Here is a 43031-nt window from a genome sequence, read left to right on the forward strand (position 1 = left end):
GACACCACACCACGACCGCCGACCTCGACGGACAACCCTCTGGACCAATCGGTACTCTGCACCTACGAAGTGCCTTCCGCGCGCGGAACTCTGAACGACTCGACACCGGTCAGTTTTCCTTACGCGGCAGGCACTTCGCCGTCTCCGCAGACCCTTCCCAACCCCCAAGATCACGGCAGCCGTGAAAGACCGAGGTTAGAACCCGTCGAGATCCTCAAGCGGGATCAGCGACGTGCCAGGCACGCCAGGCGTTGGTGAAGGCGCGGAGATGCCCGAGGGTCGACTATCAGTAACGAACGTTGGCAAGCTGACGATTGTGTCTATACAGGTCAGCGATGGTTTCTGGCGATCAATGACAAGTCAGGGAGCTTGACGTTCGGTAGGCGTAGGTCGACGGTTCGATTCCGTCAGGCGGCTCGGTGACGAAGCCCAGGTCAGATGGCCTGGGCTTCGTCGTTTCCGGTATCTGTCGCGCCGCGCCGCCGCCCGGGCCGGGCCCTGCCGCGTGCGGCCGCCGCGCCGCAAGCTCTCCCGCCCGGCGTGACACGGGTTCGCCTCCACCGGTCGACGCCACCCGTCCCGCTCCCTTTGCTCTGCACCCAGATACGCAACGGCTTACCCAACGTGATCGGCCGTCGCCCGCCGGCCCTGCGCCGACGTGGCGGAGATGCAGGTCGGCGCTGGTGCTGCGGATATGGGTGCAGAGCAAAGGGAGCGCGAGGTGTGGGCGGGGGCGGGCGCGGGGTCACCGTGGGTGGCGGCTGCCCCGCGCCCCGCGCCCCGCGCACCGGCTGGTCCGGGGGTGGGCGGGCTGTGGGAGCCTGTCGTGATGTCCCGTAGCCGTGTGGCGATGTCCGTCGGGGTTCTCCTGCTCCTCGCCTCCTGCCTGCTGCCGTGCCTGCCCCTGCTGCAGGTGGCCGGGACCTCACTGCCCTATCAGGACCCGACGCCCGAGATGCTGCAACAGCACGCCGCGAACGTCGCGGCGGCCGAACGCCGGCTCGCCGTGTGTGCGGTCGTCGCCGCGGCTCTGGCTCTCCTGGGTCTGGCCGCCCTCGTCCTCGCCTATGTCTGGAGGCGGCGACGCCCGCCGGCGATGTCGGTCTAGTGGCGTTATCCGGCCCGCCGGCCCGGGTGTTCGGGCAGGTCAGGGCTTGGATAGCACTATCCGAAGCTAGGACGTTTGCCCTGGTGAAAGCGTGATTATCTAGTTACCCTTGGGTCAACTGCCCGCCGTTGTGCACCACTTGGTCGGGCTTGTGCCTAACGGAGGGTATGCGTACTCGGTAGTCATCTGGCCCGGCTCCCAACTACCCGAAGGGAGCGCCCATGACCCGGGCCCCGGCGAACCTGATGGCCGTCCGAAGCCTGCTCCTGACCCACCTGGACGTCGACCCGAAGACCTCACGCCCGCAGGACCTGGAACCAGCGGAGGTCGGCATCGTGGGCGACGCCTCCCACCGGGGCGGCTACCACTGTGGCTCCGACCGCGTCGTGCCCGGTGACTACTCCGTGGTGGAGTCCACCCGGGACAGTTCGGGGCTGACCCTCGACGCATCAGCCCTGGACGTCGGCGGCTTCAGCGTGAAGTCCGGCGGCCGCACCCACGACCTGCGTTCGTTCTCGGTCTGGTGTGTGCAGCAGTGCACCGCCGGCACGGCCGACACGCGGGACATCAGGGAGATCATCTATTCCCCCGACGGCAAGACGGTCAAGCGGTGGGACCGGCTCGGCAAGCGCAGCACCGGCGACAGCTCCCACCTCTGGCACACCCACTTCAGCTTCTTCCGCGACTCGACCAAGGCGGGCCGGGACCAGACCCCGCTGTTCCGCCGCTACCTGACCGAAATCGGGCTGATCAGCCCCCCGACACCGGAGGACGACATGAGCGAGAAGGCCGAGAACGAGATCCACCAGGTCTACCTAGGCACGTTTTACGGCGGGAGCAGCATGGGCCGGGCCGTCGACCCGGACGGCGCCGGTCCGGCGGCGGCCAGCAACAGTCTCGTCGCCAAGCTCGACTACCTGATGGCCCGCCTGGACGGCGTCGTCGCCGGGGTCACCACCCTGCAGGGCAAGGACTGGACGGACGAGCCCGCCGTCATCGCCGGGGTGCTTGCCGGCCTGTCCCCGCAGCGGCTCGCCGAGGCGCTGGCGGCCGCCGGGCTCACCCCGGCGGCCATCGCGGCGGCGGTGCCGCAGGACATGGCCCGCAAGGTCGTCGACGAGTTGACCGCCCGGCTGTCGAGCTGACGTCGTGTGGACCTGGCGACTCTCGTCCCGCCCGGTGGCCTCGGCGCGGTCGGAGCCGGCGGGTTGCTTGTCATGGTCGTCCTGTACCTCCTCAACGCGAACCGGGCCGACCGCAAGGAGTACCAGGAGGCCATCGACCGGGCCGAGCGGCGCGCCGACGAGGCGGAGGTGCGCCGCTCGGCCGCCGAGGCCCGGCTCGACACCCTCCAGCAGGCCGTGGACGAGGCGCGATCCGCCCGGCGGGCGGCCGAGGACCACGCCGACGCCCTGCTGCGGGAACTGACGAGACTGCGTCCGCACGAGCCAGGCGGTGATGCGTGACCGACGAGACCCTTCAGCTACGGCTACGGATGAACCGACTGGGCCGCCGCCGCGCGGTGATCGCCGTCGCGGCCACCGCCCTCATCGCCGCCACGATCGGCTGGTGGGCGGCGTCGATGGGGCGGCAGACCGTCCAGCAACAGCAGCGGGCGGCCACCGCCGTGTCCGGCGCCGAGCAACTGTGCCAGCAGGTCCGGCAGCTCGGCGGCACGTGTGTCGTCGACCCGGAGGACCTGAAGGGCGTACCCGGGGATCCCGGACCGGCCGGTCCGCCAGGGCCACCGGGGGTGCCCGGCCTCGACGGTGCCGCCGGTCCCACCGGCCCGCCGGGACCGCGCGGTGAGCAGGGCCCGCAGGGGCCGTCCGGACCCGCCGGATCCGCCGGCCCGGTCGGTCCGGCTGGCCCGGTCGGTCCGGCTGGCCCGGTCGGTCCGGCTGGTCCGGGGGGTCCCGTGGGCCCGCCGGGGCCGTCCGGGCCGGAGGGGCCCAGGGGCGAGATGGGGCCGCATGGCGAGGCCGGCCCGGTCGGCCCGGTCGGTCCGAGCGGCCCGAGCGGCCCGCCGGGGCCCTGGTGCCCTGACGGTACGACCGCACAGGTCGTCACCGTCGTCACCGCCGACGGCCCGCAGCGCATCGTCGCCTGCGTGACCGAATGAACGACCGATGTCCGCGACCGAGCCCTTAGGAGGCCCGTCATGCCCGAGTCCGTTCCCGTTCCCCTTCCCGCGCACGCGGCGGCGGCCTCCGAGCCGCTGCTGACCGTCGGCGGGGTCACCGCCGCCGGTGCCGCCGTGCTCAGCCTGCTGGTCGCCTTCGGGCTGCCGGTGTCGGCCGACCAGCAGACCGCGCTGCTCGGCCTGGTCGCGGTGCTCGCCCCGCTGGTCGTGGCGGTGCTCGCCCGTGGCCGGGTGTACTCCCCGGCCACCGTGGCCGGCCTGCTGGCCCGCCACCGGTAGCCGCCCCGCCCGCCCGGGGAGGATGTCGGTGCCGCCCGCTAGCCTGCGGTTCATGAGCGTGTCGGTGGATGGCGTCGCGAAGCTGCCCGGTGTCGAGGACGAGGCCCGGTTCTGGGCCATGGTGGAAGCCGCGTGGGAGCGGCTGGGCCCCGAGCCGGCGGCGCTGCGCCGGGCCCTGCGGGAGCGGGACCCGGCGGCCGGCGACGTCGACCCGGACGCCCTCGACGAGTGGTTGGACCCGTTCGTCGACCAGTTGCGCGCCCTCGCCGCCGACCTGTCGAGCGAGGAGTTGACCGCCCTGGACCGGGTGGTCGAGCGGAAGCTCTACGACCTCGACCGCGCCGACATCCACGCCGTCACCGACGGCTCCGACGACGGCTTCCTCTACGCCCGGGGCCACATCGTCGCCCTCGGCCGCGAGTTCTACGAGGCGGTGCGGGCCAACCCCGCCCTGGCGGTCACCGACGCCGAGTGCGAGAGCATCTGCTACCTGTTCGCGCACCTGCACGACAAGCTGTTCGGCGACTGGCCGCACACCGGGTCGGGCATCTCCCGGGAGTCGTTCGGCAACGCCGACGGCTGGCGGGAGTAGTCAGAACGCGCAGTACATGACGTGCAGGCCGACCCGGCCCAGGGTCGGGTGCGCGAACGCGCCGGGCACGGTGCCGACCACCTCGAACCCGAGTCGGCGGTAGATTGCGACCGCCGCGTGGTTGGACCCGGCCACCGCGTTGAACTGCATCCCGGCATAGCCGCGCCCGCGCGCCCAGTCCAGCGCGTGCCGGCACAGGGCCGTGCCGACCCCGTGCCCGCGGGCGGCGGCGGCCACCATGAAACTCGCGGTGGCCACGTGCGATCCCGGCCCCGGCCGGTTGGTGCCCATCTTGGCCGTGCCCAGCACCCGGTCACCGTCGACCGCCACGACGGTCCGCCCGGGCGGGCGCTCCACCCAGATGTCGTACGCCTGCTCGGCGGTCGTCGCCGGGTCGTACGTGAAGGTGTCCCCGGCCCGGACGACCTCGGCGACGATCTCCCACACCCGGGGCCAGTCGGTGTCGGTGAACTCCCGGATCAGCACGCCCGCGACGCTACCGCAGCGCGGCGCGGGTAGTGCTGGCACCACCGTGGACGGTGGTGTGCCCTGGACGACGGTCGGGCAGTGGGCCGCCCAGCGGGGCGGCAACCCCGTGCTGGAGGACGTCGCCCGCCGGATGATGGCGGTCGGCCCGCCCGGGTACGCGGCCCGGGTCGGCGCCGGCCCCCGGGTGACCCGTACGGCCGCCGGGCTCGCGGACATCTCCACCGGGCGACGCATGGCCGCCCGCGACCAGTTCGAGGCGGGCAGCAACACGAAGACGTTCACGGCGGTGCTCGCCCTGCAGCTGGTGGACCGTGGGCAGCTCAGGCTGGACGCGCCGGTCTCCCGGTATCTGCCGCAGGTCGTGCCGAACGGCCGGAACATCACCGTCCGGATGCTGCTCAACCACACCAGCGGCCTGTTCAGCTACACCGGCGACGAGGCGTTCATGGCCGGCCTGGCGAGCGACCCGCAGCGGGTGTGGACCGAGGCGGAGCTGCTCGCCGTGGCGTTCGCGCACGAGCCGAACTTCGCGCCGGGCACGGGCTGGTCCTACTCGAACACCAACTACACGCTGCTCGGAATGATCATCGAGAAGCTGACCGGCAAGGGCCTGCCGGAGCTGGTGCGGCAGCGCATCGCCGCGCCGCTGGGCCTGCGGCACACCTACTTCGCCGACCCGCGCGCGGTCCACACCGGGCCCGGCTACGCCCACGGCTACGGGCCAGGCTCGCCGGCCCGCAGCCCGGCTACGTCGACACGGCCACCTGGCCGATCGGCGGCTGGGGCGGCGCCGCCGGGGCCGTCATCTCCACCACCGACGACCTCGCCCGGTTCTTCTCCGCCGTGCTGCGGGGCGAGCTGTTCTCGGCCGAGCAGCTCAGGCAGATGACGACCACGGTCGAGCTGCCGGCCGACTTCCCCATGAAGGGCGGCTACGGCCTCGGGCTGATCAGGCTCGACTCGGCGTGCGGCACGGTGTGGGGCCACGGCGGCGACACCCTCGGCCACCACAGCATCGCCCTGGCGACCGCCGACGGCCGGCGCACCGTGGTCAGCGTCGCCAACGCGGAGCCGTTCGACGCCGAGCCCAACGCCGGCTGGGACCGCTACTACCGGGTGGCCATGGCCGCCACCGATGCGTCCGTCTGCGCGATGCTCAGCAGGCCGGTGCCGGCCTCCGTGCTGGAGGACCTGCACAGCGTGGGTGGCTGACGAGATCGTGTCGGGGAGGTGGCGGTATCCGGAGCCGGGGATACCGCCACCTCCCCGACTTGCGCGTCAGCCGTAGATCTTGCGCTCGTACGCCGGGCCGTAGTAGACCTCCAGGTCCGCCAGGCTCTCCGTCGGGACCTCGAGCTCCTTGGCCAGCCGGGCCCGGGACGGCAGCGCGTCGGGCTGCCAGGTCTCCGGCCGCCACAGCTCCGAGCGGAGGAACGCCTTCCCGCAGTGGAAGAAGATCTGCTCGATCTCCACGACGATCGCCAGGACGGGCCGGTGGCCCCGGACCACCATGTCGGCGAAGAACGGGGCGTCGCGCACCAGGCGGGCCTGGCCGTTGATCCGCAGCGTGTCCGTCCGGCCGGGGATCAGGAAGATCAACCCGACGTGCGGGTTGTCCACGATGTTGTGGTAGCCGTCCGCCCGCCGGTTGCCCGGGCGCTCCGGGATCGCGATCGTCGTGTCGTCCAGGACCAGGGCGAAGCCGGGCGGGTCGCCCTTCGGCGAGACGTCGCAGGCCCCGTCCGCACCGGCCGTGGCGACCAGGCAGAACGGCGAGGCCGCCAGCCACTGCCGGTCCCGCTCGTGCAGGGCCCGCCGCTCCTTGGTCACCGCCCGGGGCATCGGCGCCCCCAGCAGCTCGCGCAGTTCCTCGTGCGAGGTGATCTCCACCGTCACGTCAGCCTCCCCGTAACCGTTGATTCCGGTGGCGGCCCGCGGCGGCGCTGCCCGGCCCGTCCGGTCGAGCCTAGGCGAAGCGCCGCGAGCGCGAGGTTTGTCACCCGGCGTCCCGGGTACGGCCCCACGCAGCCGCCGAGCCCCACCAGCAGCCCAGCCGGAACAGCAGCCCAGCCCGCAACCGTGCACGGACCGACCAACGGAGGCCGCGATGGAGAGCCGACTCAAGGTGCTCGGGCACCCCGTGCACCCGATGCTGATCACGTTCCCGGTCGGCCTGCTGGTCACCGCTGTGATCTTCGACGTCGTCGACACCGTCGGCGGCCCGGCCTTCCTCGGCGAGGTGGCGTACTGGAACATCACCGTCGGCCTGATCGGCGGCCTGCTGGCCGCGGCGGCCGGCGCGTTCGACCTGCTGGCCATCCCCACCGGCACCCGCGCCAAGCGGGTGGGCCTCACCCACGCCGCCGCGAACCTCGCCGTGATCCTCCTCTTCGCCGCCGTCTGGGTGGTCCGGCTCAACGCCGAGTCGCGGGCCGCCGGCGGCGCGCTGATCGCCATCGAGGTCGTCGCGCTGGCCATCCTCGGCGCGAGCGCCTGGCTCGGCGGCGAACTGGTCGACCGGCTCGGCGTCGGCGTCGACACCGACGCCGACCTCGACGCGCCCAGCTCGCTGCGGCCCCGGGCGGCCGGCCAGCGGATCGGAGACGTGCGATGAGCCAGCAGCCCGACGGCCGTGGCTGGCGCGGCCGGCAGCAGAGCTGGGACCCGATGGGGGAGCTCCAGTCGCTGCGCGCCGAGCTGAGCCGCCTCGTCGGCGGCGGCCGGTCCGGCCCGCCCGAGGTGGAGCTGGGCGAGACCGCCGACGGCTGGGAGGTCGTCGTCCGGCTGCCCGGCGTCGCCCCCGAGGAGGTGGCCGTCGAGCTGGACGACCAGGAGCTGTGCGTCCGGGCCCGCTCGGAGGCCGAGGTCAACGCCGACCAGGGCATCCCCGGCGGCTTCGAGACCCGGGGCTTCGAGTACCGCGTCGGCCTGCCCGCCCGGGTGGACCCCGACCGCATCGACGCCGTGATGGACCACGGCCTGCTCCGGGTCCGGCTGCCCCGGGCGGCCCGGCCCACCCCGCGCACCATCACCGTCGGCCGCACCGGCTACCGGGGAGCCGACGGGGGCCCGGCCCACCGGGGAGCCGGCACCGGCCCGGTCCACCGGACGAGCACCGGCTCGACGGGCGCGCCCGCCCCCGTCGATCCCGCCGCCGACCGGGAGCTGCACCACCCGGACACGGCCGTCGACGAGATCGACCGGCCGTAGCGGGTCGGGCAGAGATGGTCACCCCGTCGACGTCCGGCCCGCAGGGCGGTGCCGCCGCACCGGCCGCGCTGGGCGAGCGCGTCCCCGACGTCGCGCGGATCGCCGTGCTGCGCGCCAACGCGCTCGGCGACTTCATCTTCATCCTGCCCGCCCTGGAGGCGCTGCGCGCCGCGTACCCGCAGGCGGAGATCGTGCTGCTCGGCGCGCCGTGGCACGCGCAGCTCTGGCGCGACCGGCCCGGCCCGGTGGACCGGGTGCTGGTGGTCCCGCCCGCGCCCGGCATCCGCGAGCCCGGCGCGGGCGAGCCGGAGTCGTCGATGGGCGACTTCCTCGCCGCCGCCCGCGCCGAACGCTTCGACCTGGCCCTGCAGCTGCACGGCGGTGGGGGCAACTCCAACCCGATCGTCGGCGGCCTCGGCGCGCGGGTCACCGCCGGGCTGCGCGCCGAGGACGCCCCGCCGCTGGACCGGTGGATCCGCTACGTCTACTACCAGCACGAGGTGCTGCGCTACCTGGAGGTGGTCGGCCTGGTCGGCGCGCCGCCCGCCGGGATCGTCCCCGTGCTGGCGGTCACCGACGCCGACCGGGCCGAGGCCGACGCGGTGCTCGGCCCGCCGGGGCGGCCCCGGGTGGCCCTGCACCCCGGGGCCACCGACACGCGGCGGCGCTGGCCGGCCGAGCGGTTCGCCGAGGTGGCCCGCGCCCTGGCCGGCGACGGCTACGAGGTGCTGGTCACCGGCACGCCCGCCGAACGGGACGTGGTGGACCGGGTGGTCGCGGCGGCCGGCGTGCCGGTGCGCCCGCTCGTCGGCGCGCTCGGCCTCGGCGGGCTCGCCGCCTGCTACGCCGGCTGCGCGCTGGTGGTCTCCAACGACACCGGCCCGCTGCACCTGGCCGCCGCCGTCGGCACCCCCACGGTGGGCGTCTACTGGATCGGCAACCTGATCAACGGGGGGCATCTGCTGCGCGGCCGGCACCGCCCGATCGCCTCCTGGACGGTGCGCTGCCCGGTCTGCGGCGTCGACTGCACCCCCGGGATCTACCCGCACCGCCCCGGCGACGGCGAGTGCCCGCACCGGGACTCGTTCGTCGCCGACGTGCCGTCGATCGAGGTGCTGGAGGCGGCCCACGACCTGCTTGCCGGGTAAGGAAGGGCCCCCTGTTAACGCATACGGTCGAGAAGGGTCCCCTTCTCACACCCGCTCGGGGGAGTCGGCGAGCACGACCTCCCACGCCTCGACGTCCCGCTCGGTGACCGTGGTCGGCGACTCCAGGTGATAGGCGCCGCTGGGCAGGACGCCCGCGCCGCCGTGGCGCTCCAGCACGGCGAGCTGGGCGGCCACGTCCTCGCCCTGGTGGTTGGGCTGCACCCGCCGCCAGAAGTCGAAGCCGCCCGAGCCGACCAGCGCCGCCCGGTCGTACAGCACGCACCCGCCGACCCAGGAGACCTTGTACGCCCGCCACGCCCCCGCCGGCAGGCGCAGCCCCTCGGTGACGTGCAGCAGGTTCGCCGCCGAGTGGATCGACGCGCGCTCCCACTGCGGCGTGCCGGGGCGGACCCGCTCCGGCACCGGCCGGCCCGACCACTCCTCGTAGTGCCGGTGGGTCTGCGGCCGGACGTCGTCGACGTACGACAGCCCGTGCACCGCGTTGCCGACGAAGCCGCAGCCCAGCTCGCCGATCGCGGTGACCAGCCGGCGCAGGGTGCCCGGCTCCAGCCAGACGTCGTCGTCGAGGCAGAGCACGTAGCGGGCGACCGAGGCGTCCAGCAGGTACGCCCGGTGCTCGGCCAGCCCGCGCCGGGGCAGCCGGCGGGTCAGCAGCACCGGGTGGCCCCGGTGGCGCAGCGCCCGCACCATCGTCGCGGCGGCCGGGTGGGCGTACGCGGGGTCCCCGTCGGACTGGTCGCTGACCACCACGCCGAACCCGGCGACGCCCTCCTGGGCGGCCAGCCCGGCGAGGGTGACCGCCAGCTCGGTGGGCCGGTTGCGCGTCGGGATCAGCACGTCGAGCTGCCGCTGGCGGCGGAACCCGTCGGCCGTGCCGGGGTCGAGCGGTCGGCCGACGCCATCCGAGGCGGGGGCACGCGGTCGGTCGACGCCACCAGCGCCGGGGTCGGCCGGTCGGTTCACGCCGGCCGGCCCGGCGTCGACGCCGTGGAACCGTGGGCGTCCACCTGCTCCGGCTCGCCCGGGACAGCCGATCGGCCGTGGGCGTCCACCCGCTCCGGCCCGCCCGGCACGGTCCCGTGGCCGTGCGCCCGGATGCGGTCGATGATCGCGGAGGTGGATCGGTCGGGCACGTACCCGAGGGTGCGGACCTGCCCGCCGAGCCGGCGCACCAGCGGGGCCTCCGGCACCATCTCCGGCGGGTAGTCGCCGCCCTTGACGTACACGTCGGGGCGGACGACCTCGATCAGGCCCGCCGGGGAGTCCTCCTCGAAGATCACCACGTGGTCCACGCAGGCCAGCGCGGCGAGCAGCGCGACCCGGTCCTCCACCGGGTTGACCGGCCGGTCCGGGCCCTTCAGCCGACGTACGCTGCCGTCGGAGTTGACCGCCACCACCAGCAGGTCCCCGAGGGCCCGCGCCTGCTCCAGGTAGCGCACGTGCCCCGGGTGCAGCACGTCGAAGCAGCCGTTGGTGAAGACCACCGACCGGCCCGCGCCGCGCCGGGTCTCCACGATGGCCGCCAGCTCGTCCGGGGCCACCAGCACGGGGTGCCCGGCGTCGTCGCCGCGCGCGCCGAGCGCGTGCAGCAGGTCCTCCCGCCGGCACACGCAGGTGCCGGTGTCGGACACGGTGATGGTGGCGGCGAGCTGGGCGAGCTGCGCGGCGGTCGGCAGGGGCGCGGCGGCGGCCAGCGCCAGCGTCATCGCGGCCAGGTAGGCGTCCCCCGCGCCGACGGCGTGGCTCGCCGGGACCGGGGTGCTGTGGCTGCGCCGGGAGGCGCCGTCCGCGCCGCCGACCACCGCGCCCTCGGTGTCCAGGGTCACCGCGACCACGTCCGCGCCGGTGTGCGCGCGCAGCTCGGCCAGGCGGGCCTCGGCCAGCACGGCCCGGTCCACCCCGGTGCCAGCCAGGGCGCTCACCGTCACGCCGGTCCCGGTGACGCTGAGCCCGTCGCCGGTCATCGCCACCCGGTCCTCGCCGGGCGTCGGCTCGCCGGTCCCGCCTGTGGGCCGGCCGAGCGGCACCCCGGCCGGCGGCGGCGTGGCCCCCGGCGCTCCGGCTCCCGGCACTCCGGCCGGTGCGGCGGCCGCCGGGGATCCCGCCGCGCCCGGCGCGGTGCCCACGCTCAGCTCCGAGGGGCCGTCCGCCGGGTCGGCCGCCGGGTGGTCCAGGTGCAGGTGCGAGTCGGTACGCGAGGCGGCGCGGGCGAGCAGTCGGGTCGCCTCCGCGAAGCTGGGGGTGACCACGGTCGGCGCGAGCCCCCGCCAGTCGGCCAGGTCGTGCGCGTCGAGGGCGATCGTGGCGTACCGGTCGCGGGCGGCGACCAGCCAGGCGCGGACGGGCGCGGGCAGCGCGCCCAGCCCGTAGTCGCAGACCACCAGGGTCGGCGCCTCGCCCCCGGCGGCGGCCCGCAGCTCCTCGGTGGCGCACTCCAGGGCGGTGAGCAGCCGCTGCACCCCGTCGCCGTCGAGCGCGTCGTCGGGGTCGCCGGAGTCCTCGCGCAGCAGGATCTGGTTGCCGGCGAGCATCCGCCGCTTCACGGGGGTGTGCCGGCCGGGCTGGGCGACGGTGCGGTCCCAGACCCCGGCCCGGTCGAGGCAGTCGTGCAGCTCGTCCCCGGCGACGTCCGCGCCGACCGGGGCGACCAGCACCGCCCGCCCGCCGAGGGCGGCCACGTTGACGGCGGTGTTCGCCGCCCCGCCGGCCGCCGAGATGCGTCGGCGCAGGGTGAGGACGGGGGCCGGGGCCTCCCGGCAGAGCCGGTCGGACTCGGCGAACCGCCACTCGTCGAGCATGGCGTCACCGATCACCAGCACGGGGCGGCCCAGCCAGCTCTCCACGACGGTGGCGAGCCGGCGCTCTTCCGCTGCTGCTCCTGCCATGCCACCCCGGGTCCCCCGGCCCTGCGGGATCAAACCTGGGCCGGTTTCGGGCGGCGGGCCCCGGGAACCGTCCAGGGGTACCCCGGAGAGGAGAGACACGACATGGCAGGCACGACACTGCAGGGCAAGCGGATCGCCTTCCTGGCCACCGACGGCGTGGAGGAGGTCGAGTACACCCGGCCGCGCGAGGCGGTCGAGAACGCCGGGGCGACGGCGGAGCTGGTCTCGCTCAAGCCGGGCAAGATCCAGGCATTCGACCATCTGGACCACGGTGGGACGTACGACGTCGAGGTGACCGTCGCCGACGCGGACGCCGGCCGGTACGACGGCCTGGTGCTGCCCGGCGGGGTGGCGAACCCGGACTTCCTGCGCACCGACCCGGACGCGGTCCGGTTCGTGAAGGCGTTCTTCGACGCCGGCAAGCCGGTCGGGGTGATCTGCCACGGCCCGTGGACCCTGGTCGAGGCGGACGTGGTGCGGGGCCGCCGGATCACCTCGTGGCCGAGCCTGCGCACCGACCTGACGAACGCGGGCGCGACCTGGGTCGACGAGCCGGTCGTCACGGACGACGGGCTGGTCAGCAGCCGCAAGCCGGATGACCTGCCCGCCTTCTGCGCCAAGATCGTCGAGGAGTTCGCCGAGGGCCGCCACTGAACGGGGAACGCTTCTTCCCGCCCGGCCCGCATGATCCGCGCCGGGCGGGAAAGAAGGCGGGATGACCACGCAAGAAAGCCCGGTGTTGCACCCCCGGCAGCTACGCCTGCTCATGTTCGGCCTGATGACGGGCATGCTGCTCGCCGCGCTGGACCAGACCATCGTCGGCACGGCGCTGCCCACCATCGTCGGCGAGCTGGGCGGGATCGACCACTACTCGTGGGTGGTCACCGCCTACCTGCTCGCCTCCACCGCCTCCACCCCGCTGTACGGCAAGATGGCCGACCTGTACGGCCGCCGCCCGGTGTTCCTCTTCTCGATCGGGACGTTCCTGCTCGGCTCGCTGCTGGCCGGGCTGTCGCAGGACATGACCCAGTTGATCGTGACCCGGGGCGTGCAGGGCCTCGGCGCGGGTGGCCTGATGACGCTCGCGTTCACGATCATCTCGGACGTGGTGTCGCCCCGGGAACGCGGTCGCTACCAGGGCCTGTTCGGGGCGGTGTTCGGCATCGCCTCGGTGGCCGGGCCGCTGGTCGGCGGCTACTTCGCCGAGGCCAACTGGCGGTGGATCTTCTACCTGAACGTGCCGCTGGCGATCCTGGCCATCGTGGTCTGCTACCACGTCATGCGGCTCATCCCGTTCCAGCGGCGGGAACACGCGATCGACTGGCTCGGGGCGGCGCTGCTGGTCGCCGGGGTGAGCTGCCTGCTGCTCGCGCTGAGCTGGGGCGGCAACTCGTACGCCTGGGGCTCCGCCGTGATCATCGGGCTGTTCGTGGCCGGGGCGGTGCTGGGCGGGCTCTTCCTGCTCCAGGAGGCGCGGGTCGCCGAGCCGATCCTGCCGCTGCGGCTGTTCCGCAGCCGGACGTTCGCGCTGGCCAACGGGGCCGGCTTCGTCCTGGGCCTGGTGATGTTCGGGTCGATCATCTTCATCCCGCTGTATCTCCAGATCGTCAAGGGCGCCTCGCCGACCCGCAGCGGCCTGCTGATGCTGCCGATGATGGCCGGCATCATCGTCACCTCGGTCCTCACCGGCCGGGCGATGACCCGGATCGGCCGGTACAAGTGGTTCCCGGTCGCCGGGTCGGCGGTGCTGCTCGCCGGCATGCTGCTGTTCACCCGCCTGGCCGTCGACACGTCGCTGTGGGTGGCGTTCGGCTATCTGACGGTCATCGGCGTCGGGCTGGGGCTGTCCATGCAGTCGCTGATCCTCGCCGTGCAGAACTCGGTGGGCCCCCGGGACCTCGGCGCGGGCACCTCCTCGGCGACGTTCTTCCGGTCGCTGGGCGGCTCGTTCGGGGTGGCGATCCTCGGGGCGGTGCTGTCGTCCCGGCTCGCCGACCAGCTCGCCGCCCGGATGCCGGCCGCGCTCGCGCAGCTCCCGCCGCAGCAGCGGGCGGCGGTGCTGGCCGGCGGCGGCAACAACGTGTCGATCAACGACCCGGCGACGATCCTGGCCCTGCCCGGCCCGGTCCGCGCCGCCATCCAGGCCGCCTTCGTGGAGTCGCTGCACCTGGTCTTTCTCACCACCGGGCTGGTCGCCGTCGTGGCGGTGCTGGTGACCCTGGCACTGCCCGACGAGAAGCTGCGCGGGGCCGGGCCGCGCGGCGCGTCGGGCGGGGCCGACCCGCTGGGCGGGAAGGCTCCCGCCCCGGGCGGCAAGCCGCTGGCGAAGGAGTCGCGGGACGAGGCCGCCGCCGAGATGGAGGCCAAGAGCCAGACGATGCTGTGAGCCCCGCCCCGCCCCGCCCCGCCCCGCCCCGCCCCGCTCCGCCCCGCCCCTTCCCGGGCGGGGTGGAGCCGGGCGGCCGGGCCCAGGCGGGGTGGAGCCGGGCGGCCGGGTTCGGGCGGCGGCTACTTCAGGATCATCCGGTTGGCCTGCTCGAAGACGTCCAGGTCGGCGAGGGTCTCGGTGACGGAGGCCGACAGCGGGGCGGGGAACCGGTCGCGGTGGAAGAAGCCCGCGTCGGTGGTCTCGTCGGTGGCCCGGACCAGCTCGCCGTCCCAGTCCTCGACGCGGAAGGCGACGGTGAAGACCTGGTAGGTGTGGCCGTACATGTTGGTGGTGATCCGGTCGGGGCCGGTGTAGAGGGCGAACGCGCCCACCCGCAGGGCGCGCAGCCCGGTCTCCTCGCGCACCTCGCGTACCGCGCAGTCGGCGATCGACTCGCCCAGCTCCATCGCCCCGGCCGGCATGGCCCACTGGCCGTTGTCGGAGCGCCGGATCAGCAGCACCCGGCCGGCGCTGTCGCGGACCACCGCGCGGGCGCCGACGAACATCAGGGTGCGGTCACCGGCGAGGGCGCGAAGCTGCCCGACGTACGAGTCGGCCCAGGAGATGCTCACCCGGACAACCTAACGGGGGTTCCCAACGGATGACCGCCGACACTAGCTTGTTACCCATGCGTAGCACGATGATGGACGCGCCGCTCCAGGTCGCCCGGATCCTCGAACACGGCGCCACGGTGCACGGCACCGCCGAGGTGGTCACCTGGACCGGCGGCGAGCCGCGTCGCATGTCGTACGCCGAGGTGGGGCGGTCGGCGGCCCGGCTGGCCCACGCGCTGCGCGACGAGTGCGGGGTGACCGGCGACGAGCGGGTCGCCACGTTCATGTGGAACAACAACGAGCACCTGGTGGCCTACTTCGCGGTGCCCAGCATGGGCGCGGTGCTGCACACGCTCAACCTGCGACTCTTCCCCGACCAGGTCGCCTACATCGCCAACCACGCGCAGGACCGGGTGGTGCTGGTCGACTCGACGCTGATCCCGCTGCTGGCCCGGGTCATCGGCGACCTGGCCACGGTGCGGCACGTGGTGGTCGTCGGCGGGGGCGACCCCGCACCGCTGGTGGCGGCGGCCGGCGACCGGATCGCCGTACACCATTGGGACGCCCTGCTGGCTGGCAAGCCGGAGGTCTTCGACTGGCCGGAGGTCGACGAGCGCGACGCGGCCGCCCTCTGCTACACCTCCGGGACCACCGGCAACCCCAAGGGGGTCGCCTACTCGCACCGGTCGATCTACCTGCACTCGTTGCAGATCTGCATGCCGGAGGGGTTCGGCCTCGGGCCGACCGACCGGGAGCTGGCCATCGTGCCGATGTTCCACGCCATGTCCTGGGGGCTGCCGTATGCGGCGTTCCTCTCCGGCGCGTCGCTGATCATGCCGGACCGGTTCCTCCAGGCCGCCCCCATCGCCGCGATGATCGCCGCCGAGCGGCCCACCCTGGCCGGCGCGGTGCCGACCATCTGGAACGACCTGCTGGCCTACCTCGACGCGCACGACGTGGACACCTCCTCGCTGAAGGAGGTCATCGTCGGCGGCTCGGCCTGCCCGCCCGCTCTCATGCACGCGTTCGACGAGCGGCACCACATCGACGTGATCCACGCCTGGGGGATGACCGAGATGTCCCCGCTGGGCTCGGTGGCCCGGCCGCCGGCGGGGGCGACCGGCGAGGACGCCTGGCGCTACCGGTACACGCAGGGCCGCGTCCCGGCCGGTGTCGCCGCGCGGATCGTGGGCCCGCTGGGCGAGCCGCTGCCCGCCGACGGGGCCTCCGTCGGGGAGCTGGAGGTCCGGGGGCCGTGGGTGACCGCCCGGTACGTCGGCGACGACGCCCCGGACGAGGAGAAGTTCCGCGACGGCTGGCTGCGCACGGGCGACGTCGGGACGCTGTCGCCCGACGGGTACCTCACCCTCACCGACCGGGCGAAGGACGTGATCAAGTCCGGCGGCGAGTGGATCTCCTCGGTCGAGCTGGAGAACGCCCTGATGGCCCACCCGGCGGTGCTGGAGGCCTGCGTGGTGGGCGTTCCGGACGAGCGCTGGGACGAGCGGCCCCTGGCCACGGTGGTGGTCCGCGAGGGCGCCGAGGTGACCGCCGAGGAGCTGCGCGACTTCCTGGCCGGTTCGGTGGCGCGCTGGCAGCTGCCGGAGCGGTGGGCGTTCGTCGACGCCGTGCCGAAGACCAGCGTCGGCAAGTTCGACAAGAAGGTCGTCCGGTCCCGGTACGCCGAAGGGGTCCTGACTGTCCGGGAGCTGACAACGCCGTAACAATTTCAGGCGCATCGTCGCCTGAATGGGCAGGGATGTACTCCTAGACCTCCCTCCCCCAAGGGCGGCCCCGGCGTTCGCACCGCGCCGGGGCCGCCCGCCCAGGGGCGGTTCATCCGCCCCTTCATTCTTGCGAAACTTGTTCGGCTCTGTCCTGGCGACGGGGAAAACAGCCGGTGAACGCGCCCGTTCGGTGCCGGTCCGGTCGGCGCCCGCGTCCTACCCGGCGCTGGCCTCCTCGGCGGTCGTGACCAGCACCTTGCCGACTACCGAGTTCTCCACCGCCTCGTGCGCCGCGGCCGTGGCCGCCAGCGGGTGGTGGTGCAGCGGCAGCCCTGCCTCCTCGCCCACCCGCACGCCGCCCTGCGCGGCAGCCGCCGACACGTCGGCGACGGCCTGTGCCTTGGCCACCGCCGGGGCGGTGTAGACCAGCACGAACTGCCAGCGGGCGTTCGGGGCCATCAGCGGCCGGATCGGCAGCGTCACCTCGCCCCCGCCGTCGTCGGCGTAGACGCAGACCGCCCCGCCGGCCCGCAGCAGCTGCACGTCGGCCGCCGCGTTGCGCGCCGCCGACACCTCGACGATCGTGTGTACGCCGTCCGGGGCGATCTTGCGGACCTCCTCGACGACGTCCTGCTCCCGGTAGTTCACGACGAACGACGCGCCGGCCGCCGCAGCGAGGTTGGCCTTCTCCGGGCTGCTGACCGTGGCGACGACGGTGGCATCGGCCCAGCGGGCGAGCTGTATCGCCGCGTTGCCGACCGCCCCCGCCCCGCCCTGCACCAGCACGGTGTGGTCGGCCAGCGCCCCGGCGTGCAGCTTGCCCGGCATCATCTCCCCGGCGGTCAGGCAGCGGTGCGCGGTGAGGAACGGGATGCCCAGGGCCGCCCCCACGTCGAAGGAGGCGTCGCCGAGGGGCACCGCCTGCCGGACCGGCACCACCGTGTACTCGGCGGCGGTGCCCCACGGGCGCTGCCAGGCGGCCTCCCAGAGCCACACCCGCTCGCCGATCAGGTTCCGGTCGACCCCCGCCCCGACCGCCTCGACCACCCCGGCGCCGTCCTGGCCGGGCGTCTGCCAGCCCGCCTGCGGCGGCGACGCCCGGCGGGCCTTCCAGTCGGTCGGGTTCACCCCGGAGACGGCCACCCGGACGAGCACCTCGCCGGGCCCCGGTTCCGGCACCGGCCGGTCCACCAGGCGCAGCACCGAGGTGTCGCCGTTGCTCTCGTACACGATCGCCCGCATCGCCGTCGCTCCTCACCCTCGCCTGCGGCGGGCCCGTCGCGGACCCGTCCCCGGTCCGCTACCCGGGTGATCTCGCTTCAATCCGATCCCACCCGCCACCGGAACCGTATAACCAGGTACACGGAGGTAGGGGAGTGCTGATGCGGGACAAACCGGTGGTGGGCGCGCTGCCGCCCCCGACGGGCCGGACCGGGCCGGGCGCGGGCAGGGCGAGGCCGGACGCGGGCCGGACGACGCCGGACGCTGGCCGCGCCGACCCGCCGCGCGACGAACCCCCGCCGGCCCCCGGCGACCCGGCCGGGCGGCGGCTGCCGTGGACGAGCCGGAGCCGGGCGATCTGAGCCCTGCCCGAGCTGGCCGCGCGGTCGGCTTCAGCACCAGCCGCGCCGGACGGCCTACGCGGCCGGCTTCAGCACCACCTTCGAGTAGCCCGCCTCCCGCTGGTCGAAGCGCTGGTACGCCTCCGGCGCGTCGGCCAGCGGCAGCTCCTTGCTCACCACGAAGCTCGGCTTCGCCCGCCCCGCCATGATCATGTTCCGCAGGTACTCGTTGTACGACTTCACGTTGGCCTGCCCCGCCCCCATCCGCAGGCCCTTCTCGAAGAACTTGCCGACCTTGAACACCAGCTCGCCCCGGCCCGCCCGCTCGTCCGGCGCACCCGGGTCGTGCGCCAGATACAGCCCGACCACCCCGAGCGACCCCGTCGGCCGCACGACGTCCACCAGGCTGTTCAGCACCGCCGCCGGGTGCTCCTCGCCGCCGGCCCCGGACGCCTGGTAGCCCACCGCGTCCACGCCCCGGTCGGTGCCGACCCCGTCGGTCTGCTCCCGGATCTGCTCGACCGGGTCGCCGGCGGTGAAGTCGACCGGGATCGCACCGATCGACTCGGCCAGCCGCAGCCGGTCCGGGACCTTGTCCACCAGGAACACCTCGGCCGCGCCCATCAGCAGCGCCGAGTACGCGGCCATCAGCCCCACCGGCCCGCCGCCCATCACGGTGATGTTCTCGCCGGGGCGCAGCCCGGTCATCGCCACCCCGTGGTATCCGGTCGGGAAGATGTCGGCCAGCATCGCGAAGTCGTTCTCGTGCTCCGTGCCGGGCGGCAGCCGCAGGCAGTTGAAGTCGGCGAACGGCACCCGCAGGTACTCGGCCTGCCCGCCCCGGTACGGCCCCATCGCGACGTAGCCGTACGCGCCCCCGGCGAAGCCCGGGTTCACCGTGAGGCAGAACCCCGTCTTCCCCTCCCGGCAGTTGCGGCAGAACCCGCACGCCACGTTGAACGGCATCGACACCCGGTCGCCCTTGCGGATGTGCACGACCCCGGGCCCGACCTCCTCGACCACGCCCATGTTCTCGTGGCCGAACACGATGCCCGGCTCGGCCAGCGTGCGGCCCTCGTACATGTGCAGGTCCGAACCGCAGATCGCGGTCGTGGTGATCCTGACGATCACGTCGTTCGGCGCCTCGATCCGCGGATCGGGGACCTCGTTGACCGCCACCTCGTGCGGCCCCTGGTACACCACTGCTCTCATGCCACCGACGGTAGGCGGGCAAGCCGGGTGAAGGCCGCGATTCAGGCAGACCGGCCGCCCGGCCCGCCTGGCCGGGCTGCCCGCCCGGTCAGCCGAGGCCGGCGACGACCTCCGGGGTCAGGTCACCCACCGCCGGCAGCACCACGGCCGCGAGCGCCTCGGCGTCCGGATCCAACGGGTACGCCCCGTGCGGCACCGCCACCACCCGCATCCCCGCCGCGGCGGCCGAACGCACCCCGTTCGAGGAGTCCTCCACCGCCACGCAGCGCGCCGGATCGACGCCGAGCCGCCGGGCCACCTCCAGGTAGACGTCCGGGGCCGGCTTGCCCCGCTCGGTCTCCTCCGTCGACAGCGTCGCGCCGAACGCCTCCGTGAGCCCCGTCGCCGCCAGCGCCGCCGCGATCAGCCGCGTCGGCGAGGAACTGGCCAGCCCCAACGGCCACCGCGCCGCCAGCCGGCGCACCACCTCGTCGGCCCCGTCGATCACCGGTACGCGCTCGGCGTACCGCCGGGCCATCTCGTCGACCACCTCGACGGCGACCTGCTCGGCCGTCCGGTCGACGCCCAACTCGCCGCTGAGGTAGCGGGCCCACTCGCCCGTGCTCATCCCCATCAGCCGCCGCTGGGTGTCGGGCTGCCAGGTGCCGCCGTGCGTCGCCACGTACGCCCGGCGCACCTCCTCCCAGACCGGCTCGGAGTCCACGATCACGCCGTCCAGGTCGAAGACCACCGCATCCGCCACGGGCACCATCCTGCCCGAGCCCTCGCCCGCCCGCTCTCCGGGGCGGCCCGCTACCGGCCTCGCCGGCGGCCGGTAGCCCGGCACCGGTCGCTCGTGGGCGGGCCCGGCGGCCCGGCGGCGTGTGCCGCCACCCGGGGTGTCAGGCCGGCAGCGGCGGCAGGCGGATCGGGTTCTCCGGCGGGATCACCGTGTGCCCGGCCCGGGCCAGCGGCTCCAGCAGCTCCCGCAGCCGGTCGGTGCGCTCCGCGCCGAGCGCCTGCCACGGATGCAGGGCGGCCACGTCGGTGGCGTCCTCCACCGCCCGGAACTCCGCCCGGCCGTGCTCGGTCGGCTTCCCGTCCCCGGCCAGCCAGCCCCGCTCGGCGAGCCGCGCGGCCGCCGCCTCCCACTCCTGCGGCGACCAGCCCCGGCCCAGCAGGTTCAGCTCCGGCATGCCCTCGGCGACCCGCCAGGCGAGCGTCTCCACCGGGTCCAGGCCGGCGGCGACCAGCGCCGCGATGTGCCCGTCGCCCCGGTGCTCCCGCAGCGTCGTCGCGGCCTGCCACAGCCGGGCCAGCGGGTATTCGGCGGCCGGCAGGGCGGCGTTGGCCGCACCCAGCACCCGGCCCTCCGGCCGCGCCGCCCCGGCCGCCTCCTCCAGCAGCTCGGCGGCCTCCGCGAGGTGCCGCTCCGGCAGCTCGTACGCCAGCTCCGCCAGCGCCTGCACGGCACCGGTGAGCCGGGCCCGCAGCGCCTCGGCCGGCGTCACCAACTGCCACACCGCCGGCACGGCCCGCGCCACCACGGGCGGGGCGAAGCTGAAGAACGCGGCCACCACCGGGGCGGCCTCCACGGCGCCCAGCGGGGCGGCCCGGCCGGCGAAGTAGCCCCGCCAGAAGCCGCGCAGCCCGACCGCCTCGAACGCCGCCCGCGCCCGGGGATGGAAGTAGGTCACCGTGTGCACCGGCTCGAAGTGGGTCCACATCAACCGGGCGATCCCCGGATCGTCCAGCGCCGCCACGTGCACCTCCGCGTCGATGGGGTCACCGTGCGGCGGGCGGGACCGCCCACGGTGACCCCGAACCTACTGGTCGTAGGCGACGGGAAGAAAGACTGTTGTGAACTACCGCACCAGGTGCGGGCTACTGCGCGGCGAGCACGTCGACGACGAACCGCAGCGGTCCGGCCGGCCGGCCGCCCGAGGAGTCGTTGCCGTACGCCAGGTCGGCCGGGATGTCGAGCTGCACCCGGCTGCCCACCTTGACCCCGACGAGGCCCTGGTCCCAGCCCTTGATGACCTGGCCGACGCCGATCGGGAAGGTGGCCGGCTGACCGCTGTTCCAGGACGCGTCGAACTCCTTGCCGTCGGCGTAGAACACGCCCACGTAGTTGGTGGTGATCTGCTGCCCGGCCTTCACCGCCGCGCCCTTGCCCTCGATCAGCGTCTTGACGGTGAGCTTCTTCAGCTCGCCCTTGCCCGCCTCGACCTTCGGCTTGGTGGCCAGCGCCGGGTCCGACCCCTCGGGCAGCTGCGGGGCGGGCGGCGCGGTGGGCGGCTGCTCCTCGGCCGGCGCGGTCGCCGACGGGGCGGAGGCGACCTCCTCCGGCGCGTCGTCCTTACCCTGGTTGACCACCACGAACACGGTGATCAGCACGCCGACGACGGCGACACCGGCGAGCGCGCCGACGATCGACTGGAGGCGGCGCTTCTTCTCGGCGGCCTTCTTCGCCGCCAGCTGGGCGGCCAGTCGCCGCTCCGCCTTGCCCGGGCCCTGGCCCGCCGACCGGTTCTGCACACGCTCGCTCACGTCGACTCCCTGATCAAGAGGTGGGGGGCCCGGCGGCCGCTGCCGAGGCCAGCGCACACGGTACCCGCCCTGCTGCCCACGGTGCTGCCTCGGCCGCCACCCCCACCGGTCCGAGCGGCTGCGGTTGCCGGCGCGCGGGGGTCGACGGGGGTAACTTGTCGACCATGGCGATCCTCACCGAAGAAGACCTGGCCCTGCTGGCCGAACCGCAGCTCGCCCACGTGGCCACCATCGAGCCCGACGGCAGCCCGCACGTCACGCCGGTCTGGGTGGACACGGACGGCGAGCACATCGTGTTCAACACCGCCAAGGGGCGGCAGAAGTACAACAACATCCAGCGGACCCCGATCGTGGCCGTCTCGGCGGTGGACAAGGCCAACGACTTCCGCACCCTGTGGGTCAAGGGCACCGCCGAGTTCGTCGAGGAGGGGGCCGACGCGCACATCGACAAGATGGCGCAGAAATACCTCGGCCAGGAGACCTACCCGTTCGGGCAGCCCGGCGAGGTGCGGGTGATCGTCCGGATCACCCCCACCCAGAAGCTCGGCCGCGGCTGACCCCCACTTGCAAGGAAGGGCCCCCTATTAACACCTGCGGTGAGAAGGGGACCCCTCTCTACCGGATGCGTTAACAAGGGGCCCCTCCTTACCCCCCGATGTACGCCGCGAGGTGCTCACCCGTGAGCGTGGAGCGGGCGGCGGCCAGGTCGGCCGGCGTGCCCTCGAAGACGATCCGACCCCCGTCGTGACCGGCTCCGGGGCCCAGGTCGACGATCCAGTCGGCGTGCGCCACGACCGCCAGGTGGTGCTCGACGACGAGCACCGACTTGCCGGCGTCGACGAGCCGGTCGAGCAGCCCCAGCAGCTGCCCGACGTCGGCGAGATGCAGGCCGGCGGTCGGCTCGTCGAGGACGTACACGCCGCCCTCGGTGCCCAGGTGGGTGGCCAGCCTGAGCCGCTGCCGCTCGCCACCGGACAGCGTGCTGAGCGGCTGGCCCAGGGTGAGATACCCGAGCCCCACGTCGGCGAGGCGGTCGAGGACCGCCCGCGCGGCCGGCGTACGGGCCTCGCCGGCGGCGAAGAACTCCCGCGCCTCGGTGACCGGCATCGCCAGCACCTCGGCGATGTCCCGGCCGCCGAGGCGGTATTCCAGCACCGACGCCTCGAACCGCCGCCCCTCGCACTCCTCGCACACCGTGGCGACCCCGGCCATCATCGCCAGGTCCACGTAGACCACGCCCGCGCCGTTGCAGCCGGGGCAGGCACCCTCCGAGTTGGCGCTGAACAGGGCCGGCTTCACGCCGTTGGCCTTCGCGAACGCCTTGCGGACCGGGTCGAGCAGCCCCGTGTACGTCGCCGGGTTGCTCCGCCGCGAACCCCGGATCGGGCTCTGGTCGACCGACACCACCCCCGCGCCGGCCGGGATCGACCCGTGCACCAGCGAACTCTTGCCCGAGCCGGCCACGCCGGTGACGACGACGAGCACGCCGAGCGGGATGTCGACGTCGACGCCGCGCAGGTTGTGGGTCGACGCGCCCCGGATCGGCAGCCGGCCCGTGGGCGTGCGTACCGTCTCCTTGAGGGCGACCCGGTCGGCGAGGTGACGGCCGGTCACGGTGCCGCTGGCCCGCAGCCCCTCGACGGTGCCCTCGAAGCAGACGGCCCCGCCGGCCGCGCCCGCGCCGGGCCCCAGGTCGACGACGTGGTCGGCGATCGCGATGGTGTCCGGCTTGTGCTCCACCACGAGCACCGTGTTCCCCTTGTCCCGCAGCCGCAGCAGCAGGTCGTTCATCCGCCTGACGTCGTGCGGGTGCAGGCCCGTCGTGGGTTCGTCGAAGACGTACGTGACGTCGGTGAGCGGGGAACCGAGGTGCCGCAGCATCTTCACCCGCTGCGCCTCGCCGCCCGACAGCGTGCCCGACGGCCGGTCCAGCGACAGGTAGCCCAGCCCGATCTCCACGAACGAGGCGAGGGTCTGGTGCAGCTTGTCCAGCAGCGGCGCGACCGACGGCTCGTCGAGTCCGCCGACCCACTCGGCGAGGTCGCTGATCTGCATCGCGCAGGCGTCGGCGATGTTGACGCCGCCGATCCGGGCGGAGCGGGCGGCCTCGCCGAGCCGGGTGCCGCCGCACTCCGGGCACGCGGTGAAGGTGACCGCCCGGTCCACGAACGCCCGGACGTGCGGCTGCATCGCCTCGCGGTCCTTCGCGAGGAACGACTTCTGGACCTTGGGGATCAGCCCCTCGTACGTGAGGTTGACGCCCTCCACCTTCACCCGGGTCGGCTCCCGGTGCAGGAAGTCGTGCCGCTCCTGCGCCGTGAACTCGCGGATCGGCTTGTGCGGGTCGAGGAAGCCCGACTCGGCGTAGACCCGCACCGTCCAGAAGCTGTCGGCCTTCCAGCCGGGGATGGTGATCGCGCCCTGGGCGATCGACTTCGAGTCGTCGAAGAGTTGGGTGAGGTCGAGGTCGGAGACCGTGCCCCGGCCCTCGCAGCGCGGGCACATGCCGCCGGTGCGGGTGAAGGTCTGCCGTACGGTCCGGCCGCCGCCGCGCTCCACCGTGATCGCGCCGCTCGCCCGCACCGACGGCACGTTGAAGGAGAACGCGGCCGGCGGCCCGACGTGCGGCTGCCCCAGCCGGCTGAACAGGATGCGCAGCATCGCGTTGGCGTCGGTGACGGTGCCGACCGTCGAGCGCACGTCGCCACCCAGCCGCTGCTGGTCGACGACGATGGCCGTGGTCAACCCGTCGAGCACGTCGACCTCGGGCCGGGCCAGCGTCGGCAGGAAGCCCTGCACGAAGGCGCTGTACGTCTCGTTGATCAGCCGCTGCGACTCCGCCGCGACGGTGCCGAACACCAGCGAGCTCTTGCCGGAGCCGGACACGCCCGTGAACACGGTGAGCTGCCGCTTCGGCAGGTCGACGCTGACGTCCTTGAGGTTGTTCTCGCGTGCGCCCCGCACCCGGATCACGTCGTGACCCCCTGCGGCGCGCCGCGCGGTCGGCCCCGACCCCGTTCCCGTCGCCATGCTCAGCGCAGTTCCTGGATCCGGACGAGGTTGCCGGCGGGGTCGCGGAAGGCGCAGTCGCGCATCCCGTACGGCTGCTCGGTCGGCTCCTGGACGACCTCGGCGTCGCTGGCCTGGATCTTCTCGAAGGTGCCGTCCAGGTCGGGCGTGGCCAGCAGGATCCAGCCGTACGTCCCCTTCGCCATCATCTCGGCGATGGTGCGCCGCTCGTCGTCGGTGATGCCGGGGTCGACGGCCGGCGGGGCCAGGAGGATGCTGGTGCCGGGCTGGCCGGCGGGGCCGACGGTGATCCAGCGCATGGTGCCCGTGTCGACGTCGTTGCGGACCTCGAAGCCGAGCACGTCGCGGTAGAAGGCGAGGGACTCCTCCGGGTCGGTGTGCGGCAGGAAGCTCGTGTGAATGGTGATGTCCATGCCGATCACGCTAGTTGCGGCCGACTGACCTGTGCTTCTTGATTCCTGATCGGTCCGGCCGTCGGTTCGTGTCGCCGGTCCGGCCGTCGGTTCGTGTCGCCGGTCCGGCCTGCCCGGCGGCCGTCTAGGCGGGCACCGGGGTCAGGACGACGATCGCGGTGTCCCGGCCCCGGTGGGCGGCGAGGCCGTCCAGGTCGCCGTAGCCCCGGTAGTCGTGCAGCGCCGACCACAGCCGGTCGCGCTCGGCTCGGGTGGCCCGGTGGGCGGTCACCTCGCGAGACTCGCCGCCGAGGTCGACGGTCGCCCGGGGGTGGGCCTGGAGGTTGAGCCACCAGGCGGGGTCGGCCGCGGCCCAGCCGTTCATGGCGAGGGTGACGAACCGGTCGCCGTCGCGGATGTAGCCGACGATGACGGCACGTGGCCGGCCCGATCGGCGGCCGGTCGTGTGCAGCCGCAGCATGCCGAACCGGCCGCCCGGCGTCGGGGCGCTCAGGCCGACCCGGTCGGCGGTGACGCGGAGGAGAGCCTTGTGGCCCAGCCAGGCGCTGCGGACGAACCATCTCGGCGGGGGTTTGGGGGAGGTGCCCATGGGTGCCTCGTTTCTACGGTGTAGGTCTACACCGTAGAGTACGTCCTACGCCGTAGGGCGGCAAGTAGGATCCGAAGGTGCCCCGACACGCCGACGACCGCTCCGCGACCCGCGCCCCCGCCCGCCTCAGCCGGGAGACGATCGTCGCCGCCGCGATCGGCCTCGCCGACCGGGACGGCCTCGCCGGGCTGAGCATGCGGCGGCTCGCCCAGCACCTCGGCGTGGACGCGATGTCGATCTACTACCACCTGCGCGACAAGGACACCCTGCTCGCCGCGATGGTCGACGCCGTCGCCGCCGAGATCGAGGTAGACGGCGAGATCGAGGCCGCCACACTCGGCGGCGGTGGGACCGGGGCCGCCGCAGTCGGCGGCGGTGGGACCGGGGTCGCCGCAGTCGGCGGCGGTGGGGCCAGGGCCGGCGGCGAGGCGGCGGCCGGCAGCGGCCCGGCAGGCGCAGGCGCCCCCGGGCCGTGGACCGACCAACTGCGGGCGCTGATCATGCGGGCCCGCCGGACGATGCTGCGCCACCCCTGGGCGGCCCGGGTGCTGGAGGCCCGCGACACGCCCACCCCGGCCGTGCTGCGGCACATCGAGCGGGTGCTCGCCGTGCTGCGGGGCGGCGGCTGCTCGGTGAGCCTGAGCCACCACGCCCTGCACCTGCTGGGCAGCCGGATCCTCGGCTTCAGCCAGGACCTGTTCGACGACTCGCCGAACACCCCCGCGACCGAGGCGGAGACCGCCGCGCAGGCAGCCGCCTGGGCCGAGAGCATGCCGCACATCGCGGAACTCGCCGTCGCGGTCTCGCACAGCGGCGCCCTCGGCGGCTGCGACGACGAGGACGAGTTTGCCTTCGCCCTCGACCTGCTGATCGAGGGGCTCGACCGTCGGCGGCTCGCCGAACAGGGCTGACCTCCCCTTGCGGGGCCCCGCCCGAGGTGCGCGCGATCAGTGGCCGGTTGTGGTGGAACCGCACCGGCGTGTCGTGTAGTGGAGGCAGCCATTCATCCCAGCCCGGTCACTCCGGGACGCCTCGATTCCCGGTGACACCGACCCCGGCTAGGCGGTCTTGCGGGGCGCCGCCTTCTTCGGGGCGGCCTTCCGCGCCGGCGCCTTCTTCTCGGCCTTCGCCCCCGCCGCCTTCGTCGTGGCCTTCCCCGGGGCCGCCTTCTTCGTACCCCCGGTGGACCCGCCGCCGGTCCCGCCGGCCGCCTTCTTCGCCGGCTTCTTCTCGGCAGCCTTCCGCGCCGGGGCCTTCGCCTCCTTCGCGGCCTTCGTAGCCTTCTGCGCCGACCGGGCCGACGTGATCGGGGTCGGCTCGCCGCTCCGCTCCGGCTGCTCCCCGCGCGCCGCCCGGGCCCGCTCCACCGACGCCTTCAGCGCCGCCATCAGGTCCACCGCCGCCGCCGGGGCCTCCTCGACCTCCTCCGGCTGGACGACCTCCCGGCCCTCCACCTTCGCGTCGATGACCTCCTGCAACGCCGCCCGGTAGTCGTCGGTGAAGACCTCCGGCTCGAACTCGCCCGCCATCGAGTCGATCAACGAGCTGGCCATCGCCAGCTCCGGCGGCCGGACCTTCAGGTCCTCGCCCAGGAAACCGAAATCGGGGGTACGCACCTCGTCCGGCCACAGCATCGTGTTGAGCAGCAGCACCCCCTCGCGCACCCGCAGGGTCGCCAACTGCTCCCGCTGGCGCAGCGCCACCTTGACGATCGCCACCCGCTCCGAGTCGACCAGTGCGTCGCGCAGCAGCACGTACGGCTTCGTCGCCGCGCCCTCCGGCTCCAGGAAGTACGCCTTGTTGTAGAGGATCGGGTCGACCTGCTCCGCCGGGACGAACTCCAACACGTCGATCGCCCGCGACGTGGTCAGCGGCAGGTCCGCGAAATCCTCGTCGGTCAGGATCACCATCTCGCCGCCGCCGATGTCGTACCCCTTGGCGATGTCGTCGTAGGTGACCTCCTCGCCGCACACCGAACAGGTGCGCTTGTACCGGATGCGCCCCCCGTCGGACCGGTGCACCTGGTGGAAGCGGATGTCCTTCTCCTCGGTGGCCGAATAGAGCTTCACCGCGATCGAGACCAGCCCGAACGAGACAGCCCCCTTCCAGATCGCCCGCATCCCCCGCTCCTCTCCCCGGTTAACGTTCAGGATCGCAAAGGATCGAAGCGGGCGCGATGACTTCTGTTGCCCTACTACAGTCAGGAAATGCCCGGCGCGCCGCTGAAGCCGATGCTCGCGACGACCGGCCTGCTGCCCGCCGGCGCCGAGTGGGCGTACGAGTTCAAGTGGGACGGCGTACGCGCGCTCGCCGACATCGTCGGCGGCCGGCAACACCTGTACGCCCGCTCCGGCGTGCAGATCACCGCCGCCTACCCGGAGCTGATCACCCTCGCCGAGCAGATCGACGACGCCCTGCTCGACGGGGAGGTGGTGCTGCTCAACCAGGCCGGTCAGCCCTCCTTCACCGCGCTCGCCGAACGGATGCACGTGCGCGACCCGGCGAAGGCGGCCCGGCTCGCGGCGAGCGTACCCGTGACGTATCTGATCTTCGATCTGTTGCGGCTGCGCGGCGCGGACCTCACCGGCCGGCCCTGGCGCGAACGCCGCGACCTGCTGGAGGGCCTCGGACTCGGCGGCGCCCGGTGGGCCGTGCCCCCCGTCTTCGCCGACGGGCCCGCCACCTACGAGGCGGCCGGCGAACACGGCCTCGAAGGGGTGATGGCCAAGCGCGTCGGCTCGGCCTACCGGCCCGGCGTCCGCTCGCCCGACTGGGTCAAGGTCAAGCTGGAGGTCACCGGCGACTTCGTCGTCGGCGGCTGGCGGCCCGGGGCCCGCAAGATCGGCGGCCTGCTCGTCGGCGTGCCCCGCCCCGACGGCCGGCTCACCTACCGGGGCCGCGTCGGCGGCGGCATCGGCGCGGCCCTCGAACGCGAACTGCTGCGCGAGCTGGAACCCCTGCGCGCCGGCAGCTCCCCGTTCGCCGCCGACGTGCCCCGCGAGGATGCCCGGGGCGCCATCTGGGTAGATCCTGAGGTCGTGGTGGAGGTGAAGTACGGCCAGCGCACCCCCGACGGCCGGCTGCGCTTTCCCCGGGTGCTGCGGCTGCGCCCCGACAAGCCGCCCGAGGAGGTGGACGATGCCGGCTGACCGGCTCAAGGTCGACGTGCAGGGCCGCTCGCTGGAGCTGTCCAACCTGGACAAGGTGCTCTACCCGGCGGCGGGCTTCACCAAGGGCGAGGTGATCGACTACTACACCCGCATCGCCCCGGTGCTCCTGCCGCACCTCGCCGACCGGGCCCTCACCCGCATCCGCTACCCCAACGGGGTGGAGGACAAGAGCTTCTTCGAGAAGAACGCCCCCGCTGCCACCCCCGCCTGGGTACGCACCGAGAACCTCCCCGCCCCCGGCTCCACCAAGGGCCGCGAGACCATCGACTACGTCGTCGCCGACGACCTGCCTACCCTCGTCTGGCTGGCCAACCTCGCCGCCCTGGAACTGCACACCCCGCAGTGGAAGATCGGCGGCCACCCCGACCTGCTGGTCGTCGACCTCGACCCCGGCCCCCCGGCCGGGCTGCGCGAATGCAGCCAGGTGGCGCTGCTGCTGCGCGACCGGCTGGCTCTCGACGGGCTCGACTCCTATCCGAAGACGTCGGGCAAGAAGGGCATGCAGCTCTGCTGCCCCATCGCCGGCACCCAGTCCTCGGACACGGTCTCCGACTACGCGCACCGGGTCGCCCGCGAGCTGGAGGAAGCCCACCCGAAGCAGGTCGTGTCGAAGATGGCGAAGAACCTGCGCGGCGGGAAGGTCTTCATCGACTGGAGCCAGAACAACGCGGCGAAGACGACCGTCGCCCCGTACTCGCTGCGCGCCCAGCCCGTGCCGGCCGTGTCGACGCCGCTGACCTGGGACGAGGTGGCAGCCGGCGCGGCCGGAGAGCGCCCGGCGACGAAGCCGTACACGGCCGCCGAGGTGCTCAAGCGGGTGGACAAGCACGGCGACCTGCTAGCCCCGCTACTCACCCCCGGCCCCGAGGTGTAAGGAGGGGCCCCTTGTTAACGCATACGGTATAGAAGGGCACCCTTCTCACTACTGCTCGCGGTGTAGCCGCAGGGACGCCAGCCGCAGGACCGCGCCGCCGACCAGGGCGAGCGCGGTCTACGCCCCCGGGGGCTGCCGCTCCCGCCACCCGTAGGCCCGCTGGTTGTGCCGGGTCGCACACGGCGCGAGGTGGTCGCTGGGCAGGCCGCACCGCGCGCCGCCGGCCAGTCGCCGGTCACAGAACACCCGATGATGTACGCGCTGCTCGTCCTCGGTCGACACGGTCACCTCCCCGACGTCGACACACCGGGTGAACTGGGCCAGGACCCGCGCCGCCGTGCGGGCGAGGATCCGGGCGCGGAGCAGGTCCGGCACGACGATCGGCACATGCACGACCCACCGACTGCTGGGGCCTCTCATCGGCCGACCGATTCGCGGCGGTTAGCGGGCTCGTACGAGTTGGATGTTCTCGGGACGGGCGGTGGTCGCACTCGGGGCCGCCTTCCGTTCGGAGGTCGGGGTGGGCCCTGCCGCCGCAGCCTCGTTCGGCGAGTACGGCGGCAGGGCGTGTCGGGGTGCCCGGGGTGGCCGGGCCGGGGGAGTCCGGCCACCCCGGGCTGGGGGAATGCGCTGTGGTGACGAGCGACCGCACGGAGAGCGCCAACCGACCGCATGGAGCACGTCACTGTCAGCGACGCTACGGAGCGATCTCACCTATGTCAAGTATTCTTCTGGACCACTGAACCATTCATGTCATCAATGCCGGCTGGGCTAGGTGTTTTGCCTGTGGCGGATCCATGGATCGATACTGGCGGGGCCAACCGACTGCAAGGGGCCCCACGTGCCTATCCCGCCCACCATGGACGAGCTGCTCGACGACCTGATGAGGCGCATCGAGGAGGGCGAGTTTCCGCCCGGCTCGCAGCTGCCGTCAGGGCGCGCCCTGGCGGCCGAGTACGACGTCTCGCATTCCACCATCAACCGGGCTTGGGCGACGCTGCGGAAGCGTGGCGTACTGGTCGGGCGTCCGGGGCGAGGTGTTTTCGTCGCTGAAGTCTGAGGTCCTCGCTGTCGTCGAGGGTCGGGCCTGGGGTGTGACGCCGGCACCTTCTCGGGCGGAACCGGCATGCGGCCGCTTCGCGGCGACTCCCTCAAGGCGCGAAGCTGGGCTTGCCTGACGTTCGTGATCCTTCAGCGGGGTGCAGCCTCCGTCTCTGTTTGCAGCAAGGTGCCCTCGCGCTCGCCTTGCAGGTTGCAGAGTGCGGAAATAGCTAATAGCGGACAAAAGCTGCAATTGCCCCTTCGGTCGTTCATGTCTGCTTGGGGGTGTAGGGTCCACATGCGATAGTGGAGTACTCCAAGCTACTTCGAGCTAGTTCCTTTTAAGGAGTTCCTGTGGCCGCTCGCCCTGGCTTCTCTCTCTCCATCGTGCTGCCCCAATCGATCACGATCTCCCTCGTTGTCGTGATCATCTGGATCCTGATCCAGGCGTGAGCGCAGTTTCCGGCTAAAAGATGGCGGTGGCCGAAGGGCAAGCCCTTCGGCCAACCCCACCACTGTGGGGAACATGATCGTCTTCCTGTCGCAAGCTACTGCGAGCTAGGGATCACCCACGGCGAGCCGGGGAATGCCCCACCAACTATGTCATTCGTCTGAGGTGGGGTCTTGAAGCGGGATCAGCCGTATGCGCGGGAAGCAGTTTGACCGCGAAGATCGAGCATCTGCGCAACAAGCGAACACCCCCACATGCGGGGGGAGCAGGCGGTGGGCCGCGACCGGGGCGTCAACTCCCTGGGATCACCCCCCCGCATGCGCGGGGAGCAGGCGCTTTAGGCCGCGCTCAACGCGATCGGCGCGGGATACCCCCGCATGCGCGGGGAGCAGCTGGTCACGCTCGGCGGCGCGGCGACGGTGGCGGGATACCCCCGCATGCGCGGGGAGCAGAACGAGGGCCGGGTCGTCGGCACCGGTGGACCGGGATCACCCCCGCATGCGCGGGGAGCAGACGGCGTTGATGCTCGCGCCGGCGATGTAGGCGGGATCACCCCCGCATGCGCGGGGAGCAGCGCGAGACGTACATCTCTGACCGGTCGATGGCCGGATCACCCCCGCATGCGCGGGGAGCAGGCCCGCACCGACCTGGTGCAGGTGGTCGGGGTGGGATCACCCCCGCATGCGCGGGGAGCAGCGCGAGACGTACATCTCTGACCGGTCGATGGCCGGATCACCCCCGCATGCGCGGGGAGCAGGCCCGCACCGACCTGGTGCAGGTGGTCGGGGTGGGATCACCCCCGCATGCGCGGGGAGCAGATCGGCGTGCGGGGCCGCGGCAAGACCAACCTGGGAGCACCCCCGCATGCGCGGGGAGCAGAACAGCACGTCAGGGACTGGTCGTCCGTCCTCCGGATCACCCCCGCATGCGCGGGGAGCAGCTGCGTGACGGCGGCATCGACTACCAGGCGTGGGGATCACCCCCGCATGCGCGGGGAGCAGCTGGCTGAGGCGATGGACCGCTTCCAGGTGGCGGGATCACCCCCGCATGCGCGGGGAGCAGCAGGGAGCCGGCTGGGTAGGGTCCGGCTCCTCGGGATCACCCCCGCATGCGCGGGGAGCAGGTGGACGCGAACCAGTGCCGCAGCGGATACAGCGGATCACCCCCGCATGCGCGGGGAGCAGTGGTGGGGTTGGGCGCCGGATCGCCCGGCGGCGGGATCACCCCCGCATGCGCGGGGAGCAGTCGAGGGTCCGCTTGCCGGACGTCAGCTCCTCGGGATCACCCCCGCATGCGCGGGGAGCAGGCGCTTCGGACGGTGGCGTTGTCCTGTGCGCCGGGATCACCCCCGCATGCGCGGGGAGCAGGGTGGGTGGCTGACATGCCGTCCGTGGACAGCCGGATCACCCCCGCATGCGCGGGGAGCAGGTCTGGATGAAGTGGCTCGCCACGAAGCACTTCGGATCACCCCCGCATGCGCGGGGAGCAGTCTTCCTGACCTGCGATGCTAAAGATCATCTTCCTGGTCTTCGTTCACTTTGCCTCTCAAGACCATCGCTGTTGGAATCGAGCGCGCCGGTTGGGTTGGTGTGAGTCGCAGCCGGATCAGCGTACCGATGGAATCTCCGCGAGGGCATCCGATAGGGAGGGGTTCCGGCGACCGGATTAATCTTGCTCGATCTCCAGCCAGGCCGCGTCCGGACGTACATGAGCGTCGTTCTCGATGCTGAAAGCGGCCGCGCGGTCGGTCTGCGAGTCGTCCCTGGGAGTTGGTCGTCAGGTGTCGTACCCCTCTGTTCTCATCTCCTCCGTGTCCGATCGACCTGGTCTCAGCGAGAGTGCCCGTCTTGTCTGGGGCAAGACGAACCGCGATCGGGGCTTCTGGCTTCCGCTGCATCGTCACCTCGCCGACAGCGCCGATGTCGCCGGCCTGCTGTGGGACATGTGGCTGCCAGAAAGCGTTCGGCGGCCCATCGCTGCGCCGTTGCCTGGTGGGGCCGACGACGGCCGCCGGCTGGTCCGCTGGCTCGCCGGCATCCACGACATCGGCAAGGCCACCCCGGCGTTCGCCTGGCAGGTGAAGCACCTGCGGGAAGACATGCGAAGACACGGCTTCGACTTCGATGATCGGGTGGAGAAGGACCGCCTTTGCGCCCCACACGGGCCGGCCGGGCATCTCGCCCTGATCGACTGGCTGACCGGTGCGAAGGGCTGGACCCGGGACCAAGCCGAGGCGTACGCGGTGGTCGTCGGCGGCCACCACGGGGTGCCGCCGACCGACGGCGACCTCAAGGCGATCCGCGACCGGCCCTACCTGCTCGGCATCGACGGGCTGTGGCCGCAGGTGCGCGACGAGCTGCTCGATTGGATGAGCGGGTACGCCGACGTGACCGGCCGGCTGCCGGTCTGGCGGGAGGTCGCCCTGCCGCAACCGGTGCAGGTGCTGTTGACGGGGATCGTGATCGTCGCCGACTGGATCGCCAGCAACGACGAGATCTTTCCGTACGGCTTCCAGCGGGAGAACGCGCCGGACCGCTTGGCCGAGGCATGGGACGAGCTGGATCTGCCGATGCCCTGGCAGCCCGTTGACGTGGCCGGCCTCGACGTGTCGGCCCTGTTCTCCCGGCGCTTCGAGTTGCCGGCTGGGACGCGGCCCTACCCGGTCCAGGCTGCGGTGGTGGAACAGGCGCACACCATGCCGCTGCCGGGGCTGATCATCGTCGAGGCGCCCATGGGCGAGGGCAAGACCGAGGCCGCGCTCGCGGCCGTGGAGATTCTCGCCCGGCGTAGCGGTGCGGGCGGTTGCTTCCTGGCGCTTCCTACCCGCGCGACCGGCGATGCCATGTTCAGCCGGGTGCTGACCTGGCTCAGCCGGCTCCCTGATGCAGATCTGGGCAGGGGTGCCCGGGACGCGGCCCTGGCGCACGGCAAGGCGATGCTCAACGACGAATACTCCCGGCTCTACCGGGGGGTGCTGCCCAGCGCGATCGCCCTGGACGAGGGCGGGACACAGACCGCCGTGCACGGCTGGCTGGCCGGCCGGAAGCGCAAGCTGCTGTCCAGCTTCGTCGTCGGCACCATCGACCAGTTGCTCTTCGCCGCGTTGCAGGCCCGGCATGTGGCCCTGCGACACCTCGGCCTCGCCGGCAAGGTGGTCGTTATCGACGAGGCGCACGCCTACGACGTCTACATGAGCCGGTACCTGGACCGGGCGCTGGAATGGCTGGGGGCCCACGGCGTACCCGTGGTCATCCTGTCGGCGACCCTTCCCGCCGCGCGGCGGGCCGACATGATGCGGGCCTACGACGACGGGCGGTTGGGCCGTCGGCCGGCGGGCGGCACCCGGCGCAGGTATCGCGCGGGCGGCACCGCCGCCGACGACTACCAACCTCTGCGCGATGATCGACGGTATCCGCTGCTCAGCGTTTCCGGTGTCGACCGGCAGCCGGTGGCGGTGGGCTGCGCGGCGTCCGGCCGCAGCCTCGACGTACGGCTGGAACGCGCGGATGACGACCTGGCTGCCCTCGCCGACCGGCTCCAGGCCGACCTTGCGGACGGTGGCTGCGTCCTGATCGTCCGCAACACTGTTGCGCGGGTGTTGGACACGGCGGCCGCTTTGCGCGAGTGCCTTGGGCCGCAAATTCCGGTGTCGGTGGCGCACTCCCGCTTCATGGCCGCCGACCGCGCGGCCAAGGACAAGTGGCTGCGGGACACCTTCGGCCCTCCCAGCCACCTCGCCAAGCTCGGACGCACCCGGCCGAGCCGCCACGTCGTCGTGGCCAGCCAGGTCGCCGAGCAGTCCCTGGACATCGACTTCGACCTGCTGGTCACCGACCTTGCCCCGGTGGACCTGATCCTGCAACGGCTCGGCCGGCTGCACCGGCACCGCCGGGGCGACCGCCCCGCCCGGCTCGCGCATCCTCGGTGCCTGGTGCCCGGCGCGGACTGGGCCACCGAGCCGCCCGCCCCGGTGACCGGCTCGGTCCGGGTGTACGACCGCTTCGCCCTGCTCCGGGCGGCGGCTGTGCTCCTGCCTTACCTCGATGGCGAGAGTGGCCTTGCCCTTCCGCAGGACATCGCGTCCCTCGTGCAGGACGCGTACGGCGCCGAGCCGGTCGGCCCGCCCTCGTGGCAGGACGCGCTGGCCAAGGCCGAGACGCAGGCGCTGAAGCGGCACTTCGCGGCCGGAGAGCGCGCGGAGACGTTCCGAATCCGGCCGGTCAAGCAGCCGGGGGTCTCCCTGCTGAGCTGGCTCGACGCCAACGTGGGCAACACCGATACCGCCAACGGCGACGAACGGCGCGGCCGGGCACACGTGCGCGACGACGCCGCCGAAACGCTGGAGGTGCTGCTGTTGGTCCGCCGGGGAGACGAACTGCGCACGCCGTCCTGGCTTGCCGAGGGGGGCGATGTGACTGTCCCGACGGACTTCGCGCCGTCGAAGGCGGTAGCCCGCGCGATGTTGCGGTGCACCCTGCCGCTGCCGAGGGCGCTCACCGCCGACGGTGGCACCGAGCGGATCATCGCCGAGCTGGAGGCCCGCAACGCCTTCCCGGCCTGGGAGAAGGATCCGCTGCTCGGCGGCGAGCTGATCCTCGATCTCGACGAGCGGGGGCAGGCCCGCCTTGCCGATCACGTCCTGACGTACGACCGGCACAGCGGCCTGCGCGTCGAGAAGGCCGACCCGCGTGGCGACTGACCGACGGTTGTCCGCTATCAGACAGGCCGTGCGAGGCTGCTGACTCTTGGTTACCAACGTGGGTGGCCCGCACTCATTGAGCTGCGGAAAACCCTGTCTACGCAGGGAGCATCGTGAATATCGGTAGCGACAGTGGATAACCCTGCGTGACGCGAGAAGCGACTACAGTGCAACCGCCGTCGCACTGGTAGGGACAGGTCCAGACCCTCGTCTCATTGCCGGTCGAAGTGGATGGAGAACCCTCAGATGCCGGACGCCACCACCTCTTCCTTCTCACTGATCGAGCAGCCGTGGATACCGGTGCTCGACCTGTCCGGCCGTCGTCGCCTGGTCACCCTGAACGAGCTGTTCGCCCAGGCGGCGGAGCTGCGGGCCGTCGTCGGTGACCTGCCGACCCAGACGTCCGCGATCCTGAGGCTGCTCCTCGCGATCCTGTACCGGGCGGTCGACGGACCCGAGGACGAGCGTGCGTGGCAGGGGTTGTGGCGGCGTTCCGACCTGCCGGCGAACGACATCGCCGGCTACCTCGACGAGTACCGAGACCGTTTCGACCTGCTGCACCCGGTCACGCCGTTCTACCAGGTGGCCGGCCTACGTACGCAGAAGGGAGACGGGTTCGGCCTGGAACGGCTGATCGCCGACGTGCCGAACAACGCGCCCTACCTCACCACCCGGCTCGGGCCCGGCCTGGCCCGGCTGACACCTGCCGAGGCGGCCGTCTGGCTGGTCCACTGCCAGGCGTACGACACGTCCGGCATCAAGTCCGGGGCGGTCGGTGACGACCGGGTCAAGGGCGGGAAGGGCTACCCGATCGGCCCCGCCTCCTGCGGCTCCCTCGGGCTGGTCTACCTCGAAGGCCGGACACTGCGCGAGACACTGCTGCTCAACCTCGTCCCGCTCGACAGCGACTACCTCCGGCAGGACCCGGAACGTGACTCCCCGGTCTGGGAGCGCGAGCCGCACGGCCCGACTGAGGAGGTCGAGCGCGCTCGTGGTCCGTACGGGCTGCTCAACCTCTACACCTGGCAGTCTCGCCGGATCCGCCTCTTCGGCGACCAAGCCGGGATCACCGGTGCCATGATCGCAAACGGGGACCGCATCGCCTGGCCGAACCTGCACCAGCAGGAGCCGATGAGCGGCTGGCGGCGCAGCGCCAACCAGGAGAAGAAGCTCGGGCAGCCGCTCGTCTATCTGCCCGCCCTCCACGACCACACCCGGGCCCTCTGGCGCGGGCTGACCAGCTTGCTGCCCGCCCCGACCGAACGACCGGGGGCCGAAGCCGCGAGCCGACGACCACCGGCGGTCAGCCAGTGGCTGGCCCGGCTCCGGATCAGGCAGTTGATCGACGACCAGTACCGGGTCACCGCCCGCGCCGTCGGCGTCGTCTACGGCAACCAGATGTCGGTGGTCGACGAGGTCTACCAGGACGCGTTGACCATGCCCGTGCAGGCGTTCGACCCGGCGGGTCCGCTTGCCGTCACCATCGTGGACAGCGCCGCCGATGCCGAGGCCGCCGTCCTCACACTACGCCGGCTGGCCGCCGACCTGTGTCGCGCCGCCGGAGGGTACGGGGACCGGGCCGAGGACCCGCCCGCTGCCGCCGCAGACCGGGCCGCCGAAATCGGCTACGCCAAGTTGGACGTCCTGTTCCGGCGCTGGCTGGGCGACCTCGGCCCCCACAGCGACCCGGCGCGGGCGCGCATCCAGTGGCAGACGTTGGCCTATCGCTGGGTGCGCCGGCTCGGCCGGGACATGGTCGAGCAGGCTGGCCCGCAGGCCTGGGCCGGCCGCTACGTCGACCAGGAGAAGAAGAAGCACCTGAGCAGCCCGCTCGCGGACAAGTTCTTCCGCGACGCCCTGCGCCGCGCCCTGCCGATGGCTGCTGTCACCGAGAACCCGCCCGTTTCCCAGGAGGTGCCGGCGTGACCGTCACAGCCCCAGCCGACAACGCAACCCAGAGCCCTGAGCCCAAGCGGTACGCCCGCCCGCGCGGGCCCTTCGGGGGATACGTCGCCACCCGGGTCGTGGTCTTGCAGGACGGCTACCTCCGCGAGGAGAGCTTCGCCATCGCCGCCCTGGCCAGGCTGCGGGGTGTGGTCGGCCGGGAGCCCGGCGAGGACTTCACGATCCTGGAGCAGACCCGCGTCGCGGAGAAGTACCTCGGGGAGCGTCTCGGTGACGACCCGACCCACACCGAGCGGGCCATGCACACCGCGCTGACCCTGTACGCGGTGCACCAGCAGTCGCTCCGCGACACGCCCATGCACCAGGACGGCATCGGTCTTGGCAGGGCGGTCAGCTTGCTGTGCAGCGACCCGGACAGCGCCGTCGCCGTGCGACGGCGGTTCGCCGCCCTCGGCACCGCCACCAGCTACGCCGCCGTCACCACCCATCTGCGCAGCCTGATCCGGCTTCTGCGGGACCACCGGATCGCCCTCGACTACGGGGTGCTCGCCGAGGACCTGGCCACGTTGCAGAAGCCATGGGGGCCCGCCCAGGTCCGCGGCCTGTGGGGCCGTGACTTCTACCGCCAGCCCGAGCCCGGGGACCGCCAGGGCGACGACAGCACCGACTCGAAAGCCGACTCCGCGCCCGCAGGCGCCACCTCCGAGGAGTGACCATGAGCCGCACGATCCTGGACGTCCACATCCTGCACACCGTGCCGCCGAGCAACATCAACCGGGACGACTCCGGCTCCCCGAAGACCGCCACCTATGGCGGCGTGCGCCGGGCCCGGGTCTCCTCCCAGTCCTGGAAGCGGGCGGTCCGGCTGGCGTTCCGCCGTACCCTCGACGACTCCCAGCTCGGCGAGCGGACCAAGCGCATCGGAGAGGCGATCGCCGCCCGGATCGCCGACCTCGACCCAGAGCTGAAGGATCGGGCGTCCGCCCTGGCAGCCGACGTGCTGAAGGCGTCCGGTCTGGTGAAGAAGGAGGCCGCGGCGAAGAAGGAGACGGCGAAGAAGGGCAAGAGCGAGGCGGCGGCGAACTCCGACGTCGAGTCCGGCTACCTGATGTTCCTCAGCCACCGCCAGCAGGAGAACCTGGCGCGGGCCGCGATCGACGCCGAGCGGACCGGGGAGAAGCTCGACACCAAGCAGCTCCAGAAGCTGGCCGACGCCGACCACTCCATCGACATCGCCATGTTCGGCCGGATGCTCGCCGACGTGCCGGACCTGAACGTCGACGCGGCCGTCCAGGTCGCCCACGCCCTCAGCGTTCACGCCGTCGACAACGAGTTCGACTACTACACCGCCGTGGACGACCGTAAGCACGACAACCAGGAGACCGGTGCCGGCATGATCGGCACGATCGAGTTCAACTCCGCCACCCTCTACCGGTACGCGACGATCGACGTCGACCGGCTGAACGAAACTCTCGGCGACGCCGACGCCACGCGTGAGGCCGTGACGGCATTCCTGCAGGCATTTGTCACCAGCATGCCGTCCGGCAAGCAGAACACGTTCGCCAACGGCACCCGCCCCGACGCGGTCATGGTGCGGCTGCGTGACACCCAGTCGGTCAACCTGGTGGGGGCCTTCGAGGAGCCCGTTCGGGAGCGGCAGCTCGGGGATCGCTCCGGCATGGTCGCCGAGGCCGCCCGGAAGCTCGCCGACTACACCACCGAGATCGAGGAGACGTACGGAGATCCCGCCGTCGCCGCCTGGGTCACCCACGTCGGCAGCCGTACCGCCGCCCTCGCACCTCTCGGCGAGGTGCTGCCCCTGCCCGGCCTGGTCAGCGCCGTCGGGACGACTGTCGCGGACCGCCTCGGCACGCCGGCATGAGCGTCCTGCTGCTGCGGCTGGCCGGCCCGCTCCAGGCATGGGGGTCGACCAGCCGCTTCACCCAGCGGCACACCGAGATCGCGCCCACCAAGAGCGGAGTGATCGGGCTGCTCGCCGCAGCCCGGGGGCAGCGGCGCACCGACCCGCTGACCGAGCTGCTCGGCCTTGACTTCGGGGTACGGATCGACCAGCCCGGCCAGATCCTCCGCGACTTTCAGGTTGCCCGCACCCTCGACGGCCGGGACAGCATGCCGCTGACCAACCGCTACTACCTCTCCGACGCGGTGTTCCTCGCCGCGATCGGTGGCGACAGCGAGCTGATCGACGGCCTGCACGAGGCGGTACGCCGGCCGCAGTTCCCGCTCTATCTGGGCCGCCGGTCCTGCCCGCCGGTCGCGCCCGTCACCCTCGGCGTCCGCCCCGGCACGGTCGCAGAGGTGCTCGGTGACGTGCCGTGGCAGGCTTCGAAGCGACTGCGTGAGCGCGCACCATCGACCGTTGGGCTGGAGGCGCTCCTCGACGCTCCGCCGGGGGCCGAGGCCACCGAGACTTTCCAGGACGAGCCGATCAGCTTCGACCCGGCCCACCGGCAGTACGGGTGGCGGGCTGTCGTCCGTACCCGGGTCCTCGTGCCCAACCCCGACGGCCGTCCTTCCGTCGCCGCCGGTGTCTCCGGAGGCCCCGCCCTGGCCGACCACGACCCGCTCACGTGGCTGTGAGGACGACGATGTACCTGACCCGGTTCCTCATGAACACCGCCCGGCAGGGCGCGCGCAAGTTGCTCGCCTCGCCGCAGGCGATGCACGCCGCCGTACTGTCCGGCTTCCCCCGTCCCGAGGACCACACCCGCGACGACGCCCGCACCCTGTGGCGCGTCGACCAGCGGCGGGACCGGCAGGTCGTGCTCTACATCGTGAGCCCGACCGAGCCCGAGCTGACCCACCTCGTCGAGCAGGCCGGCTGGCCGAGGAGCAGCGAGTCCTGGGAGACCCGCCCCTACGACCGCCTGCTCGACTCCTTGGAGAAGGGGCAGCGATGGGCGTTCCGGTTGACGGCCAACCCCAGCCGCACCGGCCGTAAGACGGAGAACTCGCCGACGACGCAGAGATTCGGTCAGGTCACCGCCACGCAGCAGATCGAGTGGCTGACCAGCCGGGCCGAGCGGCACGGGTTCACCATCGCCCGGCAGGCTGACGGGGAGCTGAACCTCGTCACCTACGACCGCCAGGTTCGCCGGTTCACCCGCAACCACGGACAACGGCCGGTCACCCTCGTTACGGCCACCTACGACGGCGTCCTTGACATCGAGGACCCGGCCCTGTTTCGTAACGTCCTCACCCGGGGCATCGGCCACGCTCGGGCGTACGGGTGCGGGCTGCTGACCCTCGCGCCCGCGCAGCCGAACTCGTGAAGAAGACCCCGGGTGTGCCGCCGGCTGAACTGGCGGAACTCAACCGCGCGCAGGACCGGGTCAGTTTCGTCTACCTCGAACGATGCGTCATCCACCGGGACAGCAACGCGATCACCGCCGCCGACGAGAAGGGCGTCGTGCATCTGCCGGCCGCCACGCTCGGGGTCCTCATGCTGGGTCCCGGCACCAGCATCACCCAGCAGGCGATGATGCTGATCGCCGACAACGGCGCCACGGTCGTCTGGGTCGGTGAGCACGGCATCCGGTACTACGCACACGGGCGCTCGCTCGCCCGGTCAAGCCGTCTTCTTGTCGCCCAGGCCGCCGCCGTCTCGCACCGGGACCGGCGACTCCAGGTGGCGCGCGCGATGTATCGGATGCGCTTTCCCGGGGAAGACACCAGCAAGCTCACGATGCAACAGTTGCGCGGCAAAGAAGGAGCGAGGGTCCGCCGCTGCTACCGGGAACACTCGCTGCGCACCGGTGTGTCGTGGAACAACCGGGAGTACGACCCGGACAACTTCGACGGCAGCGATCGAGTCAACCAGGCGCTGTCGGCGGCGCACGCCTGCCTGTACGGCATCGTGCACGCGGTCATCGTCGCCATCGGCGCATCGCCGGGGCTCGGATTCGTCCACACCGGCCACGATCGGTCGTTCGTCTACGACATCGCTGACCTGTACAAGGCCGAGATCAGCATCCCGGTCGCCTTCGACATCGCGGCCGGCGAGTCGACCGACATCGGCTCGGACACCCGTCGGGCCGTCCGCGACCGGGTCCACGACGGCGCACTCCTCGACCGGTGCGTCCGCGACATCCGAAGCCTGCTGCTCACCGATGGCTCGGCCGGACCGATCGACGAGGAACAGCTCGACGAGGAAGCCGGCAGCGATGCCGTACGCCTGTGGGACGAGGAAGGCTACGAACTCGCCGGCGGCCGGAACTACTCCGGGGACGTGGACTTCTGATGACCGTCATCATCCTCACCGCCTGCCCCGAAGGGCTGCGGGGGCACCTGACGCAGTGGCTGCTGGAGATCTCTGCCGGGGTGTACGTGGGACACGTGAACAGCCGGATCCGACAGCGGCTCTGGGCCAAGGTCGTCGAGATGGCCGGGCCAGGCCGGGCACTGCTCGTCTACCAGCGGCCAGGTGAGCAACGACTGACCTTCGAGGTACACGACCATCACTGGGATCCGGTGGACTTCGACGGGATCACGCTCATGCGTCGGCCTACGGATAGGAGTTCGTACAACCCAGCAGTGGGGCGGGGATGGAGCAAGGCGTCCAAGCGTCGGAAGTTCGGGCGGAGGGCCCCAGATGGGGGCAGCGGATCGTCGGTTCCCTCCGGACCAAGTGAAGGAAAAAGGGATAGTTGATCTTTAGCGCCCCAGCTCAGAAAGTCTGCTCCCCGCGCACGCGGGGGTGATCCGCGGCTAGACCGCGAGATCGACCAGGCCGAGCGCTGCTCCCCGCGCACGCGGGGGTGATCCCGCGCTTGACCTGGTCGTCACGGGCACCGGCGACTGCTCCCCGCGCACGCGGGGGTGATCCCCTGCAGTGCGATGTCGAGTACGCGACTCAGTCCTGCTCCCCGCGCACGCGGGGATGATCCGCTGGCCACCCAGATCGAGCACGCCCGCCAGGCCTGCTCCCCGCGCACGCGGGGGTGATCCCCTG

41 protein-coding genes, 1 pseudogene and 2 CRISPR repeat arrays are annotated in these 43031 nt (G+C 72.6%); of the genes and pseudogenes, 27 read left to right on the forward strand and 15 right to left on the reverse strand.

Going from position 1 to position 43031, the window contains the following annotated elements:
• The first annotated feature begins 829 nt into the window (after positions 1 to 829).
• From GA0070558_RS20900 to GA0070558_RS20925, 6 genes are all read left to right on the forward strand, one after another.
• Positions 830 to 1108, forward strand: a complete 279-nt coding sequence (locus tag GA0070558_RS20900) for a hypothetical protein (protein WP_141722273.1) — start codon at positions 830 to 832, stop codon at positions 1106 to 1108.
• A gap of 221 nt (positions 1109 to 1329) precedes the next feature.
• Positions 1330 to 2253, forward strand: a complete 924-nt coding sequence (locus GA0070558_RS20905) for a hypothetical protein (RefSeq protein WP_091282903.1) — start codon at positions 1330 to 1332, stop codon at positions 2251 to 2253.
• A gap of 6 nt (positions 2254 to 2259) precedes the next feature.
• Positions 2260 to 2574, forward strand: coding sequence for a hypothetical protein (locus GA0070558_RS20910; RefSeq protein ID WP_091282906.1), 315 nt, complete (start codon positions 2260 to 2262; stop codon positions 2572 to 2574).
• On the forward strand, positions 2571 to 3230 hold the full coding sequence (locus GA0070558_RS35235) for a hypothetical protein (protein ID WP_305119951.1): 660 nt from the start codon (positions 2571 to 2573) through the stop codon (positions 3228 to 3230). The genes GA0070558_RS20910 and GA0070558_RS35235 overlap by 4 nt, the downstream gene beginning before the upstream one ends.
• Before the next feature lie 39 nt (positions 3231 to 3269).
• A complete protein-coding gene (locus GA0070558_RS20920) occupies positions 3270 to 3530 on the forward strand; it encodes a hypothetical protein (protein ID WP_091282910.1) in 261 nt (86 codons plus the stop codon).
• Positions 3531 to 3582: 52 nt separating this feature from the next.
• A complete protein-coding gene (locus tag GA0070558_RS20925; RefSeq protein WP_256092052.1) occupies positions 3583 to 4122 on the forward strand; it encodes a DUF4240 domain-containing protein in 540 nt (179 codons plus the stop codon).
• Here GA0070558_RS20925 and GA0070558_RS20930 read toward each other — a convergent pair whose 3' ends face one another.
• Positions 4123 to 4608: a GNAT family N-acetyltransferase gene (locus GA0070558_RS20930; RefSeq protein ID WP_091282914.1), complete on the reverse strand. Its 486-nt coding sequence runs from the start codon at positions 4606 to 4608 to the stop codon at positions 4123 to 4125. It lies immediately after the preceding gene.
• A 136-nt stretch (positions 4609 to 4744) separates the two neighbouring features.
• Between GA0070558_RS20930 and GA0070558_RS20935 the strand changes: the two are divergent.
• A pseudogene (locus tag GA0070558_RS20935) lies at positions 4745 to 5823 on the forward strand (serine hydrolase domain-containing protein).
• 66 nt (positions 5824 to 5889) lie between these two features.
• On the opposite strand, the gene GA0070558_RS20945 reads toward GA0070558_RS20935, so the two are convergent.
• On the reverse strand, positions 5890 to 6507 hold the full coding sequence (locus tag GA0070558_RS20945) for a pyridoxamine 5'-phosphate oxidase family protein (protein WP_091282921.1): 618 nt from the start codon (positions 6505 to 6507) through the stop codon (positions 5890 to 5892).
• Positions 6508 to 6718: 211 nt separating this feature from the next.
• On the opposite strand from GA0070558_RS20945, the gene GA0070558_RS20950 reads away from it, so the two are divergent.
• The 3 genes from GA0070558_RS20950 to GA0070558_RS20960 are packed head-to-tail and all read left to right on the forward strand — an operon-like array spanning position 6719 to position 8969.
• Entirely contained in the window at positions 6719 to 7225 is a 507-nt protein-coding gene (locus GA0070558_RS20950; RefSeq protein WP_077935733.1) for a DUF2231 domain-containing protein, read from the forward strand.
• Positions 7222 to 7821 (forward strand): Hsp20/alpha crystallin family protein, encoded by a 600-nt coding sequence (locus tag GA0070558_RS20955; protein WP_091282923.1) that lies wholly within the window; start codon positions 7222 to 7224, stop codon positions 7819 to 7821. Before GA0070558_RS20950 ends, GA0070558_RS20955 begins: the two co-directional genes overlap by 4 nt.
• A 14-nt stretch (positions 7822 to 7835) precedes the next feature.
• Positions 7836 to 8969, forward strand: a complete 1134-nt coding sequence (locus tag GA0070558_RS20960; protein ID WP_091282925.1) for a glycosyltransferase family 9 protein — start codon at positions 7836 to 7838, stop codon at positions 8967 to 8969.
• A gap of 45 nt (positions 8970 to 9014) precedes the next feature.
• Here the strand turns inward: GA0070558_RS20960 and GA0070558_RS20965 are convergent, their stop codons facing one another.
• Positions 9015 to 9827, reverse strand: coding sequence for a glycosyltransferase family 2 protein (locus tag GA0070558_RS20965; RefSeq protein ID WP_091283092.1), 813 nt, complete (start codon positions 9825 to 9827; stop codon positions 9015 to 9017).
• A 122-nt stretch (positions 9828 to 9949) separates the two neighbouring features.
• Positions 9950 to 11875 carry a D-glycero-beta-D-manno-heptose 1-phosphate adenylyltransferase gene (gene rfaE2 / locus GA0070558_RS20970; RefSeq protein ID WP_091282927.1) on the reverse strand — a complete coding sequence of 642 codons (1926 nt, stop codon included), beginning with the start codon at positions 11873 to 11875 and terminating at the stop codon, positions 9950 to 9952.
• Positions 11876 to 11977: 102 nt separating this feature from the next.
• Here rfaE2 and GA0070558_RS20975 point away from each other — a divergent pair, with 102 nt between their 5' ends.
• Positions 11978 to 12529 (forward strand): type 1 glutamine amidotransferase domain-containing protein, encoded by a 552-nt coding sequence (locus GA0070558_RS20975; RefSeq protein WP_043961515.1) that lies wholly within the window; start codon positions 11978 to 11980, stop codon positions 12527 to 12529.
• Positions 12530 to 12590: 61 nt separating this feature from the next.
• A complete protein-coding gene (locus GA0070558_RS20980; protein WP_077935737.1) occupies positions 12591 to 14261 on the forward strand; it encodes an MDR family MFS transporter in 1671 nt (556 codons plus the stop codon).
• A 122-nt stretch (positions 14262 to 14383) separates the two neighbouring features.
• Here the strand turns inward: GA0070558_RS20980 and GA0070558_RS20985 are convergent, their stop codons facing one another.
• The gene (locus GA0070558_RS20985) at positions 14384 to 14875 is read right to left on the reverse strand and encodes an NUDIX domain-containing protein (protein WP_091282929.1); all 492 of its coding nucleotides are present in this window, start codon (positions 14873 to 14875) and stop codon (positions 14384 to 14386) included.
• Positions 14876 to 14931: 56 nt separating this feature from the next.
• Between GA0070558_RS20985 and GA0070558_RS20990 the strand changes: the two genes are divergently transcribed.
• A complete protein-coding gene (locus GA0070558_RS20990; protein WP_091282931.1) occupies positions 14932 to 16581 on the forward strand; it encodes a fatty acid--CoA ligase in 1650 nt (549 codons plus the stop codon).
• Positions 16582 to 16800: 219 nt separating this feature from the next.
• Here the strand turns inward: GA0070558_RS20990 and GA0070558_RS20995 are convergent, their stop codons facing one another.
• Complete coding sequence (locus GA0070558_RS20995) at positions 16801 to 17826, reverse strand: NADPH:quinone reductase (protein ID WP_091282933.1); 1026 nt, start codon at positions 17824 to 17826, stop codon at positions 16801 to 16803.
• Positions 17827 to 17966: 140 nt separating this feature from the next.
• Between GA0070558_RS20995 and GA0070558_RS21000 the strand changes: the two genes are divergently transcribed.
• The gene (locus GA0070558_RS21000; protein ID WP_141722275.1) at positions 17967 to 18167 is read left to right on the forward strand and encodes a hypothetical protein; all 201 of its coding nucleotides are present in this window, start codon (positions 17967 to 17969) and stop codon (positions 18165 to 18167) included.
• 54 nt (positions 18168 to 18221) lie between these two features.
• Here GA0070558_RS21000 and GA0070558_RS21005 read toward each other — a convergent pair whose 3' ends face one another.
• From GA0070558_RS21005 to GA0070558_RS21020, 4 genes are all read right to left on the reverse strand, one after another.
• Positions 18222 to 19358 carry a glutathione-independent formaldehyde dehydrogenase gene (locus tag GA0070558_RS21005; protein ID WP_091282937.1) on the reverse strand — a complete coding sequence of 379 codons (1137 nt, stop codon included), beginning with the start codon at positions 19356 to 19358 and terminating at the stop codon, positions 18222 to 18224.
• An 88-nt stretch (positions 19359 to 19446) separates the two neighbouring features.
• The gene (locus GA0070558_RS21010; protein WP_176734293.1) at positions 19447 to 20109 is read right to left on the reverse strand and encodes an HAD family hydrolase; all 663 of its coding nucleotides are present in this window, start codon (positions 20107 to 20109) and stop codon (positions 19447 to 19449) included.
• A 130-nt stretch (positions 20110 to 20239) separates the two neighbouring features.
• Positions 20240 to 21064 carry an SCO6745 family protein gene (locus GA0070558_RS21015; RefSeq protein ID WP_091283096.1) on the reverse strand — a complete coding sequence of 275 codons (825 nt, stop codon included), beginning with the start codon at positions 21062 to 21064 and terminating at the stop codon, positions 20240 to 20242.
• A 157-nt stretch (positions 21065 to 21221) separates the two neighbouring features.
• Entirely contained in the window at positions 21222 to 21887 is a 666-nt protein-coding gene (locus GA0070558_RS21020; RefSeq protein WP_043961523.1) for an FKBP-type peptidyl-prolyl cis-trans isomerase, read from the reverse strand.
• 164 nt (positions 21888 to 22051) lie between these two features.
• Between GA0070558_RS21020 and GA0070558_RS21025 the strand changes: the two genes are divergently transcribed.
• Positions 22052 to 22444 (forward strand): PPOX class F420-dependent oxidoreductase, encoded by a 393-nt coding sequence (locus GA0070558_RS21025; RefSeq protein ID WP_091282939.1) that lies wholly within the window; start codon positions 22052 to 22054, stop codon positions 22442 to 22444.
• Positions 22445 to 22532: 88 nt separating this feature from the next.
• On the opposite strand, the gene GA0070558_RS21030 is transcribed toward GA0070558_RS21025, so the two are convergent.
• From GA0070558_RS21030 to GA0070558_RS21040, 3 genes are all read right to left on the reverse strand, one after another.
• Positions 22533 to 24917, reverse strand: a complete 2385-nt coding sequence (locus GA0070558_RS21030) for an ATP-binding cassette domain-containing protein (RefSeq protein WP_176734294.1) — start codon at positions 24915 to 24917, stop codon at positions 22533 to 22535.
• A 2-nt stretch (positions 24918 to 24919) separates the two neighbouring features.
• A complete protein-coding gene (locus GA0070558_RS21035; RefSeq protein WP_091283098.1) occupies positions 24920 to 25330 on the reverse strand; it encodes a VOC family protein in 411 nt (136 codons plus the stop codon).
• Between the two features lie 124 nt (positions 25331 to 25454).
• Complete coding sequence (locus GA0070558_RS21040; protein WP_091282943.1) at positions 25455 to 25919, reverse strand: nitroreductase/quinone reductase family protein; 465 nt, start codon at positions 25917 to 25919, stop codon at positions 25455 to 25457.
• 77 nt (positions 25920 to 25996) lie between these two features.
• On the opposite strand from GA0070558_RS21040, the gene GA0070558_RS21045 reads away from it, so the two are divergent.
• Positions 25997 to 26830 carry a TetR/AcrR family transcriptional regulator gene (locus tag GA0070558_RS21045; RefSeq protein ID WP_091282945.1) on the forward strand — a complete coding sequence of 278 codons (834 nt, stop codon included), beginning with the start codon at positions 25997 to 25999 and terminating at the stop codon, positions 26828 to 26830.
• A gap of 147 nt (positions 26831 to 26977) precedes the next feature.
• Here GA0070558_RS21045 and ku read toward each other — a convergent pair whose 3' ends face one another.
• Entirely contained in the window at positions 26978 to 28039 is a 1062-nt protein-coding gene (gene ku / locus GA0070558_RS21050) for a non-homologous end joining protein Ku (protein WP_091282947.1), read from the reverse strand.
• 87 nt (positions 28040 to 28126) lie between these two features.
• Here ku and ligD (GA0070558_RS21055) point away from each other — a divergent pair, with 87 nt between their 5' ends.
• Both ligD (GA0070558_RS21055) and ligD (GA0070558_RS21060) read left to right on the forward strand, forming a co-directional pair.
• Positions 28127 to 29068: a non-homologous end-joining DNA ligase gene (gene ligD, locus GA0070558_RS21055; RefSeq protein ID WP_091282949.1), complete on the forward strand. Its 942-nt coding sequence runs from the start codon at positions 28127 to 28129 to the stop codon at positions 29066 to 29068.
• Entirely contained in the window at positions 29058 to 29963 is a 906-nt protein-coding gene (gene ligD / locus GA0070558_RS21060) for a non-homologous end-joining DNA ligase (protein ID WP_091282951.1), read from the forward strand. The genes ligD (GA0070558_RS21055) and ligD (GA0070558_RS21060) overlap by 11 nt, the downstream gene beginning before the upstream one ends.
• A gap of 117 nt (positions 29964 to 30080) precedes the next feature.
• Here ligD (GA0070558_RS21060) and GA0070558_RS21065 read toward each other — a convergent pair whose 3' ends face one another.
• Entirely contained in the window at positions 30081 to 30383 is a 303-nt protein-coding gene (locus GA0070558_RS21065; protein ID WP_091282953.1) for a hypothetical protein, read from the reverse strand.
• A 421-nt stretch (positions 30384 to 30804) separates the two neighbouring features.
• Between GA0070558_RS21065 and GA0070558_RS21070 the strand changes: the two genes are divergently transcribed.
• From GA0070558_RS21070 to cas2e, 9 genes are all read left to right on the forward strand, one after another.
• On the forward strand, positions 30805 to 31023 hold the full coding sequence (locus GA0070558_RS21070) for a winged helix-turn-helix domain-containing protein (RefSeq protein ID WP_074475274.1): 219 nt from the start codon (positions 30805 to 30807) through the stop codon (positions 31021 to 31023).
• 673 nt (positions 31024 to 31696) lie between these two features.
• Positions 31697 to 32944: a CRISPR direct-repeat array (repeat unit 28 nt; unit sequence GGATCACCCCCGCATGCGCGGGGAGCAG).
• Positions 32945 to 33265: 321 nt separating this feature from the next.
• Entirely contained in the window at positions 33266 to 36154 is a 2889-nt protein-coding gene (locus GA0070558_RS21075; protein ID WP_091282955.1) for a CRISPR-associated helicase/endonuclease Cas3, read from the forward strand.
• 246 nt (positions 36155 to 36400) lie between these two features.
• Positions 36401 to 38080 carry a type I-E CRISPR-associated protein Cse1/CasA gene (gene casA, locus GA0070558_RS21080; RefSeq protein ID WP_091282957.1) on the forward strand — a complete coding sequence of 560 codons (1680 nt, stop codon included), beginning with the start codon at positions 36401 to 36403 and terminating at the stop codon, positions 38078 to 38080.
• The gene (gene casB, locus GA0070558_RS21085) at positions 38077 to 38772 is read left to right on the forward strand and encodes a type I-E CRISPR-associated protein Cse2/CasB (protein ID WP_091282958.1); all 696 of its coding nucleotides are present in this window, start codon (positions 38077 to 38079) and stop codon (positions 38770 to 38772) included. Before casA ends, casB begins: the two co-directional genes overlap by 4 nt.
• A gap of 2 nt (positions 38773 to 38774) precedes the next feature.
• Positions 38775 to 39941: a type I-E CRISPR-associated protein Cas7/Cse4/CasC gene (gene cas7e, locus GA0070558_RS21090; protein WP_091282960.1), complete on the forward strand. Its 1167-nt coding sequence runs from the start codon at positions 38775 to 38777 to the stop codon at positions 39939 to 39941.
• Positions 39938 to 40660 carry a type I-E CRISPR-associated protein Cas5/CasD gene (gene cas5e / locus GA0070558_RS21095; RefSeq protein ID WP_091282962.1) on the forward strand — a complete coding sequence of 241 codons (723 nt, stop codon included), beginning with the start codon at positions 39938 to 39940 and terminating at the stop codon, positions 40658 to 40660. The genes cas7e and cas5e overlap by 4 nt, the downstream gene beginning before the upstream one ends.
• Positions 40661 to 40668: 8 nt before the next feature.
• Positions 40669 to 41352, forward strand: a complete 684-nt coding sequence (cas6e, locus tag GA0070558_RS21100; RefSeq protein ID WP_077935762.1) for a type I-E CRISPR-associated protein Cas6/Cse3/CasE — start codon at positions 40669 to 40671, stop codon at positions 41350 to 41352.
• Positions 41349 to 42320 carry a type I-E CRISPR-associated endonuclease Cas1e gene (cas1e, locus tag GA0070558_RS21105; RefSeq protein WP_077935763.1) on the forward strand — a complete coding sequence of 324 codons (972 nt, stop codon included), beginning with the start codon at positions 41349 to 41351 and terminating at the stop codon, positions 42318 to 42320. Before cas6e ends, cas1e begins: the two co-directional genes overlap by 4 nt.
• Positions 42320 to 42730 (forward strand): type I-E CRISPR-associated endoribonuclease Cas2e, encoded by a 411-nt coding sequence (gene cas2e, locus GA0070558_RS21110; RefSeq protein ID WP_091282964.1) that lies wholly within the window; start codon positions 42320 to 42322, stop codon positions 42728 to 42730. The genes cas1e and cas2e overlap by 1 nt, the downstream gene beginning before the upstream one ends.
• 25 nt (positions 42731 to 42755) lie before the next feature.
• Positions 42756 to 43027: a CRISPR direct-repeat array (repeat unit 28 nt; unit sequence CTGCTCCCCGCGCACGCGGGGGTGATCC).
• Positions 43028 to 43031 lie beyond the last annotated feature (4 nt).

It is taken from the genome of Micromonospora haikouensis (assembly GCF_900091595.1).
GTDB classification, from domain to species: domain Bacteria; phylum Actinomycetota; class Actinomycetes; order Mycobacteriales; family Micromonosporaceae; genus Micromonospora; species Micromonospora haikouensis.

Bases quoted from the DNA above. Each gene is read 5' to 3' on its own strand.
- casA (WP_091282957.1), top strand. From the start codon at position 36,401: ATGCCGGACGCCACCACCTCTTCCTTCTCACTGATCGAGCAGCCGTGG.
- GA0070558_RS21035 (WP_091283098.1), bottom strand. From the start codon at position 25,330: ATGGACATCACCATTCACACGAGCTTCCTGCCGCACACCGACCCGGAG.
- cas7e (WP_091282960.1), top strand. From the start codon at position 38,775: ATGAGCCGCACGATCCTGGACGTCCACATCCTGCACACCGTGCCGCCG.
- GA0070558_RS21010 (WP_176734293.1), bottom strand. From the start codon at position 20,109: ATGGTGCCCGTGGCGGATGCGGTGGTCTTCGACCTGGACGGCGTGATC.
- cas6e (WP_077935762.1), top strand. From the start codon at position 40,669: ATGTACCTGACCCGGTTCCTCATGAACACCGCCCGGCAGGGCGCGCGC.
- cas2e (WP_091282964.1), top strand. From the start codon at position 42,320: ATGACCGTCATCATCCTCACCGCCTGCCCCGAAGGGCTGCGGGGGCAC.
- GA0070558_RS20905 (WP_091282903.1), top strand. From the start codon at position 1,330: ATGACCCGGGCCCCGGCGAACCTGATGGCCGTCCGAAGCCTGCTCCTG.
- GA0070558_RS20995 (WP_091282933.1), bottom strand. From the start codon at position 17,826: ATGCGGGCGATCGTGTACGAGAGCAACGGCGACACCTCGGTGCTGCGC.
- ku (WP_091282947.1), bottom strand. From the start codon at position 28,039: ATGCGGGCGATCTGGAAGGGGGCTGTCTCGTTCGGGCTGGTCTCGATC.
- GA0070558_RS20990 (WP_091282931.1), top strand. From the start codon at position 14,932: ATGCGTAGCACGATGATGGACGCGCCGCTCCAGGTCGCCCGGATCCTC.
- GA0070558_RS21065 (WP_091282953.1), bottom strand. From the start codon at position 30,383: ATGAGAGGCCCCAGCAGTCGGTGGGTCGTGCATGTGCCGATCGTCGTG.
- GA0070558_RS21040 (WP_091282943.1), bottom strand. From the start codon at position 25,919: ATGGGCACCTCCCCCAAACCCCCGCCGAGATGGTTCGTCCGCAGCGCC.
- GA0070558_RS20980 (WP_077935737.1), top strand. From the start codon at position 12,591: ATGACCACGCAAGAAAGCCCGGTGTTGCACCCCCGGCAGCTACGCCTG.
- GA0070558_RS20960 (WP_091282925.1), top strand. From the start codon at position 7,836: ATGGTCACCCCGTCGACGTCCGGCCCGCAGGGCGGTGCCGCCGCACCG.
- GA0070558_RS21015 (WP_091283096.1), bottom strand. From the start codon at position 21,064: ATGTGGACCCACTTCGAGCCGGTGCACACGGTGACCTACTTCCATCCC.
- cas5e (WP_091282962.1), top strand. From the start codon at position 39,938: ATGAGCGTCCTGCTGCTGCGGCTGGCCGGCCCGCTCCAGGCATGGGGG.
- GA0070558_RS20975 (WP_043961515.1), top strand. From the start codon at position 11,978: ATGGCAGGCACGACACTGCAGGGCAAGCGGATCGCCTTCCTGGCCACC.
- GA0070558_RS20920 (WP_091282910.1), top strand. From the start codon at position 3,270: ATGCCCGAGTCCGTTCCCGTTCCCCTTCCCGCGCACGCGGCGGCGGCC.
- GA0070558_RS20900 (WP_141722273.1), top strand. From the start codon at position 830: ATGTCCCGTAGCCGTGTGGCGATGTCCGTCGGGGTTCTCCTGCTCCTC.
- GA0070558_RS21000 (WP_141722275.1), top strand. From the start codon at position 17,967: ATGCGGGACAAACCGGTGGTGGGCGCGCTGCCGCCCCCGACGGGCCGG.
- GA0070558_RS20955 (WP_091282923.1), top strand. From the start codon at position 7,222: ATGAGCCAGCAGCCCGACGGCCGTGGCTGGCGCGGCCGGCAGCAGAGC.
- ligD (WP_091282951.1), top strand. From the start codon at position 29,058: ATGCCGGCTGACCGGCTCAAGGTCGACGTGCAGGGCCGCTCGCTGGAG.
- GA0070558_RS20950 (WP_077935733.1), top strand. From the start codon at position 6,719: ATGGAGAGCCGACTCAAGGTGCTCGGGCACCCCGTGCACCCGATGCTG.
- GA0070558_RS21025 (WP_091282939.1), top strand. From the start codon at position 22,052: ATGGCGATCCTCACCGAAGAAGACCTGGCCCTGCTGGCCGAACCGCAG.
- GA0070558_RS21005 (WP_091282937.1), bottom strand. From the start codon at position 19,358: ATGAGAGCAGTGGTGTACCAGGGGCCGCACGAGGTGGCGGTCAACGAG.
- ligD (WP_091282949.1), top strand. From the start codon at position 28,127: ATGCCCGGCGCGCCGCTGAAGCCGATGCTCGCGACGACCGGCCTGCTG.
- GA0070558_RS21030 (WP_176734294.1), bottom strand. From the start codon at position 24,917: ATGGCGACGGGAACGGGGTCGGGGCCGACCGCGCGGCGCGCCGCAGGG.
- GA0070558_RS20925 (WP_256092052.1), top strand. From the start codon at position 3,583: ATGAGCGTGTCGGTGGATGGCGTCGCGAAGCTGCCCGGTGTCGAGGAC.
- rfaE2 (WP_091282927.1), bottom strand. From the start codon at position 11,875: ATGGCAGGAGCAGCAGCGGAAGAGCGCCGGCTCGCCACCGTCGTGGAG.